This is a genomic window from Loktanella sp. PT4BL, assembly GCF_003201935.1.
In the GTDB taxonomy this organism is placed as follows: domain Bacteria; phylum Pseudomonadota; class Alphaproteobacteria; order Rhodobacterales; family Rhodobacteraceae; genus Yoonia.
Genome location: NZ_QJJL01000001.1, coordinates 1 through 57,671, shown reverse-complemented (window position 1 = coordinate 57,671; position 57,671 = coordinate 1). Strand labels below are relative to the sequence as shown.

53 protein-coding genes, 1 tRNA gene and 1 pseudogene (1 of these 55 running past the window's edge) are annotated in these 57,671 nt (G+C 55.7%); 30 read left to right on the top strand and 25 right to left on the bottom strand.

Annotated features, from left to right (window positions below):
* Both C7964_RS00275 and C7964_RS00270 read left to right on the top strand, forming a co-directional pair.
* A protein-coding gene (locus C7964_RS00275; RefSeq protein WP_110277729.1) for a carbon-nitrogen hydrolase family protein crosses the window boundary here: on the top strand, nt 1-663 show its 3' portion. Its footprint begins 168 nt before the window's first position; 663 of the gene's 831 nt are visible here — the last part of the coding sequence; the start codon falls outside the window, past its left edge; it ends in the stop codon at nt 661-663.
* The gene (locus tag C7964_RS00270; RefSeq protein WP_110277728.1) at nt 663-1,106 is read left to right on the top strand and encodes a MarR family winged helix-turn-helix transcriptional regulator; all 444 of its coding nucleotides are present in this window, start codon (nt 663-665) and stop codon (nt 1,104-1,106) included. The genes C7964_RS00275 and C7964_RS00270 overlap by 1 nt, the downstream gene beginning before the upstream one ends.
* Nucleotides 1,107-1,275: 169 nt before the next feature.
* Here C7964_RS00270 and C7964_RS00265 read toward each other — a convergent pair whose 3' ends face one another.
* Nucleotides 1,276-2,226 carry a glycosyl transferase family 90 gene (locus tag C7964_RS00265; protein ID WP_110277727.1) on the bottom strand — a complete coding sequence of 317 codons (951 nt, stop codon included), beginning with the start codon at nt 2,224-2,226 and terminating at the stop codon, nt 1,276-1,278.
* A 164-nt stretch (nt 2,227-2,390) separates the two neighbouring features.
* A complete protein-coding gene (gene ubiG, locus C7964_RS00260) occupies nt 2,391-3,143 on the bottom strand; it encodes a bifunctional 2-polyprenyl-6-hydroxyphenol methylase/3-demethylubiquinol 3-O-methyltransferase UbiG (protein WP_110277726.1) in 753 nt (250 codons plus the stop codon).
* A gap of 47 nt (nt 3,144-3,190) precedes the next feature.
* Here ubiG and pip point away from each other — a divergent pair, with 47 nt between their 5' ends.
* From pip to infB, 9 genes are all read left to right on the top strand, one after another.
* Nucleotides 3,191-4,186 (top strand): prolyl aminopeptidase, encoded by a 996-nt coding sequence (pip, locus tag C7964_RS00255; protein WP_110277725.1) that lies wholly within the window; start codon nt 3,191-3,193, stop codon nt 4,184-4,186.
* A 60-nt stretch (nt 4,187-4,246) separates the two neighbouring features.
* Nucleotides 4,247-5,239: an ABC transporter permease gene (locus C7964_RS00250; RefSeq protein ID WP_110277724.1), complete on the top strand. Its 993-nt coding sequence runs from the start codon at nt 4,247-4,249 to the stop codon at nt 5,237-5,239.
* Nucleotides 5,236-6,435, top strand: coding sequence for an ABC transporter permease (locus C7964_RS00245; RefSeq protein ID WP_181417070.1), 1,200 nt, complete (start codon nt 5,236-5,238; stop codon nt 6,433-6,435). Before C7964_RS00250 ends, C7964_RS00245 begins: the two co-directional genes overlap by 4 nt.
* On the top strand, nt 6,432-8,081 hold the full coding sequence (locus C7964_RS00240) for an ABC transporter ATP-binding protein (protein ID WP_110277723.1): 1,650 nt from the start codon (nt 6,432-6,434) through the stop codon (nt 8,079-8,081). Before C7964_RS00245 ends, C7964_RS00240 begins: the two co-directional genes overlap by 4 nt.
* Nucleotides 8,082-8,155: 74 nt before the next feature.
* On the top strand, nt 8,156-9,697 hold the full coding sequence (locus C7964_RS00235) for an ABC transporter substrate-binding protein (RefSeq protein ID WP_110277722.1): 1,542 nt from the start codon (nt 8,156-8,158) through the stop codon (nt 9,695-9,697).
* 216 nt (nt 9,698-9,913) lie between these two features.
* A complete protein-coding gene (gene rimP, locus C7964_RS00230) occupies nt 9,914-10,489 on the top strand; it encodes a ribosome maturation factor RimP (protein ID WP_055685254.1) in 576 nt (191 codons plus the stop codon).
* 1 nt (nt 10,490) lies between these two features.
* On the top strand, nt 10,491-12,098 hold the full coding sequence (gene nusA, locus C7964_RS00225; protein WP_110277721.1) for a transcription termination factor NusA: 1,608 nt from the start codon (nt 10,491-10,493) through the stop codon (nt 12,096-12,098).
* A 25-nt stretch (nt 12,099-12,123) separates the two neighbouring features.
* Nucleotides 12,124-12,756, top strand: a complete 633-nt coding sequence (locus C7964_RS00220; protein WP_076660408.1) for an RNA-binding protein — start codon at nt 12,124-12,126, stop codon at nt 12,754-12,756.
* A complete protein-coding gene (infB, locus tag C7964_RS00215) occupies nt 12,753-15,236 on the top strand; it encodes a translation initiation factor IF-2 (RefSeq protein WP_110277720.1) in 2,484 nt (827 codons plus the stop codon). The genes C7964_RS00220 and infB overlap by 4 nt, the downstream gene beginning before the upstream one ends.
* 62 nt (nt 15,237-15,298) lie before the next feature.
* Here the strand turns inward: infB and mutT are convergent, their stop codons facing one another.
* The 3 genes from mutT to C7964_RS00200 are packed head-to-tail and all read right to left on the bottom strand — an operon-like array spanning nt 15,299 to nt 17,757.
* The gene (gene mutT, locus C7964_RS00210) at nt 15,299-15,697 is read right to left on the bottom strand and encodes an 8-oxo-dGTP diphosphatase MutT (protein WP_110277719.1); all 399 of its coding nucleotides are present in this window, start codon (nt 15,695-15,697) and stop codon (nt 15,299-15,301) included.
* Nucleotides 15,694-16,908, bottom strand: coding sequence for a bifunctional glutamate N-acetyltransferase/amino-acid acetyltransferase ArgJ (argJ, locus tag C7964_RS00205; RefSeq protein ID WP_110277718.1), 1,215 nt, complete (start codon nt 16,906-16,908; stop codon nt 15,694-15,696). Before argJ ends, mutT begins: the two co-directional genes overlap by 4 nt.
* A gap of 6 nt (nt 16,909-16,914) precedes the next feature.
* Entirely contained in the window at nt 16,915-17,757 is an 843-nt protein-coding gene (locus C7964_RS00200) for a peptidylprolyl isomerase (protein ID WP_110277717.1), read from the bottom strand.
* A 196-nt stretch (nt 17,758-17,953) separates the two neighbouring features.
* On the opposite strand from C7964_RS00200, the gene secA reads away from it, so the two are divergent.
* Both secA and C7964_RS00190 read left to right on the top strand, forming a co-directional pair.
* Nucleotides 17,954-20,662 carry a preprotein translocase subunit SecA gene (secA, locus tag C7964_RS00195; protein ID WP_110277716.1) on the top strand — a complete coding sequence of 903 codons (2,709 nt, stop codon included), beginning with the start codon at nt 17,954-17,956 and terminating at the stop codon, nt 20,660-20,662.
* 104 nt (nt 20,663-20,766) lie between these two features.
* Nucleotides 20,767-21,759, top strand: coding sequence for a hypothetical protein (locus C7964_RS00190; protein ID WP_110277715.1), 993 nt, complete (start codon nt 20,767-20,769; stop codon nt 21,757-21,759).
* Here the strand turns inward: C7964_RS00190 and radC are convergent.
* The 4 genes from radC to C7964_RS00170 form a co-directional block, all read right to left on the bottom strand.
* Nucleotides 21,756-22,523 carry a RadC family protein gene (radC, locus tag C7964_RS00185; RefSeq protein WP_110277714.1) on the bottom strand — a complete coding sequence of 256 codons (768 nt, stop codon included), beginning with the start codon at nt 22,521-22,523 and terminating at the stop codon, nt 21,756-21,758. The genes C7964_RS00190 and radC overlap by 4 nt on opposite strands.
* Nucleotides 22,524-22,564: 41 nt before the next feature.
* Entirely contained in the window at nt 22,565-23,707 is a 1,143-nt protein-coding gene (dnaJ, locus tag C7964_RS00180) for a molecular chaperone DnaJ (RefSeq protein ID WP_110277713.1), read from the bottom strand.
* 73 nt (nt 23,708-23,780) lie between these two features.
* On the bottom strand, nt 23,781-25,685 hold the full coding sequence (gene dnaK / locus C7964_RS00175; protein WP_110277712.1) for a molecular chaperone DnaK: 1,905 nt from the start codon (nt 25,683-25,685) through the stop codon (nt 23,781-23,783).
* Nucleotides 25,686-25,890: 205 nt separating this feature from the next.
* Complete coding sequence (locus C7964_RS00170; RefSeq protein ID WP_181417069.1) at nt 25,891-26,712, bottom strand: ABC transporter permease; 822 nt, start codon at nt 26,710-26,712, stop codon at nt 25,891-25,893.
* 121 nt (nt 26,713-26,833) lie between these two features.
* On the opposite strand from C7964_RS00170, the gene cysQ reads away from it, so the two are divergent.
* The 7 genes from cysQ to C7964_RS00135 all read left to right on the top strand — a co-directional run bounded on the left by cysQ (nt 26,834) and on the right by C7964_RS00135 (nt 34,634).
* Nucleotides 26,834-27,631 (top strand): 3'(2'),5'-bisphosphate nucleotidase CysQ, encoded by a 798-nt coding sequence (gene cysQ / locus C7964_RS00165; RefSeq protein ID WP_110277711.1) that lies wholly within the window; start codon nt 26,834-26,836, stop codon nt 27,629-27,631.
* Nucleotides 27,631-28,431 (top strand): 3-deoxy-manno-octulosonate cytidylyltransferase, encoded by an 801-nt coding sequence (locus tag C7964_RS00160; protein WP_110277710.1) that lies wholly within the window; start codon nt 27,631-27,633, stop codon nt 28,429-28,431. Before cysQ ends, C7964_RS00160 begins: the two co-directional genes overlap by 1 nt.
* A gap of 110 nt (nt 28,432-28,541) precedes the next feature.
* Nucleotides 28,542-29,435, top strand: a complete 894-nt coding sequence (locus C7964_RS00155; protein WP_110277709.1) for a UTP--glucose-1-phosphate uridylyltransferase — start codon at nt 28,542-28,544, stop codon at nt 29,433-29,435.
* An 8-nt stretch (nt 29,436-29,443) separates the two neighbouring features.
* The gene (locus tag C7964_RS00150) at nt 29,444-30,454 is read left to right on the top strand and encodes a glycosyltransferase family 2 protein (RefSeq protein ID WP_110277708.1); all 1,011 of its coding nucleotides are present in this window, start codon (nt 29,444-29,446) and stop codon (nt 30,452-30,454) included.
* 90 nt (nt 30,455-30,544) lie between these two features.
* Nucleotides 30,545-31,504: a glycosyltransferase family 2 protein gene (locus tag C7964_RS00145; protein ID WP_181417068.1), complete on the top strand. Its 960-nt coding sequence runs from the start codon at nt 30,545-30,547 to the stop codon at nt 31,502-31,504.
* Nucleotides 31,501-33,204 (top strand): DUF5927 domain-containing protein, encoded by a 1,704-nt coding sequence (locus tag C7964_RS00140; RefSeq protein ID WP_110277707.1) that lies wholly within the window; start codon nt 31,501-31,503, stop codon nt 33,202-33,204. The genes C7964_RS00145 and C7964_RS00140 overlap by 4 nt, the downstream gene beginning before the upstream one ends.
* Nucleotides 33,201-34,634 carry a sulfotransferase family 2 domain-containing protein gene (locus C7964_RS00135; protein ID WP_110277706.1) on the top strand — a complete coding sequence of 478 codons (1,434 nt, stop codon included), beginning with the start codon at nt 33,201-33,203 and terminating at the stop codon, nt 34,632-34,634. Before C7964_RS00140 ends, C7964_RS00135 begins: the two co-directional genes overlap by 4 nt.
* Here the strand turns inward: C7964_RS00135 and C7964_RS00130 are convergent.
* The 9 genes from C7964_RS00130 to C7964_RS00090 form a co-directional block, all read right to left on the bottom strand.
* Nucleotides 34,631-35,095, bottom strand: a complete 465-nt coding sequence (locus tag C7964_RS00130) for a PTS sugar transporter subunit IIA (protein ID WP_110277705.1) — start codon at nt 35,093-35,095, stop codon at nt 34,631-34,633. The two genes, C7964_RS00135 and C7964_RS00130, sit on opposite strands and share 4 nt — an antisense overlap.
* 29 nt (nt 35,096-35,124) lie before the next feature.
* Nucleotides 35,125-35,700: a ribosome hibernation-promoting factor, HPF/YfiA family gene (gene hpf / locus C7964_RS00125; protein WP_110277704.1), complete on the bottom strand. Its 576-nt coding sequence runs from the start codon at nt 35,698-35,700 to the stop codon at nt 35,125-35,127.
* Nucleotides 35,701-35,935: 235 nt separating this feature from the next.
* A complete protein-coding gene (gene lptB, locus C7964_RS00120; RefSeq protein WP_110277703.1) occupies nt 35,936-36,697 on the bottom strand; it encodes an LPS export ABC transporter ATP-binding protein in 762 nt (253 codons plus the stop codon).
* Nucleotides 36,697-37,182, bottom strand: a complete 486-nt coding sequence (locus tag C7964_RS00115; RefSeq protein WP_110278486.1) for an LptA/OstA family protein — start codon at nt 37,180-37,182, stop codon at nt 36,697-36,699. The genes lptB and C7964_RS00115 overlap by 1 nt, the downstream gene beginning before the upstream one ends.
* Nucleotides 37,183-37,199: 17 nt before the next feature.
* Nucleotides 37,200-37,802, bottom strand: coding sequence for a hypothetical protein (locus C7964_RS00110; protein WP_110277702.1), 603 nt, complete (start codon nt 37,800-37,802; stop codon nt 37,200-37,202).
* 2 nt (nt 37,803-37,804) lie between these two features.
* The gene (locus tag C7964_RS00105; RefSeq protein ID WP_110277701.1) at nt 37,805-38,773 is read right to left on the bottom strand and encodes a KpsF/GutQ family sugar-phosphate isomerase; all 969 of its coding nucleotides are present in this window, start codon (nt 38,771-38,773) and stop codon (nt 37,805-37,807) included.
* Nucleotides 38,773-39,384, bottom strand: a complete 612-nt coding sequence (locus tag C7964_RS00100; protein WP_110277700.1) for a ribonuclease D — start codon at nt 39,382-39,384, stop codon at nt 38,773-38,775. The genes C7964_RS00105 and C7964_RS00100 overlap by 1 nt, the downstream gene beginning before the upstream one ends.
* Before the next feature lie 67 nt (nt 39,385-39,451).
* On the bottom strand, nt 39,452-41,494 hold the full coding sequence (locus C7964_RS00095; protein ID WP_110277699.1) for a putative bifunctional diguanylate cyclase/phosphodiesterase: 2,043 nt from the start codon (nt 41,492-41,494) through the stop codon (nt 39,452-39,454).
* Between the two features lie 65 nt (nt 41,495-41,559).
* Nucleotides 41,560-42,165 (bottom strand): HD domain-containing protein, encoded by a 606-nt coding sequence (locus C7964_RS00090; protein WP_502693545.1) that lies wholly within the window; start codon nt 42,163-42,165, stop codon nt 41,560-41,562.
* A 214-nt stretch (nt 42,166-42,379) separates the two neighbouring features.
* Between C7964_RS00090 and ahcY the strand changes: the two genes are divergently transcribed.
* On the top strand, nt 42,380-43,765 hold the full coding sequence (gene ahcY / locus C7964_RS00085) for an adenosylhomocysteinase (protein ID WP_110277698.1): 1,386 nt from the start codon (nt 42,380-42,382) through the stop codon (nt 43,763-43,765).
* Between the two features lie 96 nt (nt 43,766-43,861).
* Nucleotides 43,862-44,554, top strand: a complete 693-nt coding sequence (locus C7964_RS00080) for an extensin-like domain-containing protein (RefSeq protein WP_286163670.1) — start codon at nt 43,862-43,864, stop codon at nt 44,552-44,554.
* A gap of 59 nt (nt 44,555-44,613) precedes the next feature.
* Here the strand turns inward: C7964_RS00080 and C7964_RS00075 are convergent, their stop codons facing one another.
* The gene (locus C7964_RS00075; protein ID WP_110277696.1) at nt 44,614-45,141 is read right to left on the bottom strand and encodes an outer membrane protein; all 528 of its coding nucleotides are present in this window, start codon (nt 45,139-45,141) and stop codon (nt 44,614-44,616) included.
* 248 nt (nt 45,142-45,389) lie between these two features.
* Between C7964_RS00075 and C7964_RS00070 the strand changes: the two genes are divergently transcribed.
* Nucleotides 45,390-45,731 carry a DUF2853 family protein gene (locus tag C7964_RS00070; protein ID WP_110277695.1) on the top strand — a complete coding sequence of 114 codons (342 nt, stop codon included), beginning with the start codon at nt 45,390-45,392 and terminating at the stop codon, nt 45,729-45,731.
* A gap of 241 nt (nt 45,732-45,972) precedes the next feature.
* Here the strand turns inward: C7964_RS00070 and C7964_RS00065 are convergent, their stop codons facing one another.
* Genes C7964_RS00065 through tsaD form a run of 4 tightly spaced genes read right to left on the bottom strand, consistent with a single transcriptional unit; the run spans nt 45,973 to nt 48,706 of the window.
* Nucleotides 45,973-46,392: an EVE domain-containing protein gene (locus C7964_RS00065; protein WP_110277694.1), complete on the bottom strand. Its 420-nt coding sequence runs from the start codon at nt 46,390-46,392 to the stop codon at nt 45,973-45,975.
* Complete coding sequence (locus tag C7964_RS00060) at nt 46,392-46,664, bottom strand: YciI family protein (protein WP_110277693.1); 273 nt, start codon at nt 46,662-46,664, stop codon at nt 46,392-46,394. The genes C7964_RS00065 and C7964_RS00060 overlap by 1 nt, the downstream gene beginning before the upstream one ends.
* Nucleotides 46,665-47,627 carry an NAD(P)H-dependent glycerol-3-phosphate dehydrogenase gene (locus tag C7964_RS00055; protein WP_110277692.1) on the bottom strand — a complete coding sequence of 321 codons (963 nt, stop codon included), beginning with the start codon at nt 47,625-47,627 and terminating at the stop codon, nt 46,665-46,667.
* Nucleotides 47,624-48,706: a tRNA (adenosine(37)-N6)-threonylcarbamoyltransferase complex transferase subunit TsaD gene (gene tsaD / locus C7964_RS00050; RefSeq protein WP_110277691.1), complete on the bottom strand. Its 1,083-nt coding sequence runs from the start codon at nt 48,704-48,706 to the stop codon at nt 47,624-47,626. The genes C7964_RS00055 and tsaD overlap by 4 nt, the downstream gene beginning before the upstream one ends.
* A gap of 67 nt (nt 48,707-48,773) precedes the next feature.
* On the opposite strand from tsaD, the gene C7964_RS00045 reads away from it, so the two are divergent.
* The 7 genes and pseudogenes from C7964_RS00045 to C7964_RS19730 all read left to right on the top strand — a co-directional run bounded on the left by C7964_RS00045 (nt 48,774) and on the right by C7964_RS19730 (nt 54,837).
* A complete protein-coding gene (locus C7964_RS00045) occupies nt 48,774-49,484 on the top strand; it encodes a uroporphyrinogen-III synthase (RefSeq protein ID WP_110277690.1) in 711 nt (236 codons plus the stop codon).
* Nucleotides 49,485-49,676: 192 nt separating this feature from the next.
* Nucleotides 49,677-50,756 (top strand): COG4223 family protein, encoded by a 1,080-nt coding sequence (locus C7964_RS00040; protein WP_286163669.1) that lies wholly within the window; start codon nt 49,677-49,679, stop codon nt 50,754-50,756.
* Between the two features lie 11 nt (nt 50,757-50,767).
* Nucleotides 50,768-52,216, top strand: coding sequence for a heme biosynthesis protein HemY (locus C7964_RS00035; protein WP_110277688.1), 1,449 nt, complete (start codon nt 50,768-50,770; stop codon nt 52,214-52,216).
* 139 nt (nt 52,217-52,355) lie between these two features.
* Nucleotides 52,356-52,431, top strand: a tRNA-Thr gene (locus C7964_RS00030).
* Between the two features lie 619 nt (nt 52,432-53,050).
* Nucleotides 53,051-53,581, top strand: a pseudogene (locus C7964_RS00025) (IS3 family transposase); the annotation flags it as partial.
* A gap of 350 nt (nt 53,582-53,931) precedes the next feature.
* Complete coding sequence (locus tag C7964_RS00020; RefSeq protein WP_110277687.1) at nt 53,932-54,126, top strand: hypothetical protein; 195 nt, start codon at nt 53,932-53,934, stop codon at nt 54,124-54,126.
* Nucleotides 54,127-54,315: 189 nt separating this feature from the next.
* Nucleotides 54,316-54,837 carry a hypothetical protein gene (locus tag C7964_RS19730; RefSeq protein WP_146214811.1) on the top strand — a complete coding sequence of 174 codons (522 nt, stop codon included), beginning with the start codon at nt 54,316-54,318 and terminating at the stop codon, nt 54,835-54,837.
* Here C7964_RS19730 and C7964_RS00010 read toward each other — a convergent pair.
* Together C7964_RS00010 and C7964_RS00005 are read right to left on the bottom strand one after the other, a co-directional pair.
* Nucleotides 54,829-55,071 (bottom strand): hypothetical protein, encoded by a 243-nt coding sequence (locus C7964_RS00010; RefSeq protein ID WP_110277685.1) that lies wholly within the window; start codon nt 55,069-55,071, stop codon nt 54,829-54,831. The genes C7964_RS19730 and C7964_RS00010 overlap by 9 nt on opposite strands.
* A 197-nt stretch (nt 55,072-55,268) precedes the next feature.
* Nucleotides 55,269-57,458, bottom strand: coding sequence for a calcium-binding protein (locus C7964_RS00005; protein ID WP_110277684.1), 2,190 nt, complete (start codon nt 57,456-57,458; stop codon nt 55,269-55,271).
* Nucleotides 57,459-57,671: the final 213 nt, after the last annotated feature.

Sequence of the window (57,671 nt, the reverse complement as noted above, 5' to 3'; positions counted from 1 at the left end):
CAGCACGAGGCCGAGGATATCACCCTTGCCGGATTGCGCGAGGCGGCGATCCGCCATGGTGTCTGGCTCTCGGTTGGCTCTTTGGCACTGAAAACCGACGACCCTGACGGGCGTTTTGCAAACCGTTCTTTCCTGATTGATCCTGCGGGGCAAATCGTTGCGCGTTATGACAAGATCCATATGTTCGATGTGACTGTGTCAGAGACAGAAACCTACCGCGAATCCGCCGGGTATCGGCCGGGCACACAGGCAGTTGTTGCGGATACGCCTTTCGCAAAGATCGGGCTGAGTATCTGCTACGATATCCGTTTCGCCTATCTTTACCGTGCGCTTGCCCAGGCAGGTGCGCAGGTTCTGCTGGTGCCGTCCGCATTTTCCCCCGTAACTGGGGCCGCACATTGGGAACCCTTGCTGCGCGCCCGCGCCATTGAGACGGGGTGCTATGTCTTGGCCGCCGCCCAGACCGGCCAACATGCGGCCCAAGCAGGCAGGCCGCGCCAAACATATGGGCACACGATGGCAATTTCGCCTTGGGGCGAGGTGTTGACGGATCTAGGCACCGAACCGGGGTTTGCCTTGGTTGATCTTGACCCTGCGGAAGTGGCACAAAGCCGCAAACGGATTGCGGCCCTCAGCCATGATCGTCCTTTTGAAGGTCCCTGATGTCAGATACCGCACATAACCTTGCCGTGTCCCTGTTCAGCGAAATTCTCGCTGTGGATCAATTGGCGCGGGCGAATGTGGCGCGGGTCTTGCCAAAAGGGATGGAGCTTTCACATTTTTCGGTTCTGAACCATCTGGCGAATGCGGGTGTTGAACGGACGCCTGCGCAACTGGCCAAGACGTTCCATCTGACCCGCGGGGCGATGACAAACACCCTTCAAAAACTTGAATGGGCGGGGTGGGTGCATGTCCGCCCCGATTGGGATGATGCACGGCGCAAGATGGTGGCGATCAGCCCATCGGGGCAGGCCGCCCGAGACGCGGCACTGGCCGCTATCGCGCCAGTCATCGCCGATGTCGTGACCAAGGTGGGTGAGGACAAAGCCAAAGCCGTTTTGCCCGTCCTGCGGGAAATGCGATTGAAGCTGGGGCAGATCGACTAGCAAAGCGTTATGCGTCTAGAGGGTGTCCCCCGGAGCCGGTTCTTCAAGATCAAAAAGCGTCATAAGTCCTTCCCGCAAAGCGACTTTGGGCGTCCACCCGCGCAAGTCTTGGGATTTTTTGATGTCTGGCTGCCACCTGCAACAAGGACGGTCCTATTGCGCCGGAAACTCACGCGCGGCGCTCGCGTTCTGCAATGGCCCGTACGGCAAAATCTGTTTCACTTTCAAAGGTCAGGCCCTTGGCCAGGATTTGGCCCTGTCTGGCGATGTCGCGGGCCTCGGCTGGATGCGATTTGACCCAGTCGATCCTTTCTCTCAGGTCCGAAAGGTCGGCGCTGATCGGTACGAAGTGCTCCCACGGGATCAGCCGGTCATAGTACCATTGCTGATAGCCAAAGGGGCTTGCGACCTTGAGCACACAGCAACCCAGCTTCAACCGCTGCAAAAGGTTGCACCAAGCGTTCGTAAAGCCGTCAATATCAATCGCGTATTTCATGGCTCCCCAGTCATGGGTCGGAATGAAATCGCCAAGAAGTCCTGCATTGCGAAGGACAATGTTTTCATTGCGTTGCGGGTCCGAAACAAACTTGAAATCAACATCCAGCGCTTTGCATTTTTGTGCCATGCGCAATCGCTGTATCACGCCGGGATTGTCTTCTGCCCATGGTTCGAGTGAAAAATGCCCGGTCCCGTTCAGCGCACCGCGCCAGATAATATCATCATGCCGCAAGTCCCACGCTGGAGCACTCTGTGCCGCGAACAGATCTGTTGCGGCATAGCCGTGGTCGCGAAAAAAATGCGGGTCTGGCAAGAGTGTGTACTCTGATGAAGCGGCAGAGAACCTGTAGCGCGCGACACTCTGCTGGTTGCCATCAGAGATATTTACCATGATTTCATTTTCGCCTTCCGTCATGCTGACCCAGTAGACACAGGATGCAATGCGGTCCCGGAAATAGTTGAGCGAGAATCGCGGCAGGTTCTGGTTGATGAAAACGGTTATTTTGCCGTCAGTCTTGGAAATGATAATATCGGTCGGCGATATGGGGATGTTGGATTTGCGCACCCTGAAAGGCACTGGTGTGACGCCAGCGCGATTGAACACCTTTCTGGCATCGCGCATGATAAGCCAAGGCTGTTTAAGCTTTGCGCGCGTATTCCGAAGTTGCCGCTTAAAATGCGATAAAGATGATATCAAAAGTTCAATTCCAGGTCGCCGAGCGGGATAGTTTCATCAATCCCGCTCCTCAGCAACAACGCTTTTGACCTATCCTTGCAACGGCAAAGCTACGCAACAGGCTTTGTTGCGGCCGTCACATAGTTGACTGACAGGTCACGGTCCGAGATGGACCATGTGAACTTGGCAAAATTGAACACGAAACCTTTGCGGTCCACCGGTGTCATACCGGCCTTTTCCAGAAAGCCGAACAGTTCATCCGGCGTGATGAATTTGTTCCATTCATGCGTGCCCTTTGGCAGCCAGCGCATCACGTATTCGGCCCCGACAATCGCCATCATAAAGGATTTCGGGTTGCGGTTGATGGTTGAACAAATGTGTATCCCGCCCGGTTTCATCAATTTTTGACACGCATCCAGATAGCCTTGTGGATCGGCCACGTGTTCGACCACTTCCATGTTCAGAACCGCATCGAATTGTTCGCCTGCTGCGGCCATCGCCTCGGCGGTGGTGTGGCGATAGTCGATCTCAAGGCCGGATTGTTCGGCATGGATTTGCGCCACGGGAATATTGCGCTCCGCAGCATCGGCCCCCACAACAGTCGCGCCCAAGCGCGCCATGGGCTCGCATAAAAGCCCGCCACCGCAGCCGATGTCGAGTATCCGCAGGCCTTTGAAAGGTTCGGGTTGGCTCAGGTCGCGCCCGAATTCGGCGGCAATTTGACGCGTGATATAGTCAAGCCGCACAGGGTTCATCATGTGCAGTGGCTTGAATTTGCCATTCAGATCCCACCATTCCGCGGCCATCGCCTCAAACTTGGCAATTTCACCGGGGTCTACTGTGTTCGTTGCCGACATTTTCATCGCTCCGCATTGTGGTCACTCACTTCAAGTCGCGATATAGGGTGATTATGGACAAAGTCGTAGGACAAAAGCGCCCAGGGGCACATCTTTACCAGCCGATTGATCCTTTCGATCAGCGGATGCTGGATGTTGGCGATGGCCACCGCATTTATATGGAACAATGCGGCAATCCTGACGGTGTTCCTGTCGTCGTTCTGCATGGTGGGCCCGGCGGGGGATGCAGCCCTGCGATGCGCCGCTATTTTGATCCCAGTGTTTTCCGCATTATCCTGTTCGACCAGCGCGGCTGCGGCCGGTCGCGCCCCCATGCGAGCGTTGAAGCTAATACAACATGGCATCTGGTCGCTGATATCGAGTTGATCCGTGAAACATTGGGCATTGACCGTTGGATTGTCTTTGGCGGATCCTGGGGTGCGACGCTGGCATTGATCTATGCGCAAGCCCACCCTGACCGCGCCGCCGCCCTGACCTTGCGCGGTGTGTTCCTGATGACAAAACCCGAGCTGGATTGGTTCTATGGTGGCGGTGCCGGAAAATTTTGGCCTGATTTGTGGGAACGTTTTGCATCTCTGATCCCCGCAGACGAGCATGATGATTTTGTCGCAGCTTATCACCGCCGGCTGTTTTCAGGCGATCATCACCTTGAGGTCCGTTTCGCCCGTGCCTGGGCGTCATGGGAAAACGCCCTCGCCTCGATCGAAAGTGATGGTGTGACAGGGGAAAGCCCTGCGGATTATGCCCGCGCCTTTTCACGCCTTGAGAACCACTATTTTTATCATGGTGGCTTTCTCAACGAGGATCAGCAGATTTTGCATCCTGTTCAGATGGCCAAGATTGCCAACGTACCGGGCGTCATCGTTCAGGGGCGCTATGACATGATTTGTCCGCCGGTTTCTGCGCATAAACTATCGCAGATGTGGCCCAAGTCGCGCCTGACTTTTATCGGGCGTGCCGGACATGCCTTATCGGAACCCGGGATCAGCGCAGAGCTGGTGCGCACGATGGATATGATGGGTGCTCAGCGTCATGCGCTGGGGCTTTAGTCTTTACAGACGGGAATATGCCGTTAAGCTTTAGGTCCAGCTACCGGGGAAATAGTAAACTTGGGCAACGTCCTAACGATTATTCTGCAACGTCTTGCGCTCGGCCTTCTCACATTGCTCATTGTGTCGATCGTTATCTTCGTGGCGGTCAATTTGCTTCCCGGGGACTTTGCTGAATCCATTCTGGGCCAAGGTGCGACGCCTGAGGCAGTCGCCGCGATCCGGACCGATCTCGGGCTCGATGAGCCCCTTGTCTCACGCTACTTTCAATGGCTGGGCGGCGTTATTCAGGGTGATCTGGGCACCAGCTTTGCGCAGGCGAATTTTTCGAGCTTTACGGGGACGGACTCAGGCGCAACAACAGTAGCAGCCCAGATTGCACCGCGTTTCGGTAACACGATGTTCCTTGCAATGATCACTGCGGCAATTGCGGTACCGTTCTCGATCATCCTGGGTATTCTGGCGGCGCTTTACCGCAACACCGTTTTTGACCGCGCCACCAACATCTTTACGCTGACGTCGATCTCAAGCCCTGAATTCTTTCTGGCCTATGTGCTGATCCTGTTTCTGGCCGTTCTGAACCCGATCTTTCCATCGCTTTCGAATATCTTCGAGGGCATGCCTTTCGGAGAGCGAGTCGAAAAATCCATGTTGCCTGCTTTGACGCTGACGCTTGTTGTGACCGCCCATATGATGCGGATGACGCGGGCCGCGATCATCAATCTGTTGGCTTCGCCCTATATCGAAATGGCGCGCCTGAAGGGCCTTTCGCCGATGCGGGTCATCGTCAGGCATGCCCTGCCAAACGCGCTGGCCCCCATTATCAACGTGATTGCGCTGAACCTTGCGTATCTCATTACCGGCGTTGTCGTGGTCGAGGTGGTCTTTGTGTATCCCGGCATTGGTCAGCTTTTTGTGGATGCGGTAAAAAACCGTGACATTCCCGTTGTGCAGGCGTGCTGCCTGATCTTTGCAACGGCCTTTATTCTACTGAACCTGACAGCCGACATTCTGTCGATCCTGTCCAACCCACGTCTGAGGCATCCGAAATGATCGTATGGACCGTCATAGCGCTGGTCGGTATGGGTGCCTTGGCTTGGGGTTTCCGTTTCGCAGGACAGTTTGCAACAGGAAACGCGCCAAGGTTTCGGGATATGCCCTATGGCGTCGCTTACGGCTATGTTCTGGGCGTGGCTGTTCTGGTCTGGCTGGCATGGGCCTATATGCAAGGGCGCAGTGCGGACCCTGCCATCGCGAATAAGTTCTTCTTCCTGCGCATCGCGATCGAGGGCTTTGTCATCTTTGCGATCGCGGCGTGGCTGTTCCGCATTCTGGGGCGGACGGTTGGGACGCCGGGAACCAAAAAGCTGTTCCGTTCGATGCCTCTGACCGCAGCATTCGGTATTCTGATTATCCTGATCTATGCAATCCTTGCGATCTTTGCAGGGGCAATCGCACCTTACGGTCAGGAACAGATCATCGCGGGCGTCGCGGCAAATGTTATTCCCGGTGGCGATCCTGCGCTGGGCGGCAACCCTGATTTCCCGCTGGGGACCGACCAGATTGGCCGCGATATCCTCAGCCGGTTGATCTATGGCGCGCAGAACACCGTCGGCATTGCTTTTGCGACGACCGTTCTGGCGTTTCTCTTGGGGGGCACCTTCGGTTTTCTCGCCGCCACACTTGGCGGATGGCTGGATCAGCTTCTGTCGCGGGCGGTTGATGTCCTGATGGCGATCCCGTCGCTGATTTTCGCACTTCTGTTGATGACAATCGCGCAAGTGTGGGCACCACAGCTGGGGATCCCGCTGACCTTCTTTATGGTCATCATCATTGCGGTGATCGACAGCACGCGGGTCTACCGTCTGGCGCGCGCGGTCGGGCAGAACATTGTTGTAATGGACTATATCGAAGCTGCCAAACTCCGCGGTGAGGGTCTAGGATATCTTGTCTTCAAGGAAATCCTGCCAAATGCGACGGCCCCGCTTCTTGCCGAATTCGGCCTGCGCTTTTGCTTTGTCTTCCTGACAATCGCATCGTTGTCCTTCCTTGGGGTGGGCATCCAGCCACCTCTGGCTGACTGGGGAACAATGGTGCGCGACCTTGCCGGTTTCGTGAACTTTGCGCAATTCGCGCCGATGGCGGCAACGGCCCCCTTGTTGGCGGCCGGCGCGATTGCACTGCTGACGGTTGCCGTGAATTTCGTCGTGGACTGGATGCTGCAGAAATCATCGGGGCTGAAAGAATGAGCGAAGAACCACTCGTCAAAATGCGCGATGTCTGGCTTGAGGGCCGGAGCGACGAGATCTGGAACCCCATCATCAACGGTGTTGATTTAACGCTGGCGCGCGGCGAGGTGCTCGGGCTGATCGGTGAATCCGGGGCGGGTAAATCGACCTTGGGACTGGCCGCGATGGGCTATACCCGCGATGGTGTGCGCATCAGCAAAGGGTCGGTTGAGTTCGACGGGATCGACCTTTTGAAAGCCTCGGCTTCGGTCAAGCGTGAATTGCTGGGCAAACGCATTGCCTATGTCGCCCAGTCAGCCGCGGCGAGTTTTAATCCGGCCCATAAACTGATGGACCAGCATGTCGAGGGACCTGTGCAGCACGGCGTGATGAGCCGCGCTGAAAGTGAAGCGGACGGCATTGATCTTTATCGCAAACTGCGCCTGCCGAACCCTGAACAGATTGGCTTCCGTTATCCGCATCAGGTATCCGGCGGTCAGTTGCAGCGCTGCATGACGGCGATGGCAATGTCCTGCCGCCCTGATCTGATCATTTTTGACGAACCGACAACGGCGCTGGATGTGACCACGCAAATCGAAGTGCTGGCCTCGATCCGTGATATTGTGGAACAGTTCAATACGGCCGCGATCTATATCACCCATGACCTTGCTGTTGTGGCGCAGATGGCTGACCGGATCAAAGTGCTTCTGAAAGGCAATGAGGTCGAAACCGCCGACACACGTACCATGCTTTCTGCGCCGACGCAGGACTACACAAAATCGCTCTGGGCGGTGCGCAGCTTTGAGCGGCCGCAGAAACCTGCAATTCAAACAGGCTCTGTCCCTGTGGTGAGCGTCCAGAATGTTGATGCGTCCTATGGCACCGTTCCGGTGCTGCATGACGTCAGCTTTGATCTTCACGAAGGCCGCACCGTAGCGGTTGTTGGTGAAAGCGGGTCAGGAAAATCGACGACCGCGCGCTGCATCACAGGCCTTTTGCCGCCCAAAGCAGGGCAGGTCTTGCTGCACGGCGAAGTCCTGCCTGCGGACTATCGCAAGCGGAGCAAGGATCAGTTGCAGCAGGTCCAGATGATTTACCAGATGGCGGATACGGCACTGAACCCGCGCATGTCGGTTGGTCAAATCATTGCGCGCCCGGTCGAGTTCTATCTCGGCTTGAAGGGCAAAGAGAAACGCAAAAAGGTAGATGGGCTTCTTGAGCAGATCGAGCTTGAGCCCTCACAGTATTACCATCGCCTTCCGTCCGAACTCTCTGGCGGGCAAAAGCAGCGGATCGGGATCGCCCGTGCGCTTGCGGCAGAACCCAAATTCATCATCTGCGATGAGGTGACATCTGCGCTTGATCAGCTGGTTGCGGAAGGCATTCTGCGACTATTGGCACGGTTGCAGGATGAACTTTCGCTGACTTACATGTTTATTACACATGATCTCGCGACAGTGCGGGCGATTTCCGATGAAGTGGTCGTCATGAAGGACGGCCGTGTGGTAGAACAGGGGCCAAAGAAGGAAATGTTCAAGCCGCCACACCACGCCTATACCGATCTATTGCTGTCCTCGGTTCCTGAAATGGACCCGGATTGGCTCACTAATCTGCTTGCTGAACGCGGAGTTGATAACATTGGCGATGCAGCTGTTGATAAGATGTAATTCGAATCATTCACGAGGGTGATGGAATAAACCGGCAAGAATTGCCGAATAAGACAACTAGGGAGAATGCAAATATGCAAGGAATTAGTAGACGTGGCCTGTTAAAGACGGGTGTAGCAGCGGGTGTGTTGGGCCTGTCGGGTATGCCACTGCGTGCGCAAACTCGTGGTGGTAAACTGACCGCTGGTCTTTCAGGTGCAAACACATCTGACAGTTGGGACGGACGTACCCACTCTGACCTCTTCATGATCGCTTCGGCGCAGGGCGCTGTTTTTGACAGCCTCACAGAAGTCGGCGCTGATGGTCTGTTGAAGGGCGAGTTGGCTGAAAGCTGGGAAGCCTCGGCAGATGCCAAGGTCTGGACATTCAACCTGCGTCGGGGCGTGACTTTCCACAACGGCAAGTCTTTTGGCGCGGACGACGTGATCGAATCGCTGCAAATGCACGTTGCAGAAGGCGCGAAATCTGCGGCTGAGCCGATTGTTTCGGCCATCGTCGACATGACCAAGGTTACTGATTACCAGGTTCAGCTGACGCTGGCCGCCGGCAACGCCGACCTGCCTTATCTTTTGTCCGACTATCACCTGCTGATGTATCCTGCAGGCCAGATTGAAGAGGCAATTGCGCAGGGTATCGGTACGGGCCTTTATCAGGTGCAGTCCTTTGATCCCGGTGTGCGCATGGTCGCCACGCGTTATGCGGATCACTACAAAGGCGACAGCGCCGGTTTCTTTGACGAGATCGAATATATCGCAATCAACGACAACACAGCGCGGACAAACGCCCTGCTGACAGGTCAGGTGGATGCGATCAACCGGATCGACTTCAAAACCGAAGCTCTGCTGCGCGCCAACCCTGCACTGCGTATTCAGGAACTGACCGGTAACCAGCACTACATCTTCCCGATGCTGACAAAGGTCGCGCCGTTTGATGACGTGAACGTGCGCCGCGCGCTGAAGTACGGCATCAACCGTCAGGAAATGGTCGATAAGATCCTGCTGGGTCACGGTCAGGTCGGCAACGACTCACCGATCGGTCCTGCCAACCAGTACTACAACGCGGATATGGAGCAGTTGGCCTACGATCCTGACAAGGCCAAGTTCTACCTGAAAGAAGCTGGCCTCGACAGCATCGACCTTGATCTCTCGGCATCGAGTGCGGCGTTCGAAGGTGCGGTTGATGCGGCCCTTCTTTACAAGAACTCTGCTGCTGCAGGCGGAATCAACATCAATGTGATCCAGGAGCCGGCTGATGGTTACTGGTCCAATGTCTGGCTGAAGAAGCCATGGTGTGCCAGCTACTGGTCGGGCCGCGCGACAGAGGACTGGATGTTCTCGACCGCCTATGAGGCCGGTGCGCCTTGGAACGACAGCCAGTGGGATGAACCCCGCTTCCAGGAACTGCTGTTGTCCGCCCGTGCCGAGCTCGACAGCGACAAGCGCCGTGAGCAGTACTACGAGATGCAGCAGATCCTGCGTGACGATGGCGGCGTCATCCTGCCAATGTTTGCCAACTATGTGCAGGCGCTGAACAACCGCATCGCGACACCTGAAACAGTGGGTAACCTCTGGCAGATGGACAACGCCCGCATGGCCGAGCGTTGGTCGCTGGCGTAAGCTTTGCTTTCTTGAGAATGGAAACGCCCTGCCGAAAGGCGGGGCGTTTTGCGCCTGAATTTCTGGCACGCGATGACAGGCCTTGCAGTTTAGCCGTTCCTTCCGTATATGATCACTAACAGCGGCGACTTGGCCTCCACCCCCAAGCCTCCACCGGAAATTTTCCACGGGCCGCGCGCCCGTTTTTTTGTGCCGAATGATAAGTCGGAAGAAATGATGAACGATCTGATCGCCAAAGCGGCCATTGACCGCCGCATCGCTGAAATCATCACCCCTGTCGTTGAAGACATGGGGTTCGAGGTCGTGCGCGTGCGTCTGATGACCGGCAAGGAAAGCATCTTGCAGATCATGGTCCAGCGTCCCGATGGCCAGATCGAAGTTGATGAATGTGCCCAGATTTCCACCGCTGTCAGCGCTGTGTTGGATGTCGAAGACCCGATTCTGGATGTTTATACGCTTGAAGTGTCCAGCCCCGGTATCGACCGTCCGCTGACACGGATGAAGGATTTCGACCAATGGGAAGGCTTTGAAGCCAAGGTTGAAACCGATGAGCTGATTGATGGCCGCCGCCGTTTCAAAGGGCAGTTGGCGGGCACCGAAGGTGATGAAATTCTGATCACGATTGCCGAGGGCACGATTGGTCTGAAATTCGAATGGCTGTCAGACGCCAAACTGGTCCTGACAGATGAGTTGATCCGCGATGTTTTGCGCGGTCGCAAAGACGCGGGTCAGATCGACGAGACCCAATTTGATGAAATCGAAACCATCATTGATGGCGAGGAGAACACTTAAGATGGCTTACACATCCGCCAACCAGTTGGAGCTTTTGCAAACAGCAGAGGCCGTGGCCCGCGAAAAAAACATCGAGCCCGGGCTTGTTGTTGAAGCGATGGAAGAATCGCTCGCCCGTGCCGCCAAGTCGCGTTACGGCGCAGAGATGGACATTCGCGTGTCCATCGACCGCAAAACCGGCAAGGCGACCTTCACCCGCGTGCGGACTGTGGTCGAGGATGATGAGCTAGAGAACTATCAGGCCGAGTTCACCGTTGAACAGGCCAAGGAATATATGGACAACCCTGAAGTGGGCCAGCAGTTCATTGAAGAAGTGCCACCGGTGGAGTTGGGCCGCATTGCTGCACAGTCCGCCAAGCAGGTGATCTTGCAGAAAGTCCGCGAAGCCGAGCGTGACAAGCAATACGAAGAGTTCAAGGATCGCGCCGGTACGATCATCAACGCGCTGGTCAAGCGTGAAGAGTACGGCAACGTGATCGTTGATGTAGGTTCTGGCGAAGCCGTGCTGCGCCGCAACGAAAAGATCGGCCGCGAGGCATACCGCCCCAATGACCGTATCCGCTGCTATATCAAGGAAGTGCGCCGCGAACAGCGTGGCCCGCAGATCTTCCTCAGCCGCACAGCGCCTGAATTCATGGCGGAACTGTTCAAGATGGAAGTGCCAGAAATCTATGAGGGCATCATCGAGATCAAAGCTGTTGCCCGCGACCCCGGTTCGCGCGCGAAGATCGCCGTTATCTCTTATGACGGTTCCATTGACCCTGTCGGTGCCTGCGTTGGTATGCGCGGGTCCCGCGTGCAGGCCGTTGTGAACGAATTGCAGGGCGAAAAGATCGACATCATTCCATGGAATGAGGATATGCCGACCTTCCTCGTGAATGCGTTGCAGCCTGCCGAGGTGTCCAAGGTTGTTCTGGACGAAGAGGCCGGCAAAATCGAAGTTGTTGTTCCTGAAGAGCAGTTGTCGCTGGCCATTGGCCGCCGCGGCCAGAACGTGCGCCTTGCGTCGCAACTGACCGGTCTGGATATCGACATCATGACCGAGGAAGAAGAGAGCAAGCGTCGTCAGGCCGAATTCGAGCTGCGCACGAAATTGTTCATGGATACCCTTGATCTGGACGAGTTCTTTGCCCAACTCTTGGTATCTGAAGGGTTCACGAACCTTGAAGAGGTCGCCTATGTCGAGCTTGACGAACTGCTGGTGATCGAAGGCGTCGATGACGATACTGCTGCCGAATTGCAGGCGCGTGCCCGCGACTATCTGGAAGCGGAAGCCAAAAAAGCCATGGAAGCGGCCCGTGCATTGGGTGTCGAAGACAGCCTTGTCAATTTCGAAGGGCTGACACCTGCCATGCTTGAGGCGCTGGGCAAAGACGGTGTGAAAACACTCGAAGACTTTGCAACCTGTGCTGACTGGGAACTGGCCGGTGGCTGGACGACGGTCAACGGCGAACGCGTAAAAGACGAAGGCGTCTTGGAGCCGTTCGACGTATCGCTGGAAGAAGCACAAGACATGGTGATGACCGCCCGCGTCATGCTGGGTTGGGTTGACCCTGATGATCTTGCGTCGGACAGCGAAGAAGATCTGATCGCGGAGGAGGAGGCCTGATCGCAGGCCTCTGAGGGGATCGCAGATGGCGCGTGGTGGCCATAACAAAGAACGCGATGATGTTGAACGTAAGTGCATCGTCACGGGCGAGGTGCAGCCAAAGGCTGGCTTGATCCGCTTTGTTGTGGGCCCTGATAATCAGGTTGTGCCTGATGTTCTGGGCAAACTGCCGGGCCGTGGCATGTATGTGACGGCTGACCGGACAACGCTTGAAGAGGCGAAGAAAGGTCAGTTTTCACGCTCTGCCAAGCAGGCGGTCACTGTGCCCGACGGACTGGTGGACGAAGTTGAACGCCAACTTGCCCGCCGCACCGTTGATCTGATCGCACTGACCCGCAAAGCGGGCCGTGCGGTTTGCGGATTTGAAAAGGTAAAGGGTTGGCTCGCCGGTGGTGAGCGGGTCCGTGTTCTGGTTCAGGCCTCTGACGGGTCCGAACGGGGCAAAACGAAACTATGGACGCCCGAGGGCGCCCGATACTTTGGCTGCCTGACCTCTCAGGAATTGGGTTTGGCATTTGGGCGGCAAAGTGTGATACATGGCGCGCTTGCGACTGGCAGACTCAGCGATCGTGTTGTAGAGGAAGCCACAAAGCTACGCGGATTACGCGAAGGGAACGGGGGCGATACGGCCTCCGGGAAGGATAAAGAAGCTAAATGAGCGATAACGACGGTAAAAAGACACTCGGCCTTGGTGGTTCACGTCCCAGCAACGTGAAGCAAAGTTTTAGCCATGGGCGGACCAAAAACGTCGTGGTGGAAACCAAACGCAAACGCGTTGTGGTGCCGAAGCCCGGTGCAGCCAAGCCTACCACAACCGGTGGCCCTGTTGGGGGTGATCCTAAAAAGCGCCCCGCAGGCATTTCCGATGTTGAACTTGAGCGCCGGATGAATGCGCTGAAGATGGCGAAAGCCCGCGAGGCCGAAGAGGCTGCAGCACGCGAAGCGGAAGAAAAAGAACGCGCCGCCGAGCGTGAAGCGCGCCGCGCCGAGATGGAAGCCAAAGAGGCCGAGGATCGCGAACGCGAAGAGCGCGCGAGAGCAAAAGCAGAGGAAGAAGAGCGCAAGGCCGCTGCTGCTGCGAAAGCCAAGGCGATCGCAGATGCGCCGCCTGCTGCCGCCGCTGTTCCCGGCGAAACCGAGATTTCCCGCCCCTCTGCCGCGCCACGCAAAGCGGATCGTGGAAACGATGCGCGCGAAAAAGAGACCAAGCCGAAACCAAACCGTGGCGGTGAGGACAACCGCCGCTCTGGCAAGCTGACGCTGAACGACGCGATGGCAGGCCGTGAAGGTGGGCGTCAACGCTCGATGGCTGCGATGAAGCGCAAGCAGGATCGTGCCCGCGCAAAAGCGATGGGTGGATCAGTTGAGCGTGAAAAGGTCTTCCGCGAAGTGGCGCTGCCCGAGGCGATCACTGTGTCAGAACTGGCCAACCGGATGACCGAGCGTGTTGCTGACGTTGTGAAAGCGCTGATGACCAACGGTATCATGGCGACGCAGAACCAGACAATTGATGCCGATACTGCCGAATTGATCATCGAAGAATTCGGCCACACAGTTGTGCGCGTGTCCGACGCGGACGTTGAAGATGTCATTCAGACTGTCGAGGACAAGCCTGAGGACCTCAAACCGCGTCCGCCGATCATTACGATCATGGGCCACGTTGACCACGGCAAAACCTCGCTTTTGGATGCGATCCGCAATGCGAAAGTTGTTGCAGGCGAAGCAGGCGGTATCACGCAGCACATCGGTGCCTATCAGGTCAAAACAGACAGTGGTGCGCTTTTGACATTCCTGGACACGCCGGGTCACGCTGCCTTTACCTCGATGCGTTCGCGCGGTGCACAGGTGACGGATATCGTTGTGCTTGTTGTTGCGGCGGATGATGCGGTGATGCCACAAACGGTAGAGGCGATTAATCACGCCAAGGCGGCGAAAGTGCCGATGATCGTGGCGATCAACAAAATCGACAAACCCGAGGCGAACCCTGACAAAGTGCGCACCGATCTGTTGCAGCACGAAGTGATTGTCGAGAAAATGTCCGGCGATGTGCAGGACGTTGAAGTGTCGGCCATCACGGGCACAGGTCTTGATGACCTGCTTGAAGCGATTGCGCTGCAGGCTGAAATCCTTGAACTGAAAGCCAACCCTGATCGCGCTGCCGAAGGTGCCGTGATCGAGGCGCAGCTTGATGTGGGCCGCGGACCCGTTGCCACCGTTCTGGTGCAGAACGGGACATTGCGCCAAGGCGATATCTTTGTTGTGGGCGAGCAGTACGGCAAGGTCCGTGCGCTGATCAACGACAAAGGCGAGCGCGTGAAAGAAGCAGGTCCTGCCGTACCGGTTGAGGTGCTCGGCCTGAATGGTACGCCAGAAGCAGGCGACGTGTTGAACGTGGTTGAAACCGATGCGCAGGCACGTGAAATCGCCGAGTACCGTGAAAAGGCTGCGAAAGAGAAACGCGCCGCTGCCGGTGCTGCGACAACGCTTGAACAGCTGATGGCGAATGCCAAAGCCGATGAAAACGTCAGCGAATTGCCGATTGTGGTAAAAGCAGACGTGCAGGGTTCGGCCGAAGCGATCGTGCAAGCGATGGAGAAAATCGGCAACGATGAGGTACGCGTGCGCGTCCTGCACTCTGGTGTTGGTGCGATCACAGAAACCGATATCGGCTTGGCCGAAGCATCCGGCGCGCCTGTCTTTGGCTTTAACGTCCGTGCGAATGCCTCTGCACGGAACACCGCCAACCAGAAGGGTGTCGAAATCCGCTACTACTCGGTCATTTATGACCTTGTGGATGATGTGAAAGCTGCGGCCTCTGGTCTGTTGTCTGCGGAAATTCGCGAAAAGTTCATCGGCTATGCCAACATCAAAGAGGTCTTCAAGGTCTCGAATGTTGGTAAGGTTGCGGGCTGTCTCGTCACCGAAGGTGTCGCGCGTCGTTCTGCGGGCGTCCGTCTGCTGCGCGACAACGTGGTTATCCACGAAGGCACGCTGAAAACGCTCAAGCGCTTCAAGGACGAGGTTGCCGAGGTGCAATCCGGTCAGGAATGCGGTATGGCGTTCGAGAACTATGATGATATCCGCCCGAACGACGTGATCGAGATTTTCGAGCGTGAAGAGGTCGAACGGAACCTGTAACCTCGGGTTTCAGGAATAGAAAAGGGCGGTCCCAAGGGCCGCCCTTTTTCGTTTCGATGTTGCTAAAGCCAATCCCGCAAGATCGGGATCAGGGGTATATCAGCCGCAGGCATCGGGTAATCCCGCAGCTCGTTTGCCCGCACCCATTTGAGCGCCTGACCCTCGCGCGATTGCGGGGTTCCATCCCATTTCCGGCAGGCGAACAGCGGCATCAGCAGGTGGAATTTTTCATAACTATGGCTGGCAAAGGTCAGCGGCGCGAGGCAGGACGCCCAAGTGTCGATGCCCAGTTCCTCTTGCAGCTCTCTGATCAACGCGGCCTCTGGGGTTTCACCCTCTTCCACCTTGCCGCCAGGAAACTCCCACAGGCCCGCCATGGATTTTCCCTCGGGGCGTTGTGCCAAAAGGATGCGGCCGTCGCCATCAATCAGGGCGACTGCGGACACCAGAACAGTCTTCATGAGCGATAATCGGCGTTGATTGTGATGTAGCCGTGGGTCAGATCGCAGGTCCAGACGGTGCTTTCGCCACCCCCGATCCCCAGATCAACGCCGATCTCAAGCTCGGGATTCTTCATATAGGCACTTGTCGCCTCTTCCGAATAATCAGGTGCGCGCCAGCCGTTTTCGGCGACGGTGATATCCCCAAACCGAATGCTGAGCGTGTCGCGGTCTGCTGCGGCGCCTGACTTGCCGACAGCCATCACGACCCTTCCCCAGTTGGCGTCTTCGCCCGCAATTGCGGTTTTTACCAAAGGTGAATTTGCGATAGAGAGCGCCACTTTATGGGCGTCGCTGTCATTCTCTGCGCCGGTCACTTTGACCGTCACAAATTTGGTGGCCCCTTCTCCGTCACGCACCACCTGATGCGCGAGGTCCTGCATGACATCGTGCAAGGCCGCTGCGAAATCGGGGTTTCCCGTTACATCAACGCCCGAGGCACCGGTCGCTGCCATCAAAAGCGAATCCGAGGTCGACGTGTCGCTATCTACTGTGATGCAGTTGAAGGTTCTCGCGTTGGTTTCAGAAACAAGCGTCTGCAAGTCCGCCTGCCCGATCTGTGCATCGGTAAAGATATAAACCAGCATCGTCGCCATATCCGGTGCAATCATGCCAGAGCCTTTGGCGATGCCTGCGATCTTCACGTCTTTGCCGTCTACCGTGATCGTGGCCGCTGCGCCCTTGGCAAATGTGTCGGTGGTCATGATCGCGCGGGCGGCGTTCTCGATCTCATCCGCACTTTGGTTTGCGTGCAATTCCGCGATTTTGGCGATAATCCGGTCATGTGGCAGGGGCTCACCGATCACACCGGTAGATGCCGTGAAAATGCGGTCTATCGGCGCGCCGGTCTGGGCTGCCACGGCTTCACACACCGCCTGAACCGATGCGCTGCCGCGGCTGCCGGTGAAGGCGTTCGAATTGCCCGAGTTCACCAGGAATGCAGCGATCTGGCTAGGGTCACTGCCGAGTTTCGCCTGACAATCCAGTACAGGTGCCGAGCGGGTGGCCGAGCGTGTAAAAACCCCTGCCACCGCAGTGCCCGGCGCAACAATCGCCAGCATCACATCGGTACGGTTCTTGTATTTGACGCCTGCGGCGGCCGCCGCAAAGGTGACCCCGCCGATTTTGGGCAAGTCCGGGAAATTTGCGGGCGCAAGGGGCGAAACAGGCATATCAGATCAATCCAGCAGGTTGGTTGCATCAATTAGGCTGGGGTCAAACTGCCCCGGCTCTGGCTTTGTGATTGTTTCCTCTGCCGCCAATGCATCCAGACGGACAGTGATTGCCGCCTCTTGGAGTTCGGCAGTCAGCTCGCGGCGGACATCATCGAGCGTCGGGCCGGCTTGAATCCGTTTGTCGAGCAGCGTCGCAACATGCCAGCCGAATTGGGTTTCAAACGGTTCGGTCACGCCACCGACCTCAAGCGCTGTCACGGCGTTTTCGAATTCAGGCACCATGGCGCCTGCGCCGAACCACCCCAGATTGCCGCCATTCGGCCCAGTCGGTCCGGTCGAGACATCGCGGGCGACGTCAGCAAAGGCCGCACCTTCGTCAATGCGCGTCTTTGCAGCGGCGGCTTCTTCTTGTGTTTCGACAAGAAGGTGTGCGGCGTTGAATTCCTCAATCTCTTCGGCATTCGCAAAGCGTTCGTCATAGGCGGCCTGTAGATCGGTCTCGGTCACTGCGTTTGCGGCAATTTCTGTGATCACCTCGGCCGCGAGCAAAGAGCGGCGTTCATTCAGCAGCGTAAAGCTTGTGCGCGCCGAAGGTTCGCCTGCTGCATCGGCCAGAAGCTGTTGCTGGATCAGTTGATCGACAAGCCCGTCAAAAAGAACCTCTACAGGGAATTGCGCATACTGCGGCGGCAGTTGGGTGCGGGCAATGATAATCTCGCCCATCGTGATTTCTGTCTCGCCCACAGTGGCAACCACTGTATCGGCCGTTACGTCTTGGGCAAAGGCCCCGGTGGACAAAGTGGCGGCCACAGCAGTTGCACCCAAAAATGTAACATGTTTCAGCATTATACGATCCCTTGATAAGCCACGGTGGCCCGCGGCGTTGACACTGTACTGACGGCCCCTTACATCCCAAAGATGCCTCGAGGAGGCCGTTATAGTTCGAAAATCTTGGCCCTTTCTAAGTGGCCTGAAGCGGGCCTACAAGCGACCTCCTCTCAAATAGATGTCAGACAGGCGCCAAGGCGCCATCGGAGAGAACATGCTGGGTTTCGGAACAATTGCCAAAAAGGTGTTTGGCACCGCAAACGACCGCAAAGTAAAAGCTGCCCGCCCCTTGGTCGACAAGATCAATGCGCTCGAGCCTGAGTTTGAGGCGCTTTCTGACGAAGGCATCAAGCAAAAGACTGAAGAGCTTGCCAAGCGCGCGAAGGATGGCGAGAGCCTTGACGATCTGTTGCCAGAGGCATTCGCCAACTGCCGCGAAGCCGCCAAGCGCGCGCTGGGCCTGCGTGCCTTTGATACGCAGCTGAAGGGCGGGATTTTCCTGCATCAGGGCAACATCGCCGAAATGAAAACCGGTGAAGGCAAAACGCTCGTTGCGACGTTCCCCGCCTATCTGAACGCGCTGACAGGTAAAGGCGTGCATATCGTCACAGTGAACGACTATCTGGCGCGCCGTGACGCGGAATGGATGAGCAAGGTGTATGGCGCCTTGGGTCTGACCACCGGCGTGGTCTATCCCCAGCAGCCAGAGGGCGAAAAGAAAGCCGCCTATGCCTGTGACGTGACCTATGCCACGAACAACGAACTCGGTTTTGATTACCTGCGCGACAACATGAAATCCGAGCTTAGCCAGATGTTCCAGCGTGAGCACAACTTTGCGATTGTGGACGAAGTCGACAGTATCCTGATTGATGAGGCGCGCACACCGCTGATCATCTCTGGCCCCGCGCAAGACCGGTCCGACATGTACGCGACCATCGACAAAGTGATCCCCGATGTGGCGGATGAACACTTCACGCTAGATGAGAAAACCCGCCAAGTGTCATTCTCTGAAGAAGGCAACGACTTTCTCGAAGAAAAACTCACTGCTGCGGGTCTCTTGCCGGAAGGGCAGACCCTTTACGATCCAGAAAGCGCAACCTTGGTCCACCATGTGAACCAGGCGCTGCGCGCGCACAAACTGTTTACCAAGGATAAGGATTACATTGTCCGCGATGACGAGGTTGTGCTGATCGACGAATTCACTGGCCGTATGATGGCCGGTCGCCGTCTGTCGGACGGTCTGCATCAGGCGATCGAAGCGAAAGAAGGTTGCACGATCAAGCCAGAGAACGTGACTTTGGCCTCTGTGACCTTCCAGAACTATTTCCGCCTTTACGACAAACTGGCTGGCATGACAGGCACCGCCGCGACCGAGGCCGAGGAATTCCGCAAAATCTATAATCTTGGTGTTGTCGAGGTGCCGACGAACCGCCCTATTGCACGTATCGACGAAGACGATCAGGTTTATCGTACCGCGCGCGAGAAATTCGAAGGCATCGTCGCAGAGATCAAAGCGGCCCACGCCAAAGGCCAGCCGATTCTTGTCGGTACGACATCTATCGAAAAGTCAGAGGCTTTGGCCGAGATGCTGAAAGCCGAGGGAATCACCTACAATATCCTCAACGCGCGGCAGCACGAAAAAGAAGCCCAGATTGTGGCGGATGCCGGCAAGTTGAATGCCGTGACGATTGCGACCAACATGGCGGGTCGTGGTACGGACATTCAGTTGGGCGGTAACGTCGAAATGCGCGTGATGCAGGCGATGGAAGAAAATCCTGACGCTGACATCGAAGCGGTCCGTGCCAAGATCGAGTCCGAAGTTGCCGATGAAAAGGAAAAGGTAAAGGCGGCCGGTGGTCTCTATGTGCTGGCGACCGAACGGCACGAAAGCCGCCGGATCGATAACCAGCTGCGTGGCCGTTCCGGCCGTCAGGGTGACCCCGGGCGTTCTGCTTTCTTTTTGTCACTCGAAGACGATCTGATGCGGATTTTCGGCTCTGACCGTCTGGACAAAGTGCTGTCCGGCCTGGGCATGAAAGAGGGCGAGGCAATCGTGCACCCATGGGTGAACAAATCGCTTGAGCGCGCGCAGGCCAAGGTCGAAGGCCGTAACTTTGACATTCGCAAACAGCTGTTGAAGTTTGACGATGTGATGAATGAGCAGCGCAAGGTTATCTTCTCGCAGCGGCGCGATATCATGATGGCAAAGGACCTTTCAGAGGTCACAAAGGACATGCGCGATCAGGTGATCGACGACCTTGTACATGACTACATGCCGCCAAAAACATATGCAGATCAATGGGATACAGAGGGTCTCGCAGAAAGTGTCAAGGAACACATCGGCCTTGATCTGCCTGTTGTAGCTTGGGCTGCCGAAGAGGGTGTGGATGATGACGACATCCGCGAACGTCTTGAAGAGGCCGCAGACAAATACATGGCCGAGAAGGCAGAAGCCTTTGGCGACGAGACGATGCGCAATGTTGAAAAGCAGCTTTTGTTGCAGACCATTGACGCCAAGTGGCGCGAACATTTGCTGACGCTTGAGCACTTGCGCTCGGTGGTGGGTTTCCGTGGATATGCCCAACGGGACCCGCTGAACGAATACAAAACCGAAGGGTTCCAGTTGTTCGAAACCATGCTGGAAAGCCTGCGCTCTGATGTGACGAAGAAGCTGGCGCAGATCCGGCCGATGTCGAAGGAAGAGCAGGAACAGATGATCGCCCAGATCCGCCAGCAGCAAGCAGCCGCAGCGGCGGCGACGGCAGGTGCTGCGGCCCCTGCAGCAGCGGCCGAAGCCACGGGAACGGCGCGTGAAGGTTTTGACGAGAATGATCCGAATACATGGGGAAACCCCGGCCGCAATGACAGCTGTCCCTGCGGATCAGGCAAGAAGTTCAAACATTGTCACGGGCGGCTCGCCTAATTTCTGACATAATCGGGACACGCTAAGACCTTTAGGCAGTCCTGTTAACGTCACGCTAACGGTGCATCTTCATCATAGCTTTTCTGCAGCTGTGAGGGATGGGGATGTCTCGCTTAAAGACAATCAAGACGATTGCGTCCACGCTCACCGTGGCGCTGTCGATTGGATTCGTCGCGCAGTATGGTGAAACGACACCGGACATGGACGGTGCCAGCATACAGGAAAACTACAATAAAGCGCCGCGTTCCTTGATGTTGTCGACCAACGCAGATGGGCAGGCTGTCTTTGGCGTACCAAACATCGTGACAACACCTCTGGACCATGCAGCCAATGCAAAAAGGGTGGTTGCGGTTGATTCGGTGTACACGGAATTCGATACCCCACGATTCCAATCCATCATGGCCACACCCATGCCAGGCTGTGACACTGTCATCAATACCCGCCGCGAGCTTGCGGCCTTGGTCACGCTAAGCGTCTCTTCTCCATGCCTCGCAAACGAATCCTTTGTCGTGTCGCACAGTGGCCTGCGCGTCTCAGCAACCACGGACCGAAGCGGCAATGCGCAGGTTTTGATGCCGGCACTTGTTCCCAATGCCGAATTTGAAGTGACGTTTGATAATATTCTCAAAGCATCATCCGAAATCTTTGTTCCGGAATTGCGCCGCTATGACCGCGCGGTCCTGCAATGGTCGACGACAGATAACATGCGCCTTCATGCGCTGGAAAACGGTGCGCAGATCGGCGATCCCGGACATGTCTGGTCGGCATCGTTTCACAACGCCGAAGATACCCGCGCGGGCAAAAACGGTTTTGTCATCTTTTTGGGCGAAGCCGAAGCTGAAATTCCCTTTCAGGCCGAGGTTTACACCTTTCCCGAAGGTCAGATGAACCGCAACAGCGGTGTTGATCTGCGCGTCGGTGTCACTGTGACCGCCGCCAATTGTGGTCGGGAAGTCGATGCAGGGACGATCCAGACCAATTCGGGCCAGACGCTAGTGGTGAAAGAGATTACGCTCCAGATGCCCGCCTGTGATCAGGTTGGTGAAGTGACCTTGATCCGCAACAAGTTCACAAACCTTGCAGTGGTCTCGAACTAGGTGGTTCTGTCAAACAGACCCAGTGACCGAAAGCTGGTTTCGCTTGATTTTCCAATAATCAGATGATCATGCACGGTGATATTCAGCGCCATTGCGGCGTTCGTGATTTGCCGTGTCATCTGCACATCGGCTTCTGATGGCGTAGGATCACCGGATGGGTGGTTGTGCACAAGGATAAGGGCGCTGGCATTCAGTTCGAGCGCGCGTTTCACAACCTCGCGTGGATAGACCGGCACATGATCGACCGTGCCCTTTGCCTGCTCTTCATCGGCTATGACAGCGTTTTTGGTATCGAGAAACAGGATGCGAAACTGTTCGGTTTCGCGATGCGCCATCGTCGTGTGGCAATAGTTCAGTAAAGCATCCCAGTTCGAAAGCACGTGGCGCTGCATGACCTTTGAGCGCGACAGGCGGTGTGCCGCCGCTTCGACCAGTTTGAGTTCTAGCAGAACGGCATCGCCAACGCCCTTGACGCCGGAAAGCTGGGCCAGAGGTGCGGAAAGAACGCGGTTGAAATCGCCAAAGGTATCAATCAGCGCTCGGGCGAGCGGTTTGACATCCTGGCGCGGGATCGCGCGGAACAGCACGAGTTCAAGCAGTTCATAATCCGGCATGGCATCGGCCCCGCCCGCCAGAAAGCGTTCGCGCAACCGTTTGCGGTGGTCACGCACATAAGACGGGAGTTTGCCGGGTGTCAGCGGCAGAACCTCGGTCACGTCGTCGTGTTCAGGAAAAAGAGAGGGCGCTTCGGCAAAGTGATTCATATCCTCACTTTGCCGAAGTAGTGGTTACTGCGCGGTTAATGCTAGCTCTTCATCGAGTCCCAAAAGCTTTTGACTGTGTCGAAAAAGCTTGATCCTTGCGGATTGTTCTCTTCGCTCAGCTGGTCGAACTCTTTGAGGATTTCACGCTGGCGCGCGGTGAGCTTCACAGGCGTTTCGACCGCCAATTCGATGAACATATCACCGATGCCACCACCACGCAGTGCTGGCATGCCCTTGCCGCGCAGACGCATCTGGCGACCGGATTGCGATCCTTCGGGCACCTTTACGCGGCTGCGGCCACCGTCAATCGTGGGCACCTCGATTTCGCCACCCAAAGCGGCGGTCGCAATAGAGACGGGCACACGGCAGTAGAGGTTCGTGTTCTCCCGTTCAAAAAGCGCATGGTTCTGCACTTCGATAAAGATATAAAGGTCACCTGTTGGTCCACCGCGCATCCCTGCTTCGCCCTCACCGGCGAGACGGATGCGTGTACCGGTTTCAACACCGGCCGGGATGTTTACAGACAGCGACTTTTCCTTCTCGACACGGCCTTGGCCGTGGCAGGTCCGGCAAGGATCCTTGATGGTCTGGCCCATGCCGGAACATGTCGGACAGGTCCGTTCGACCGTAAAGAAACCCTGCTGCGCGCGCACTTTACCCATGCCGGAACATGTGGGGCAGGTCTGCGGTTCCGAGCCGCCTTCGGCGCCTGTTCCCTTGCACGACCCACAGCTTACAGCCGTTGGGACAGTGATTGTCTTCTGCATCCCTGAAAACGCATCTTCAAGGTTGATCCGGAGGTTGTACCGCAGGTCATTGCCGCGCTGGGCCGCACTGCGTCTACCGCCACCGCGACCACCCATGAAATCACCAAAGAGATCGTCGAACACGTCAGAGAATGCGCTGCCAAAGTCACCTTGGCCGCCGCGTGGCCCGCCACCGCCACCGCCCATACCGTTTTCGAACGCGGCATGACCGTAGCGGTCGTAGGCGGCTTTCTTGTTCGGGTCCTTCAGAACTTCATAGGCCTCATTGGCCTCTTTGAACTGGGCTTCGGCATTCGGATTGTCGGCATTGCGATCAGGGTGGAGCTCTTTCGCCTTTTGGCGATAGCCCTTCTTGATCTCGGCAGCATCGGCGCCTTTGGCAACACCAAGCACTTCGTAATAGTCACGTTTTGCCATGATAAGTTCCCCCTTGGGAATGACAAAGACCGGCCCAGTTCAAGGGCCGGTCACATGTCAGAGGCGCGCGGCCTTAGTTGTCACGCTTGTCGTCGCCCAGATCTTCGAAATCCGCATCAAGGATTTCTTCGTCCGCACCCGGTGCATCCGGCTCTACTTCGCCGTCTGCCTCTTGCTGGGACTTGTAGATCGCCTCGCCCAGCTTCATGGCTGCTTCGGTCACGTTCTGGATGCCGGACTTGATCTTGTCGGCTTTGTCGCCTTCCAGATCATCCTTGAGCGCGGCAATCGCCAACTCGATCGCTTCGATCGTGGTTGGATCAACCTTGTCTGCATGCTCTTCCATCGACTTTTCGGTCGAGTGGATCAGGCTCTCAGCCTGGTTTTTCGCATCCACAAGCTCACGGCGTTCTTTGTCGGCCTCGGCGTTTGCCTCGGCGTCCTTGACCATTGCTTCGATATCCTCATCGGACAAACCGCCAGAGGCCTGGATCGTGATCTTCTGCTCTTTGCCGGTGCCTTTGTCTTTGGCGCCGACTTCAACGATGCCGTTGGCGTCGATGTCGAAGGTCACTTCGATCTGTGGCATGCCGCGTGGTGCTGGCGGGATATCTTCGAGGTTGAACTGGCCCAACATCTTGTTGTCTGCGGCCATTTCACGCTCACCCTGGAACACACGCAGTGTCACGGCGTTCTGGTTGTCTTCGGCAGTCGAGAAGACCTGAGACTTCTTGGTCGGGATCGTTGTGTTGCGGTCGATCAGGCGTGTGAACACACCACCGAGCGTTTCGATACCCAGCGAAAGCGGTGTCACGTCGAGAAGAACGACGTCCTTGACGTCACCCTGCAGAACACCGGCCTGAATTGCGGCACCCATGGCAACCACTTCGTCAGGGTTCACGCCCTGGTGGGCTTCCTTGCCAAAGAACTTGGCAACTTCTTCCTTCACCTTCGGCATGCGTGTCATACCACCGACCAACACGACTTCGTCGATGTCGGATGTGGACAGGCCCGCGTCTTTGATCGCGTCTTTACATGGCTTCAGTGACGCCTTGATCAGATCACCAACAAGGCTTTCCAGTTTTGCACGTGTCAGCTTCATGACCATGTGCAAAGGCTGACCATTCGAGCCCATCGAAATAAACGGCTGGTTGATTTCGGTGCTCGAGGACGAAGACAGCTCGATCTTGGCTTTCTCGGCAGCCTCTTTCAAACGCTGCAGCGCCATCTTGTCCTTGGTCAGATCGACCGAGTTCTCTTTCTTGAACTCGTCTGCAAGGTAGTTGACGATGCGCATGTCAAAGTCTTCACCGCCAAGGAAGGTGTCACCGTTGGTGGATTTCACTTCGAACAGGCCGTCGTCGATCTCGAGGATGGTCACGTCGAATGTACCACCGCCAAGGTCATAGACGGCGATTGTCTTGCTGTCTTTTTTGTCCAGACCATAGGCAAGGGCAGCCGCTGTCGGCTCGTTGATGATCCGCAGCACTTCGAGGCCGGCGATTTTACCGGCGTCTTTGGTGGCCTGACGCTGGGCGTCGTTAAAGTACGCAGGTACGGTAATAACGGCTTGCGTTACTTCTTCGCCAAGATAGCTCTCGGCGGTTTCTTTCATTTTGCCAAGGATAAAGGCAGAGATCTGGCTTGGGGAGTATTTCTCACCCTTGGCCTCGACCCATGCGTCACCGTTGCCGCCGTTGATCACATTGAACGGCATGTTCTTTTTGTCTTTGGCAAGGTCCTTGTCGTCGAACCGGCGACCGATCAGACGCTTGACGGCAAAGATTGTATTCTCGGGGTTGGTGACAGCTTGGCGTTTCGCGGGCTGACCAACAAGGCGCTCATCATCGGTGAATGCGACGATAGATGGCGTTGTACGCGCACCTTCAGAGTTTTCGATAACACGCGGCTTTGCACCATCCATGATGGCGATACAGGAGTTCGTGGTTCCCAGGTCGATACCAATAACTTTGGCCATTTTTCAAATCCCTCTACTTTAGGCGGTTTGAGCAGCGCGAACCCGTTTCGGCACCCGCGCCAGTTTCCAGTCTGAAGTCTGCGATTGCTCCGCTCGACTTCGATCTCAGCGTATATAGGGGTGCGATATTGGGGCTGCAAGCATCTGGGGTGCACCGAGAAGGCTAAATCGCCGGTTTTTTCGGCATAGATAACGCTTGTTTTGCCTATCTGCCGGCAGACCAGCTTATAGAGACATGCTGGCGCCCGAAAAATTCGCCCATCAGACCGATCATGATCAGGACGAGCGACAAATAAATGGGATACTCGACGCTCGTGAACTGCGGGTTGTAATGCAGGAACACAGCACCGCGCATCTGGTCGATATTGTGGAACAAGGGGTTCCAGTCAAACATTGCCATCATTGATGCGGGAAGCGAATTCACAACAAACATCTTGCCCGAAGCGATCATGTTTACGCGGGTATAGATGGTTTTGGCGATCGCCGTGAACCGCGGAAACCACGGCTTGAGTGCAAGAAAGATCATGCCGACCGCACAGCCCGAAAACCAGGCCATCAGGAAAAAGCCCATTGCGGCGACAGGATCATGGATTGTGATCGGCGTGAATGCGATGTGGTAGACTGACAGGATCACAACCAGCGTGAAGATTTGCGTGTAAAGCGACGCAAATGCCGCTGCCAGGATCGCGATAATCGTATTCATCGGTCGGTGCAGCATCATCGGAGATGTCGGTCCACCCGCGCCCATAACGGCGCCCACGGCTTTGATATGTGTCAGATAAACAAAAATCCCGCTCATAATGTAGAGCATCATGTCGCCGCGGATCGGAGAGCTGCGGAGCCCGAGGATCTGGAAGAACAGAAAGAACGCCACGATCATTGTCAGGCCCTGAATCAGGTTCAGCACCATTCCGATGACGGCATTGCGATGCCCGCTGCGCGCGTTGCGGACAATCGTATGATATGTCACCTCAAGCATGCCAAACAAACCGCTTGTCTTGCTTCTATAGATCGGTGTCTGGAACATCGGCGGTCCGTTTCGCTGGGTGAAGGCGCTGTTTTACTTGTTGCGACGATAACCTTGCTGATCGCGTGGCGAAACATCATAAACAGCCCGAACAGGGCTTTTTGATGACAGGTAACATTTAATGGATTTTGAAGAACTCACCAAAGTCACGCGCGGGCTTGCATTGTCGGCTGGTGACAAGATCATGGAAATCTATGACGGGGAGGATTTTGAAGTCCGCTCCAAAAGCGATGAAAGCCCCGTGACTGTTGCGGATGAAGCCGCAGATGCAATTATTAGTTCAGGTCTGCGTGCAGCTTTCCCCGACATCCCTTTGGTCACCGAGGAACAGGCCGCTTCGCATAAGGTTTCGGCCCGCACATTTCTGATTGTTGATCCGCTGGACGGCACGAAGGAATTCATCAAACGTCGCGGCGATTTCACTGTGAACATTGCCTACGTCAAAGATGGGGTGCCGGTGCGCGGCATTGTCTATGCCCCTGCGAGAGGGCGCCTCTTTTACATGGATGCCCAAGGTACCTCTGTCGAAGAGCAAGGCCCGTTCAACTTGGAAAAACAGGGTAAGACCACGCCAATCAAAGTGTCCAAACCTGACAATGACGCACTGCTCGTCGTCGCATCAAAGTCCCACCGCGATCAGGCGACTGACGACTACATCAGCAAATATGCGACTGCCGATATGAAGAGCGCCGGTTCGTCCCTGAAATTCTGTTTGGTAGCGACCGGTGAAGCCGATCTTTATCCGCGCCTTGGCCGCACGATGGAATGGGACACGGCAGCGGGTCATGCGGTCTTGAATGGTGCAGGTGGCCAAGTTGTCCGCTTTGATGACCATACACCCTTGCAGTATGGAAAACCTGCATTTGAAAACCCCTTCTTCATCGCCTACGCCCCGGGTGTCGTACTGGAGAAACCGTAATGTCCGTCATCATCGTCATTCCCGCACGGTACGCGTCTACGCGCTATCCTGGCAAACCGCTTGTCACGCTGAAAGGCGCGAGTGGTGAGGCCAAGAGCCTGATCCGCCGGTCATGGGATGCGGCTTGCGGGGTGGCAGGTATCGACAAGGTGGTCGTGGCGACCGATGACGCGCGCATTGCCGAGGCCTGTGCAGCCTTCGGTGCCGAGGTCGTGATGACATCGACCACTTGCCAGAACGGGACCGAGCGTTGCGCAGAGACGCTTGTGAACTTGGGTGAAGACTATGACATCGTGGTGAACCTGCAGGGCGATGCCCCGTTGACCCCGGCTTGGTTCATCGAGGATCTGGTGCAAGGCCTGCGTGACAATCCATCAGCAGATGTTGCGACCCCTGTTTTGCGGACCGAAGGGCGTGCGTTGAACGGGCTGTTGCTGGACCGCCGCGAAGGACGCGTTGGCGGGACCACGGCCGTCTTTGGTGCGGACAACAACGCACTCTATTTCTCGAAAGAGGTGATTCCCTACACCGGAAAAACCTACGGTGATGCGGATGAAACACCGGTTTTCCACCATGTTGGCGTCTATGCCTACCGTCCGGATGCGCTCAAGTCCTATCCACAGTGGCCCGCCGGACCACTAGAGCAACTGGAAGGGTTAGAGCAGTTGCGTTTTCTTGAACGGGGTGTTCCCATGCTTTGTGTGGAAGTCGCCGCCAAGGGCAGGCAGTTTTGGGAATTGAACAACCCCGAAGATGTTCCGCGTATTGAAGAAATGCTCAAAGAAATGGGGCATGACTAAGTTTTTTATGAAGACTGGCTAGGCCGGGTCGCAGAAATTTCACGTTTCCCGTCTTAATGTGGCCAATATCGGCAGTTACATCAGCATTTTTAGGTATCGAGGGTAGAGTCATGGATAGAAAAGTATCAAAAGCCATTTTTCCCGTCGCGGGGCTTGGCACGCGGTTTCTACCGGCGACAAAATCCGTACCCAAGGAAATCATGACCTTGGTCGACCGCCCGTTGATTCAATATGCGATTGATGAGGCGCGCGCGGCTGGTATCGAAGACTTTATCTTTGTCACATCGCGCGGAAAGTCGGCACTTGAGGACTACTTTGACCTTGCCCCTGATCTGGAAGCCGCATTGGAAGCTTCGGGAAAAACCAAGCTTTTGGAAATCCTGCGCAGTACCAACATGGAAAGCGGCACTATCGCCTATCTGCGCCAGCACAAGGCGCTGGGCCTTGGTCATGCCGTGTCATGCGCACGCAAGCTGATCGGGGATGAGCCCTTTGCGGTTATTCTGCCCGACGATGTGATTGCAGCCGAGAAACCCTGTCTGCAGCAGATGGTCGAAGCTTATCAGGAAACCGGTGGCGCGATGGTGGCTGCGATGGAAGTTTCACCAGCGCAGACCGCGTCTTACGGTGTGCTTGATATCGCAGCGCAAGACGGTCCGATTGTCAGGGCCAAGGGGATGGTGGAAAAACCCGCCGCGGGCACTGCACCATCCAATCTGGCGGTGATCGGCCGCTATATTCTGACGCCGCAGGTTCTTGCTAATTTTGATAAGATCGGGCGCGGTGCTGGTGGCGAAATCCAGTTGACAGATGCGATTGCCGAAGAAATCAGCGCAGGCCGCAATGTGTTCGGCTATCGCTTTGACGGGCAGCGCTATGATTGCGGGTCCAAGGCCGGTTTCCTGCAGGCGACCGTTGCCTTTGCACTTGCGCGCGAGGAGTTGCGTGATGAGTTCGCGGAATTTCTGGCGCAGATGCATGCAACAAAGCAGGCCGCACAGTAGGGCCGCAAATGGACCTTTGGCATGCGTATCGCCTGCGATGGAAGCGGCGGCGTTTTCTGTTTCGTATCTGGCGCAAGCGCCATGAAATTTCTGTTGCTGTAGATCGCACTGGCCAGATCCGGCCTGATGGGATCCTTTGCTTTGCGACCGTCCGGAATGAAATTGTCCGCCTGCCATATTTTCTGAAGCATTACCGCAGACTTGGGGCCGATCACTTTCTGATTGTCGATAATGGCAGCGATGATGGTACGGCCGAGTATCTGGCCCGGCAGCCCGATGTATCGGTCTGGACAACCACGCAAAGCTATCGCCTTGCCCGTTTCGGCATGGATTGGCTGGGGTGGCTGCAATGGCAGTACGGCAATGGCCATTGGTGTCTGACCGTCGATGCGGATGAACTCTTGATCTATCCAGATCATGAAACCCGCGATCTGAAAGCACTGACAACATGGCTGGATGGACAGGGTCACGCCTCTTTTGGTGCATTGATGCTGGACCTCTACCCCAAAGGACCGCTTGAGGACACGCCCTATGTGCCCGGCGACGATCCGACCAAGACTCTGGCATGGTTTGACGCCGACAATTACCGCCATCAGCTGCACCATTATTACGGCAACCTGTGGATACAGGGCGGTGTCCGTGACCGTGTATTCTTTGCACACGAACCTGCGCGCGCACCAACGTTGAATAAAACGCCACTCGTGCGCTGGTCGTGGCGCTATGCCTATGTCAGCTCAACCCATCAGATTTTGCCGACCCGCCTGCACGATGTTTTTGATTTTGAAGGTAACAGCAAAGCGAGCGGTGTCTTGCTCCACACCAAGTTCCTGCCGATGATCGGGGCAAAGTCTGCGGAAGAGCTTGAACGGGGGCAGCATTTTCAAAACACGGCACTTTATCAGGATTATCATCAGCACCTGACCGAAAATCCGGATTTCTGGTATGAAGGGTCCTGTCGGTATAATGGTGATGCGCAACTGACCGCACTGGGGCTGATGTCAAAGGGGCGCTGGGTCTGATATGCAGGCGGGAAAAAGACGAAACAGGGCACAGCTATTGTGAGCATTTTGACGTCATATCGTTTACGGTGGCAGCGGAAACGCCTGCGCATGCGCGCGCTGCGTAAGGGGCGGGAACTTGTCGCGGTGTCGGACAGGACGAAAGATATCGCACCGAATGACGTCTTGCTTTTCTGCACCTTCCGCAACGAAGACATCCGCCTGCCATTTTTCTTTGATTACTACCGCAAGCTCGGGATCAATCATTTCCTGATGATCGACAACGGGAGCGAGGACGCAGGAAGCGATTTCGCCCGTGAACAGCCTGACGTATCTTTGTGGCGTACCGATGCGCCTTACGGCGAGGCGCGCTATGGCGTTGATTGGCTGACATATTTGCAAGGCAAATACGGGCACGGGCATTGGGCGCTGACTGTCGATGTGGACGAGTTCTTTGTCTATCCGTTCTGCGACACACGGCCTATCCGCGCCTTGGCAGACTGGCTGGACGCGTCTGATGTCCGGTCCTTCGGTGCGATGTTGCTGGATATGTACCCCAAAGGACCGGTAGGGCAGACGACTTATCGGCGCGGCGATGATCCGTTTCAAACCGCCAACTGGTTCGATCCGGGCAATTATTTCATGACCCAGAACAAGCTGCTGAAAAACCTCTGGATACAGGGTGGACCGCGCGCGCGCAGTTTCTTTGCCAGCAAACCAAAGCAGGCGCCGGCACTGAACAAAGTCCCTTTCGTCAAATGGCGCCGCCCCTATGCCTATGTCAGCTCGACCCACATGATGCTGCCGCGCGGATTGAACCTCGTTTACGATCAGCAGGGTGGGGAAAAGACATCCGGTATCTTGCTGCACGCGAAATTCCTGAACACCTTTGGCGATCGCGCCGTCGAAGAGGCGACGCGCGCCGAGCACTACAAAGACGGGCGCGAATACAAAACCTATGCGGAACGGCACGGTGCCGACCCGGATTTATGGTGCCAGTGGAGCGAGCAATACATCAACTGGCGACAGCTTGAGGTCTTAGGCCTGATGTCCAAGGGGAACTGGGCATGAGCTTGGGTGTCATTATGCTGGTCCACACAGCCTTTGACCGCGCCGAACAGATGGTGCGCCATTGGGCCGGAGCCGGTTGTCCCGTTGTTGTCCACGTCGACAGCAATGTGCCATCGCAGACCTATGACCACTTTGTCGAGTCTTTGGCGGACCTGCCCGATGTCCGGTTTTGCGCACGGCACCGCTGCGAATGGGGCACTTGGGGGTTGGTGGCCGCATCCCAAGAAGCCGCGACGCTTTTGCTCGAAGAATTCCCGGAGGTTCAGCACGTGTTTCTGGCCTCTGGCGCCTGTCTCCCGTTGCGCCCGATTGCAGAGTTGCGGTGCTATCTGGATGCACACCCAGACACGGACTTCATTGAAAGCGCGACAACAGCGGATGTTCCTTGGACAGTCGGTGGTCTGGATCGTGAACGTTTCACGCTGCGGTTTCCCTTTGCTTGGAAAAAGCACCGCAGACTGTTTGATGCCTTTGTGAAGTTGCAGCAGGCAGTTGGGTATAAACGCCGCATTCCAGAAGGTGTTGTGCCCCACATGGGTTCGCAGTGGTGGTGCCTGACACGTCAAACGCTTGACGCGATCTTGCGCGACCCGAACCGTGGGACTTATGACGCGTATTTCCGCAAGGTCTGGATCCCTGATGAAAGCTACTATCAGACCCTGGCGCGGCTTCATTCGCGCAAGATCGAAAGCCGCTCACTCACCCTTGCGAAGTTTGATTTTCAGGGCAAACCGCACATCTTTTTTGATGATCACGTTGAACTTTTGCAGCGCTCGAAGTGCTTTGTGGCGCGGAAAATCTGGCGCGACGCCGATCTTTTGTTCAATACCTTTCCGGCATCGGAAGATCCCCTGCGCCAAGCAGTAGAACCCAACTCGGGCACGGTAGACCGCGTTTTTGCACAAGCGGTTGACCGGCGTACATTGGGGCGGCAGGGCCTTTTTATGCAAAGCCGTTTTCCGAGCATCGACCGCCAAACCAGCATTGCCGCCGCCCCTTATGCAGTGTTGCAGGGCTTTGATGATATCTTCCCCGATTTCCAGTCATGGCTGACGCAGCAAACGGGTGCTGTGGTGCACGGGCATCTTTATGCAAAGGATCGTGCGCATTTTGCGGATGAGGCCGAGGTTTACCGCGGCTGCATGTCTGACAATGCGCGGCTTCGCGACTACAACGGCAAAATGTTCCTGAGCAATCTGATCTGGAACGGCCGCGACAGTCACCATTGCTTTCAGTTCGGCCCCGCCGATACCCAAGAGATCGGCTGGATCCTGGCTAAGGACACACAGGCCAGCATCTGGGTGGTGTCAGGGGCCTGGTCGATCCCGCTTTTCTGCTCTGGCCGCTCGGCGAGCGAGGTGCGGGCAGAGGCGGCGCGCCTGCAACGCATCGAGGATAAATTTCTCAAGGTGCTGCGATCCCCTGACGCGCGGGCGCGGATCAAGATCATGACATTGGCCCAGTTTATCGAAGCGCCAATGGTGGTGCTGCAAACGATCATTGACGAGATCGCGGGGCACCGTGGACTTGCCATCAAGGAGGCCCCCAAAATGCGCGATTTGACGGGTCTGCCGGATTATCTCCAAGAGCTGAAGAATCAGGGTATGCACCCCTTCCTGACCGGGGATATCACTGTTGGCAACGCACCAGCGACCAAACCGGTGGCGCGGCGCAAACCCTATGTGATTAGCGGGAAATGAGCAGGTTCGATTATTTCATTTTGCTGGCGGAAATGCGGACCGGGTCCAACCTTCTGGAGGCCAACATCAATATGCTTGATGGCGTCACCTGCCACGGTGAGGCATTTAACCCGTCTTTTGTGGGCTACCCCAAGACTGACGCTCTGCTTGGCATTGACAGGGATGCCCGCGAAAAAGATCCCTTTGCCTTACTCGGGAAGATCAAGGAAAGCGACACTTTGGCGGGATTTCGTTTCTTTCACGACCATGATCCGCGCATTCTGAATACCTGTATTGACGATCCGCGCTGCGCGAAGATTATCCTGACACGCAATCCGCTGGATAGCTTCGTCAGCTGGAAAATCGCGCAGGCCACGGGGCAGTGGAAACTGACAAATGCCACGCATTCGAAATCGACATCCATCACATTTGATCCGGCCGCGTTTGAGGCACATCTTGAAGCAATTCAGAGCTTTCAGGTGCGGATCCAAAGGGCGCTCCAGACCAGCGGGCAAACTGCGTTCTATATCAGCTATGACGACCTCCGTGATCTGGACGTACTGAACGGGTTGGCGCAATTTCTTGGCTGCGATGCGCGGCTATCCAATGTGAACAAAAAGCTCAAAAAGCAGAACCCCGCGCCTCTTGAGGAACGGGTAAGTAACTATGATGAGATGACATCTGCCTTGGCGCACCTTGATCGCTTTGATCTGGGGCGGACCCCGCATTTTGAACCGAACCGTGGTCCTGCGATCCCGACTTATGTGGCTGCACCGCAGTCGGGTGTTTTATATATGCCGTTGCGATCTGGTCCGGACAAAGCCGTGCGGCAATGGCTGGCCGATCTGGATCATGCGCAGCCCGAGGCGCTGATCCGGAAGTTCACGCAAAAGTCGCTGCGGATGTGGCAGGAGACCCATGAAACACACCGCAGCTTTGCGGTGTTGCGGCATCCGCTTGCCCGTGCACATGCTGCGTTTTGTGACCGGATTTTGCTTAATGGTCCGCAAAGCCTGCCGGAAATTCGTGCGAACCTGATCAGGGTGCATAAGCTTGCGCTGCCTCAGGCGGCGCCGGACCTTGCTGACCCCGGCACCTATTCGGACGTAGATCACCGGCGTGCCTTTGCGGGTTTTCTGGATTTCCTCAAAACAAACCTCGCAGGACAGACCAGCATTCGCGTTGATCCGTCATGGGCCAGCCAACTGACGCTCTTGCATGGTATGGCGCAGTTCGCCTTGCCGGATCATATCTTGCGCGAGGAAACACTGGCCGAAGACCTTGGCTTTGTGGCGCGGCAGGTCGGTCTGGCGGAATCACCGAAGCTGGGGGACACGGCGCATCGGTGGGAAGGGCGGCTCGCGGCGATCTATGATCCTGCGCTCGAAGCGGCAGCGCGCGACGCATATGCGCGCGACTATGCGGCTTTCGGGTTTGGAGACTGGCGCTAGGCTGCCTGCGTCGATTCGACCGCAGTCAGGATTGTATGTAGCGTATTGGGGTCTTGATTGGCGCGGAGTTTGGCGCAAACCGACGTATTGCGCAGCGTGCGTGAGACCAATGCCAGCGCCTTGAGGTGTTCAACACCTGCATCCTCGGGGGCGATCAATGCGAAAACAAGGTCCACAGGCTGACGGTCAACCGCATCGAAATCCAACGGCTTTTCAAGACGCAGGAACAGGCCAAAAACACTTTTGGCCTCTGCCATGCGCGCATGAGGCAGCGCGATACCTTGGCCCACACCTGTTGGCCCAAGGTTTTCGCGATCCATCAATGCTTCGATCACGCTGGACGCGCTGATGCCATAGCTGGCTTCAGCAAGTTCGCCCAGATCATGAAAGAGACGCTTCTTGCTGGTGCAAGATGAAATAGTCTTTACAGCACTCGCCTTCAGAATATCGCCAAGTTGCATTGATTGCGTCTCTCAATTGATATGTTGGTCTAACCCGAGTTACGTGGGTCGATCCATCCGATGTTTCCGTCGTCCCGCCGATAAACGACGTTCACCCCGTTATGTTTCTCGTTCCGGAAAACCAATACCGGCGCACTGGCGATTTCCATCTGCATGACCGCCTCACCGACAGACAGTGATGGAATTTTCGTCTCCATCTCGGCAACGATCATTGCATTGACCGAGTCTTGCCCATCCTCATCAGACTCTTCTCTTGATTCGAGGATATATGATCCGGCGTCCGAAAGTTCAACTGGCTGTGATCGTTCCTTGTGGTGATCCTTCAGACGGCGTTTATAGCGCCGCAGCTGTTTGTCCATTTTCTCGGCACTTGCATCAAAAGCGGCGTAAATCTCGTTCGCTTTGCCCGTTGCCTGCGCGTTGAGACCGGTTGAAAGATGCACCACGGATTCACAGACATATTCGTGGCCTGATTTTGAAAACACGACATAAGCCTCTGTCGGGCGCCCGGCATATTTGCTCAGAATTTCTGCCAACTCGGTCTGCACATGAGTTTGTAGCGCTGCGCCAATGTCGATTTGTTTTCCACTGATTTGGTAACGCATCGTATCTCCTTTATTGGATCATAACAGAACAAGGATCTTTGCCGATTTTGCGGCAAACCAAAGCAAAGTTATATGAGTGGATCACGATAACACCCCGTTTTCGTTAACCTTATCCACATCGGTCGGCGGTTGGCCGGCATACATGCGGGGAAAGAAAACGGGTTTGTCATCACCTCTATTTGGCGATGAATCGTGGTCAGTTGTCAATGATGCAAAGATTAACGGCGCAAAAGAATCAGTTTACGCGGAAGTTGTTCCCAAGATAGACGCGGCGGACGTTTTCGTCCTGGATCACCTCTTGGGTGGTGCCGCTCATCAGGACTTTGCCATTGTGCAGGATATAGGCGCGGTCAACGATCTGAAGCGTCTCCTGCACGTTATGGTCTGTGATCAAAACGCCGATGCCGCGGTTCTTGAGGTCTGCCACCAGATGCCGGATTTCGCCAACTGCGATCGGGTCAACGCCGGCAAAAGGTTCGTCCAGCAGGACATATTTGGGCCCAGCGGCAAGGCAGCGCGCGATCTCGACCCGTCGGCGTTCACCACCCGAAAGTGCCATTGCCGAAGCGCGACGCAGATGTTCGATCGAGAATTCGGACAAAAGTTCTTCCAGCCGCTCTCTGCGACGGTGCTTGTCCGGCACGGCGATTTCAAGGATCGACATGATGTTATCCTCGACCGACATGCCGCGAAAGATCGACATTTCCTGCGGCAGATACCCGATCCCAAGCTGCGCGCGGCGATACATCGGTAGTGTTGTCACATCACGGCCATCAATGATGACGTGGCCGCCTTCGGGGGTAACCAGCCCGGCAATTGAATAAAAGCAGGTCGTTTTTCCCGAACCATTCGGACCAAGTAAGGCCACGACTTCACCCCGCCCAAGGTCAATGCTTACATCGCGGATCACCGGCCGCTTGCGATAGCTCTTGCGTAGATTGACGATGTGCAGCCCGACGTCACCTTCCTTGATGCTGAGTTGAGGCGCGTCAGGCATCAGTTGCCACCTTGTTGAAGAACGGTGCGTACCCGCCCTTCCATTGTGGCGGTACCATCCGTGACATTGATCGTCATCTGCCCTGCTGAAATTGCGCTGGGCCCCTGCGTCAACAGCACATCGCCTGTCATCACCAAAAGGCCGCTGGCAATGTCGTAATCGGCCTGCTGCGCTTCCGCGGCTTCATCGGCGGTGACGAAAGTCACACCTTCAGATGCAAGAAGGCGCGAGATTTCCGAAGTATCCGCACCATAGATCACCTCGACGCGGCCTGCCGTCAGGCGCAGGTCGCCCTGCACGATCATCACGTTTCCATCAAAGACGGCGGTGCCGCTGGCCTGATCAATCGAAAGACTATCCGCGGTCAACTCGACAGCCGCGCTTGTATCAACCTCCATGCCGCCCAGATTGATGTTGGTCTGGGCATAGGTAGTTACCGGCAAGGTCAGAGAAAGAGCTGCGCAAAATGCGATCTGTTTCAGCATAAATGCAGGATCCTTCATCACGGTGTTTGGGGGTTATATAGCAGGCGGACGCCGTCAGTGAACAGTATCTCCTGTGCTTTGCCGCCTACAGCCGACTGAAATGTGACTTTTCCGGCGGTCAGGTCCCCGAACGGGGCGCGGATTTCCAACAGGCCGTCAGATGTAATGCGTCCCGTCGCAAGTTCTGCGATCAATCCGTTGGTTTCCATTTGATACCCGTCCGACGTGATCAGCCGGGCAAGGCCGAGAAAGCGGGCGATCTGGCCGCGCCCGTCAACCTCGCCCTCGGTTGCAGTCACTTCAACACTGCTGCCATCGGCGTTGTCCATGCGCAGACGCATATCATTGATGCTCATCGTGTCGGGACGGTCTGTGTCGGGTCGCGCCGTTGCGGCCGATATGACGATCACGGCGCCATCGTCGGTCACACCGGAAAACTCTGGCGCAGAGACGCGCTGTTCGCGGGCAATTGCTTCGACATCTGCGATGGTAATGTTGTCCTGATCCGGTGTTGCGCGCGCAAAAAGGAACAAAGTCGATAGCAGCGCCAAAGCCCCAAGTGGGAGGATAATCTTCGCCCATCCAACAAGCTGGGAATAGAGATGTTCGGACGGGCCCAAGGCTAGACGATCCCGGCGCGCAGGCAGTCGTGAATATGCAGGAACCCTGACACTTTGCCGTCACCGTTTGGATCAACCGCGAACAGGCAGGTGATCTTCTTTGCGTTCATCATGGCGACAGCTTCTTCTGCCAGTGCGGCGGGTGCGACTGTTGCAGGGTGCGCGGTCATGACTTCACCCGCTGTGTGATCCAGCAAGCCTGCCATATGTCGCCGCAGGTCCCCGTCTGTGACGATCCCGATCAGGCGCTTGTCGCGATCCACAACACCAACAACGCCGAACCCTTTTTGGCTGATCTCCAAAAGCGCCTCGCTCATCGGGGTTTCCGCCGCGACCAGAGGGACAGTGCTATCAACATGCATAAGGTCCGAGACCTTGGACAATTGCGCGCCCAGTTTGCCACCGGGGTGGAATTCACGGAAGTTTTCCGGCGTGAAATCGCGGTGTTCCATCAACGCAACCGCAAGGGCATCGCCCAGCGCAAGCGTCATGGTGGTTGATGTTGTGGGCACGACGCCGGTGCCGCAGGCCTCTTTCAGGGCGGGCAAAACGATGGCGACATCGGCCCGTTGCAAGAGTGTGCTTTCCGGCCTGCTGGCGACACCGATCATCGGGATGCCAAAGCGCCGCGTATAGGCCACAAGATCGGCGAGTTCGGGTGTTTCACCTGAATTGGACAGCACCAGCACAACATCACCGCGCGTCATCATGCCCAGATCACCGTGGCTTGCCTCGGCGGGGTGTACGAAATGTGCGGGCGTGCCGGTGCTGGCGAAGGTTGCAGCGATCTTGCGGGCGATATGCCCTGATTTGCCCATGCCAGAGACGATCACCCGCCCATTGGCATTCAACAAAAGCTCAACCGCCTGTCCAAAGCTTTCGCTCAACCCGTCGGCCAGAATGGTCAGCGCGTCTGCCTCTTGCGTGATCACGCGATGCGCGGTGGCAAGGAATTTCTGATGATCGGCCATCAGTGCGAAAAGATGTCAAGTTCGGGCCAACCCGCGAGGTCAAGTCTGGCACGTGTTGGCAGAAAATCAAAACAGGCCTGCGCAATTTCAGTGCGGCCTTCACGGGCCAGCAGGATATCGAATTTTTCCTTCAGTTGGTGCAGATAAAGGACATCTGAGGCGGCGTAATCAAGTTGCGCCTCGGTCAATGTGGGCGCGCCCCAATCGCTTTGCTGTTGGTGCTTTGAAATGTCGACGCCAACCATATCCTGCAACAGAACCTTAAGCCCGTGGCGATCTGTATAGGTGCGCACCAGCTTTGATGCGATTTTAGTACAGTAAACGGGGGCCGCTAAAGCGCCAAAGGCGTTCAAGAGGGCGGCGATGTCAAAGCGGCCAAAGTGGAAGAGTTTGAGCACATCGGGGTTTTCCAGCATTGCACAGAGATTGGGTGCAGCGGTCTGGCCAGGGGTGACCTGAACAAGATGGCAGTCCCCGTCGCCGCCGGACATCTGGATCAGGCACAGCCTGTCACGATGCGGGTTCAATCCCATCGTTTCGCAGTCAATTGCGACAATCGGGCCCAGATCAAGCCCGTTCGGCAGATCATTCTTGTAAAGGTGGTTGGCCATGTATTGCCCTTTTCTGGTCAGCCTGCTGTGGGTCAAATACGGATTGTGCGGCTAATCCTCAAGGGCTTCATGCGATCCTTGCGATTTCGGGCCCTGCTTTCAGTTTGCTTTTGGCATTGGCAGAAAGCCAGGTTGTAAACGCTGCGGGTGGCATCGGCCTCCCAAAGCCATAGCCTTGTCCGATACCGCACCCTCGCTCGCTGAGATGTATTGCTTGGGCGTTTTCCTCAACACCTTCGGCAACGACATGCAGCCCGAGTTCGGCGGCAAGTGCCAGAATTGCGCGCACGACACTGTCCGCGGCCTGATCCGGCAGCGGGGTAATCAGCGACCGGTCAAGCTTGAGTCCCGCCAATGGCAGCTGTGTCAGTTTTGAAAGCGACGCATAGCCGGTTCCGAAATCATCGAGTTCGAGTGAGATTCCACACTCTGCAAGGCTGTCTATGTTGATCGATGCGAGATCATCCTTGCCATTGATCAAGGTCGTTTCAAGCACCTCGATCACGACCTGATCCGCATCAAGGCCGGAACGATGGAGCGTGCGCAGAAACCGTTCGATCAGATAGGGATCGGAAATGGTGTCTGGTGCTGCGTTCAATGAGATAAGAGGCCGCCAAACTTCTTCATCTTGCCAACCGCGCGCCAGATCCATGGCCGATTTCCAGACAGCGTGGTCAAGATCAATCATCATGCCGGCACGTTCAGCGGCAGGCAGAAAGATGTCGGGGGTGAGTAGTCCGCGGGTGGGGTGCCGCCAGCGCACCAGGACTTCGGCACCATGTAGCCTCCCGTCTGAAAGGCGCACTTGTGGCTGAAACCACGGTTCGAGTTCGCCGTTCCGGATTGCATCCGGCAGGTCCAGTTGCAGTTGTTGCATCATGCCAAGATCATCCCGCAGATGTTGGGTAAAGGCCTGTGCCTTCTTCCCACCCGTGTTCTTGGCAAACTGAAGTGCGATCTCTGCATCGGCCAGTAAATCATGTGTTTGACTGCCACAGCCATCAATCGTGAGGTATCCGATGCTGGCTTTAACCGGAATGCGCCGCCCCGATATTTCAAAGGGTTCATTCAATGATGCGAAAATCCGTTTAATGAGGTATTCACTTGCTTCGTTGGAGATGAGAACAAATTCGTCGCCTCCGACATGTGCAACCAGATGCTCAGAATCGACACAGCTCTTCAATGCATTGCTTACAGCGATCAAAAGCGCGTCACCATAATCGTGGCCGATTGTGTCGTTGATCGACTTAAAGTCATCAAGACCGACGAGCAGTAGGCTCCATTCATCAGTCCGTTTGTCAAACTTGATACCGTCAAGATACTCGATCAGAGAGCGGCGGTTTGGCAAACCGGTCAAGGGGTCATGCCGCACTATATGTTCCAGCTGCGCGTTCATTTTCTTCAGCTTCTCTTGGGACGTGCGCAGCTCGTTGGTGGTCTTTCGCATCGACTTTAAGCTGGACACCACGGATATCTGCGCAGGCCGGAAGATGAAAAGCGCTTCTGCAAGCAAGACAAGGCCAGATGCCAGAAGCATGGCTTTCTGTTGGATCTGGAAGCGGGTTGCCTCGGCCTTGAACCTTGCGCTGATGACACTTGACACTTCAAGCAGATCGTCGTGCAGGCCACTTTGCTCATAGACATATTTGAGGCGAAGGTTCAGACCGAAGCGCCGATCAGGAGGCGCCGCTGCAAATTCTTTGGCGACAGCCAGGAACGATATCGTTTTCTGATGCAGGGGCTGGGTTGCGTTGACAAGGTTGTCGTCAAAAAGATGCCAGTTGGGTTGTGATGCCCGCAAGTCGGCATAGACGGCTTCAAAATTCAGCACGGCATTATCGAATTCGGCAAGATCCGCAGCATTGGCGCCAACCAATCCGTCGGATATCGCGATGATGTCTTGGGCGGCCAGCACCTGACCATTGCTGCGTTTGATGGCCTGCGCCGCTAAAAGGCCCCGTTCGACCATGGCACGGTTCTGTAAAAAGCTGAAGATGATGAGACACAGGACAATCATGAGCGCCAAGCAGTAGTGCGCCCATAGCCTCTCGGGCTTGCGTAATAAGAAGGGCCGCCTGATCACCCCAAGCGGATTGTACTTCCAGCGCATTCTTCATCCCTGCAGCGTTGTCTGCCGAGTATGCGCCGAGAGTCCTTAAGCAAGCGTTGCGCTTTTTAATCAAACGAGAGAGCGGCCGCCAGTTTGTGATAGTGCGCAGTATAATCGTCGCGCACAGCTACAGGTGGGCGCAACCTGATCTGGAGGCTTCCTGCCAGTTCAGGATTCTGTTTTCCGAAGTACTTATCGGCCTCTGCCTGTGTGAATCCGGCGATCTGGATCGCCTCGAGCCAAGCAGAGAGCTTATCGGCTTTCTTGATCTGCTTTTTCACCGCAACAGGTATTTGTGCGGGTAGGCCGAACCGGAGATGGATCGCTGCAGTCAAACGGTCATCCAGCAGACCGTAATCCGGACCAACAGCCGCCTTGACTGGGCTAATCATGTCGCCAATGACGTATTCTGGTGCATCGTGCAGCAGAGCCGCCAGCTGCCATTTGACCGGTGCTTTCGGTTGCTGACGTGTGAAGATTTCAGTGACCAAGAGCGAATGTTCGGCCACCGAATAGGCAAAGTCACCCTTTGTCTGTCCGTTCCAGCGCGCCACAAAGGCAAGGCCGTGTGCGATATCCTCAATCTCGATATCGACAGGTGTCGGATCCAGAAGATCGAGCCTGCGTCCGGATAACATACGCTGCCATGCGCGGGGTTGGGCTTTGGGCATAGTGGCTCCTTCGTTCAGCAACCTCTGACATACTGGGGTGTCTGCAAATCGTAAACCATCGTGTGGTTTGCATCATCCGTCTTGGCATGAACTTTCCTGCCTTTAAGTGTTCGTAAGTGATTGTCACTTAGGCGCGACACTGCTGCCATTGTCGCAGGGGGAAACCCCTGCTATCAGCGCTTCAAATTGATTAACGCCCGCCGAGGAGGCAGTAATGAAAGACTATATTGTCAAGGATATCGCCCTTGCAGAATTTGGCCGCAAAGAGCTTGATATTGCGGAAACAGAAATGCCGGGTCTGATGGCGCTGCGCGAAGAGTATGGCGACAAGAAGCCTCTCAAAGGTGCGCGCATTGTGGGGTCGCTCCACATGACGATCCAGACTGCGGTTCTGATCGAAACACTGGTTGAGCTGGGTGCCGACGTGCGCTGGGCATCTTGCAACATCTTCTCGACCCAGGATCACGCTGCCGCGGCAATTGCGGCGGGCGGCACGCCGGTTTTCGCGATCAAGGGACAGTCGCTGGAAGAGCATTGGGACTATCTGGACAAGTCCTTCATGTTCCCGGAAGGCGCTAACATGATCCTCGATGATGGCGGTGACGCCACGCTTTACGTTCTGCTGGGCGCACGTGCCGAAGCGGGCGAAGAGATCATCCCTGTGCCCCAGTCCGAAGAAGAAGCGGTGATCAAGGCACAGATTGCCAAACGTATGGCGGCCAGCCCGGGCTGGTTCACTAAAACGCGCGATGCGATCAAGGGCGTGTCCGAGGAAACAACGACCGGTGTTCACCGCCTTTACGACCTGCACAAGAACGGCCAGTTGCCTTTCCCGGCGATCAATGTGAACGACAGCGTCACCAAATCGAAGTTCGACAACAAATACGGCTGCAAGGAATCGCTGGTTGACGGCATCCGCCGCGCCACTGACACCATGATGGCCGGTAAGGTTGCTGTTGTCTGCGGTTATGGCGATGTGGGCAAAGGCTCTGCCGCGTCACTTGCCGGTGCCGGTGCCCGCGTGAAGGTGACGGAAGTGGACCCGATTTGCGCATTGCAGGCGGCAATGGACGGTTTCGAAGTGGTTCTGTTGGAGGACGTGCTGGACAGCGCGGACATCTTTATCACGACCACCGGCAACAAGGACGTGATCCGCATCGAGCATATGCGCGAGATGAAGGATATGGCGATTGTCGGCAACATCGGCCACTTCGACAATGAAATTCAGGTCGCGGCGCTCAAGAACCACAAGTGGACCAACATCAAAGAACAGGTCGACATGATCGAGATGCCCTCCGGCAACCGTCTGATCCTGCTCTCCGAGGGGCGTTTGCTGAACCTTGGTAACGCCACGGGCCACCCGTCTTTCGTGATGTCCGCGTCCTTTACCAACCAGGTGCTGGCGCAGATGGAACTTTGGAACAATGGCGACGCCTACGAAGTTGGCGTGCACATCCTGCCCAAGCGTCTTGATGAAAAGGTCGCACGTCTGCACCTTGCGCGGATCGGAGTGAAATTGACCGAGCTGAAGAAAGATCAGGCGGACTATATCGGCGTCACCGTCGAAGGCCCGTTCAAGCCTGAACACTACCGGTACTAACCCTTTATGCGGCATGCCAAACGTCAGCAGATGGCGCAGCAGGCCGCGCAAAGGCATGGAAAGAAGAAGCAACGCAGTTGGGCCCTGATAAGCGGTTTGGCTGCGTTTTTCTTTGCGGGGGCGCTGGCCTTTGGTGTGTATCAGGTGCTCGTCCATCCCGAGACACCCCTGCCGCGTGAGTGGAACCCGACGGTGCCGTTGCAGATCAGCGATCCGGTGACACCGCTCACGGGATGGAAGCTCAATCGTGCAGCAGCGGATCAGGTGCAATGCCTTGCGACACTGGACGGTTTCGCAAGCTTGCAACCGCTTGATCCGCTTGAGGAAAGTGACCAGTGCTTTATCCGCGACCGCGTTGATCTGCGGGGCGTGGGCGATGCGCGGGTGTTCCCGATTGAAACGCGTTGCGCGATCGCCCTGCGGTTGGCGATGTGGGAAACGCATAGCGTACAGCCCGCCGCAGCAGAATTTCTGCAGACATCTGTCACCGCCATTGACCATATCGGCAGCTACAATTGTCGTACAATTCGCACCGGAAACGGCCCCTCCACGCGGATGAGCACACATGCGACCGCGGATGCGATTGATATTGCGGGGTTTCAGCTGGCCGATGGGGGGCAGGTCAGGCTCTTGGCAGACTGGGAACCACCCGGTCGCAGGGCGGACTTCCTGCGCGCGGTGCGGGATGGCGCGTGCGACTGGTTCAGCCTGACACTTTCACCTGACTACAACCGTCTGCATGCTGATCACTTTCATCTGCAATCGCGCGGATGGGGCCTGTGCCGCTAAAAAAAAATTGGCGCGAGGTGCCCCTCGCGCCAGTCTTGGGAATGCTCTGTGAGGCCGGATTAGAAGTTAAAGCCGACGCGCAGACGCAGCGTGGTTACATCCACCTCGAGGTCATCATCTTCAAAGTTGTGGAACAGCAGTTCGCTACCGATCAACAGATTTTCGGACAGCTTCATGTCATAGCCGGCACCGACGAGAACGCCGCGACCGTCTTTGACTTCATTGGATGTCGCGCCAACAGCACCGACCACACCGTAAGCGAGACCGTTGCCAATGGGCGCACCGATGCGCGCCTTCAAGCGTGCTGTGCTTTCAACCTTCACTGCGCCATCTGCGATTTCGTAATTTGTGCCATCCAGATCAAATTCACCACCATAGACAATATTGCCCATTTGATAATTATAGCCCGCGAAGAAGCCAACGGATGAGCCGTCACCTTCGAGTTCGGCATCAGCAGCTTTTACCGTTGCGGTAATGTCTGAACCGCCGACGGTGAGACCACCATAGGCGCCGGTCCAATCCTGGGCCTGTGCCATAGCAGGTGCCAATGCGATTGCAGTGACGATGAGAAACTTATTTACTGACATAGTTGCGTCCTTGTTTGCTTGGGTTCCAAAGTTTTGGTGCAACAGTCACGTACCGGTCTGAGATCAAGTTTCAGCGCTCACACCGCTGTGATCACTCGTGATCCAGCGTTAAACAGCAATAGGGTGGTAAAACCCCGCCGATCGCGGGCTTTTTTCTTTACCAAAGTGGCGCAGTCCCGTTAACTTACGCGCATGGCTGCGACTTTGGCCGATTTTTAGAAACAAAAGACAACATCGGGGACAATCTCATGGGTAAAAGAGACGATTTGATTGCGAAGTATGCGGATGACTTGAAGAACAAATGTGGCATGTCGCCGGATATGGACCTTCTGACAAAGGTGACCATCGGCTGCGGCCCTGCAATCTACAACGCTGACGCCTCGACTGTTGCCGGTAGCCAGCCTGCCGAACTCGAAACGGTGAAGAACAACTTCCTTGTGAAGAAACTTGGCCTGAAAGACAGCCCCGAGCTTGACGCGGCCATCGCTTCTGTCCTCGATACCTATGGCCAGTCCGAGCGCAACAAATACCGTGCCGTTGTCTACTATATGCTGACCAAACACTTTGGCAAAGAAGCTGTCTACGGCTGAAAAACACGATTATTCGAAACGGAACGCCTGCCGCTGTGGCGGGCGTTCTGCGTTATGCTGTCGCATATCAGACCCATTTGAAATGTTTTTGAGACGCTAATTTGTTGCGTGGCCCTATGGTCAAACGCTAACACCAGTGCAGGCCAGAATGGTCGAACCGGAATCAATTGCGTGTGGTGGATGTGGAGCACGCGGGGTGAGAGAGGGTTCGGCCTATGCCGGGCCCTTTTTCATTGCATGCCTAAGCTTCGGTTTCACCCAAAGCGCAGATGATTTTCCATTCATCTTCGCTCACAGGTTGGACAGACAGACGCGAGTTATTCACAAGCACCATGTCTTTCAGGCGCGGATCCGCCTTGATCGTCTCCAGCGTGACGGGCTTGGTGAACGGGCGCAGGGCTTTCACATCAACGCAGTCCCAGCGCGGGTCATCCGTCGTCGTATCCGGATGCGCCTCTGCACAAACTTCGACAATCCCCACAATCTCAAGCCCTGTACGCGAGTGATAAAAGAACCCTTTCTCGCCCAGTTTCATCGCGCGCATGTTGTTGCGCGCCTGATAATTGCGTACGCCGTCCCATTGCTCGCCGGTATCGCCTTTGGCCACCTGCGCATCCCAGCCCCAGACATCGGGTTCGGACTTGAAGAGCCAATATGCCATCAGCCGATCACCTTTTTCCACGCGCGCAATGTGACCGCCTCAAACAGTCCTGCCTTGGCGTAGGGGTCATTGTCGGCCCAGGCCTGCGCCGCCGCCATATCCTCAACATCCAGCACGATCAGCGAACCGCACATCTGCCCGTCATCATCCAAAACAGGACCGGCCATTTCGACAACGCCGGTTTCGGCGATATAGGCCAAATGGGCCTCGCGGTTGTCCATGCGGGTTTGCAGGGCACCGGGTTTGTCTTTTGTCATCAGGGCAAAGCGCATTTATTCTTCCTTTAGAGGGCGTGAGAGAAGTGTGTTCAGAGCGGTCGCGACGTCTGTTTTGCCTTCGGTCAGGTCAGCCACAACAGCGCAGATAGGCATATCAATTCCAAGCTCTTGTGCCAATTGCCGCACAGCGCGGGCAGTGGCGACGCCTTCGACAGTCGTGGTCAGGTCAAAGTCAGCACCTGACCCGAGCGCCAGCCCATAGCGGTAGTTCCGCGACTGGTCCGAGGTGCAGGTCAGCACCAGATCACCGAAGCCGGATAGCCCCGCCAGCGTGTCTGGCTGCGCGCCCAAAGCCAGCGCAAGACGCTGCATTTCGGGAAATCCGCGGGTGATGAGCGCCGCGCGTGCGCTTTCGCCCAGTCTCGCGCCAATCGCCACGCCCGAGGCAATCGCCATGACGTTCTTCAAGGCACCGCCCAATTCCGCGCCAATAGTGTCTGTTGTGCGGTAAAGGCGGATACTGGTTGTGGAGAGGGCCGTTTGTAGCATGGCCCCCAATGCGTCATCGGCACAGGCCAAAGTCAGCGCCGTGGGCAGGCCGCGCGCGATATCGGCGGCAAAACTGGGACCAGTTAACATGGCCGCCTGCGCATGCGGTACCAGATCGCGGATCGTGCTGGCGGGGCCGGTCATGCGTTGCAGGTCGATGCCCTTGCAGCAGGCGACAAGGGTCTTGCCCGTTAGTGCCTCAACATTGGCCGTCAGAAAGGCGGGCAGCGTTTGCGCGGGGATCGCGATCAGGATCGTGTCACAGGCAAAAAGCGGCTCTAACGCTGCTGAAAAGGTCATATTTTGGGGGAGGGTGACACCGGGGAGCTTCGGGTTTTCACGGGTCTCCTGCATCTGCATGACGCGCTGCGCATCGCGCACCCAAAGATGGATTGTGTTTCCATCCAAGGCCAATGCGACACCCAAAGCGGTTCCGAACGCACCACCGCCTGCAATCCCGATTTTCATGCCTTCGCCCCCTTCTTGCCCGAGCCTAACATCGGGGCCGCACGTTTATCCAACGGCCAACGGGGCCTTGCTGAAAGCGTCAGGTCGTCTTGTTCGCCGGCCTGCATACGTTCCAGCCCCGCATAGGCGATCATTGCCGCGTTATCGGTGCACAGCCGGAGTGGTGGTGCGACAAAATCAGTCTCTAATCCGGCGCAAAGTGCCATTACTCCATCCCGCACAGCGGTGTTGGCCGCGACACCACCGGCAATCGCAAAAGCGGGTTTTTCCGGGTTCAGCGCCAGATAGGTGTCAAGCGCGCGACGGGACTTTTCAATCAGCACATCTGTGATCGCGGCCTGAAAGCTTGCACTCAGGTCGGCCTGATCCTGCGTGGCAAGCCCGCCTTTTTCCGCAACAACACTGTCGCGGGCGCGCAAGATCGCGGTTTTCAGACCAGAGAACGACATATCGCATCCGGGCTGGTTCAAGAGCGGGCGGGGCAGCGGAAAGCGCCGCGCATCACCGGTCTTTGCGGCCTTCTCTACTGATGGTCCACCGGGTTGTGGCAATCCCAGCAGCCGCGCGGTCTTGTCAAAAGCTTCGCCGGGGGCGTCGTCAATTGTGCCGCCGATCCGCTGAAAGCTGTCGTGGCCCGCCACGATCAGGAACTGGCAGTGTCCGCCCGAGACAAGCAGCATCAGATAAGGGTAGGTCAGCTGATCTGTCAGGCGCGGGGTCAGCGCGTGACCTGCCAGATGGTTGACGCCAATCAACGGCAGGCCGGTTGCGGCGGACAATCCCTTGGCGCACATCACACCGGAGAGCACCCCGCCAATCAGGCCGGGACCGGCGGTGACGGCAATGGCGTCGAGGTCGGCGAATGTGACGCCCGCCCCTGCCAGAGCTTCTTCAATACAGTGATCCAGCTTTTCCGCATGTGCCCTTGCGGCAATTTCCGGCACCACGCCGCCGAACTCCGCATGAAGCGCCGTTTGCCCGTAAACGACCGAGGCCAGTACATCGCAATCCCGCACCACAGCCGCCGCGGTATCATCGCAGCTGCTTTCAATGCCAAGGATCGTCAAAGAGCGTGTCATAGCGCTTCCGGTTGCGTGTTGTTCTGTCGCAGGTAACACTGCCGGAACGCGCAAACAATGGTGCAGCATGACCGCAACAATGATCCTGACCCGCCCACAGGCGCAAAGCGATAGCTTTGCCGCCGAGATTGCTGCGCGCTGGTCAGCGCCGCTAGAGGTGGTGATATCACCCTTGATGCTGATCGTCCCGCTGACCCCACGGATTGATTCCGTTGATGCGGTGATCTTCACGTCTGCCCATGGGGTTGAAGCTGCCCAACGGCTGAATATTCCAAAGGGAATTCCTGCGTGGTGTGTGGGCGAGAAGACCGGTGCCTTGGCACAAGAGGCCGGTTTTGTGCCGCATATCGGGTCGGGTGATGCGGATGGATTGATTGCCAGCATGATTGCGGCACGGCCACAAGGCCGCCTTGTGCATCTGCGTGGCAAACATACGCGCGGGGCGGTCAAGGATCGGTTGCGCGCGGCAGGGTTGGATTGCGCGGATGTCATTGCCTACGATCAGCAACCCCAGATGCTGAATAATGATGCAAAACGCGCCCTTGATGCGCAGGAACCGGTCATCTTCCCCCTGTTTTCCCCGCGCACAGCCACCATATTGCGCAAGCAGGGGCCTTTTTTCGCGCCTGTGCATGTGATTGCGCTAAGTCAAGCCGTGGCCGAGGCTTTCGGTTACGGATCAACGCGGCAGATAGCGGTGGCAAAGCACCCTGATATGCCCGCGATGTTGGATGCAACGCTGGATGCGCTGCATGCGCACTCTGGTCACAGGGCATAGGCAGGTGCTTTGCTTGAGGGTCCTGCGGATGCAAGATAGTCTAAACCTGACCTGTCTATATGGCAGGTAAGGCTCTGAGGGGGTGAAAACGTGGCAAAACAGCCAGCTAAGGGTCGAAAGACACCAGCGGAACCAAAGAATGCAGCAATTTCCGGCGAGGTCGCGTCCGAATCGGCTGTGGCTGGTAAGCCCATGGTTGATGCGATTCCGCCTGAAGTGCATGCCAAAACTGCGACATCCGTGCCGTCTGTTAAGCCTTCTGAAGCTGCGAAAGCGGCCGACACGCCCGCACCTGCGGAAACGCCCCAAGCGCCGGAAACGACAAAAACTGCCGCGCCCGCGCAACCAAAATCACAAGGTGGCGGGTTTTTCCCGCTTGTGCTGGGCGGGCTTCTTGCCGGTGTGATCGGGTTCGCCGTTGCATCGCTCACAACACCTGCCGCTGACACCACCCTTGTCGACCGGATCAGTGCGCAAGCGACACAGATCAGCCTGCTTGAACAGCGTATTGAGGCCGCCCCGCAGGTAGATTTGAGCGGCATTGAGGCCGCGCAAGCGGAGCTGGCGGTTCAGCTATCCGACATGCAGGCCCGCATTGATGAGCTCGCAGCGCGCCCTGCCACGACCGTGATTTCCGAAGCCACAGGCGAAGGTGTTTCTGCGGAACTGGACGCGCTGCGTGCGCAGATTGCAGAAATGACCAATGCGGCGCAAACCGAGTTGGAAGAGGCGCGCGCGGCTGCGGCCTCGATTGAGGAGAATGCCGCTGCTGCTGCGCGCAACGCCGCTGCGCGCGCTGCTTTGTCACGTGTCCAGACCGCACTGGAAAGCGGCGCGCCCATTGGTGCCGCCCTTGGTGATCTTGAGGCGGCTACCATGCAAAGTGCGCCTGCAGAATTGCTCGCGGTTCAGGACGGTGTGCCCACCCTTGCCAGCCTGCAAGACCAGTTCCCCGACGTTGCACGCGCTGCATTGGCCACGGCCCGCGCGGAAGGTGTCTCAGGTGAGGAGACAACAGGCTTTGGCGCGTTCCTGCGGAACCAGTTGGACGTGCGTTCCACTACGCCGCGCGAAGGCAGCAGTGCCGATGCGATCCTGTCCCGCGCCGAGGCCGCTGTGCGCTCTGGCCGCTTGTCCGATGCTTTGGCCGAGATCAGCGCCCTGCCCGAAGTAGCCCGTGCCGAAATGTCCGACTGGCTGGCGCAGGCCGAGCAACGTGCCGATGCGATTGCCGCAGTCGATATTCTTTCCACATCCCTTTCAGATAACTAAAGGCGAACCCTATGCTTTGGTCACTTACAAAAATTATAGCGTTTGTCCTCCTTGTCACGGCGCTGACCTACGGCGGCACGCAGTTGATGGAAGTGGACGGTGGCACGACGGTTGATGTTGCCGGTCAGGAATTCACGCTCAGCCCGCTCGAGATGGTCTTTGCCTTGGTTGCACTGGTCGTTGCGGTCTGGCTGGGGTTGAAGCTGATGGCGCTCTTGGTGGCCACGTTCAAATTCCTGAACGGCGATGAGACCGCAATATCGCGTTACTTTGACCGCAACCGCGAGCGGAAGGGATATGAAGCGCTGAGCGAGGGCATGATGGCGCTTGCCTCGGGTGAAGGGCATCTGGCGATGACCAAGGCGGCGCGGGCGGATAAATACCTCAAGCAACCGCAGCTGACCAACCTTCTGACAGCACAGGCCGCTGAAATGACGGGTGACCGGAAGACCGCAGAAGAGACATACAAGAAGCTGCTTGCAGATGACAAAACCCGCTTTGTGGGTGTGCGCGGCATCATGAAACAAAAGCTGGCCGAGGGCGACACCGACACCGCGATGGCGCTTGCGCAAAAGGCCTTTGCGCTGAAGCCCAAGCACGAAGAAACGCAGGATGTATTGCTGCGCTTGCAGGCCGAAAAATCGGACTGGGAAGGCGCACGCAAGACGCTGGGTGCCAAGTTGAAATCCGGTAGCCTGCCGCGCGATGTGCACAAGCGCCGCGATGCGGTGCTGGCGCTGTCACAGGCGCGCGATATTCTGGATGAAGGCAAAACCATTGAAGCCCGCGAAGCCGCAATCGAGGCAAACCGTCTTTCGCCCGATCTGATCCCTGCTGCGGTCATGGCAGCACGCGGATTTATCAGTGAAGGCAATGCGCGCTATGCGACACGTGTGTTGACCAAAGCATGGAACGCACAACCGCACCCGGATATCGCTGCCGCATTCGCAGAGATTGTTCCCGATGAGACACCTGACGCGCGGATCAAACGGTTCACCACTTTGACAAAGGCGACCGCCGACAACCCGGAAACCAAGATGTTGATGGCCGAACTGCAAATCTCGGCCGAGGATTTCCCCGCCGCCAAGCGTGCGCTTGGTGATCTGGTTGAAAAACAACCGACAGCGCGTGTTCTGACCCTTATGGCGGCCATTGAACGCGGCGAAGGTGCTGACGATTCCGTCGTACGCGGCTGGCTGACCAAAGCCTTGACGGCTCCGCGCGGCCCACAGTGGATTTGCGACAAATGCCAGCATATCCATGCGACATGGGGGCCAACTTGCGTCAACTGCGGTGCATTTGACACGCTCGCGTGGAAAACGCCGCCCATGAGCGAGGTGGCGATGCCTGCTGGCACCGAGATGTTACCGCTGATTGTGGGGCGCGCCGCTGACGCTGCGCTGCCTTCTACCGAGGTCGTCGAAGAAGCCGAGATCGTTGCGGGTGAGCCTCCGAAATAGCGATCGTTACGCCAGTTGTCCCGGTAGCCCTCAGGCGGGGCGGTCTCTTTAGAAGATGCGTAATTCGCGCCTTGTGACGGGAATGGCTTGCAAAATCGATTTGTCCACGGCAAATGGAAAAAGCTGGTAGCGCCTATTCGCCTCAATAGCTCAGCTGGTAGAGCAGGTCCTTCGTAAGGACAAGGTCGGGGGTTCGAGTCCCTCTTGAGGCACCATGTTTCATAATTTTATAAATTAAAAACAAACCCTTAACGTTTGTGGTTTTTTTAATCCCCCTATCTTCAACTATTGCACTCTCGCGGGTTTTTAAGGATGAGTGTACGTATGCTTAACAAAAAAGATTACTTCGAACGACAAGTTCATCGTTGGCTAACGAAAGAACCAAACCGCTTCCAAGTGTTATACATTCAAGCTATGTCCGTTGGAGACAGACTTAAACTGCCTAGATTCACTTGGCTTAATCGGCTTTATTGGTTCGTCAACACTTGTTTGGCAGTGTCCCCAGTCTTTGTGCTTTATGTTGCCTACGAGAAAGTCACCTTTTCTCAAGCTTAGACTGCTTTGAAGATTGTGGTGCCACTCGTGATTGCGAAGGACCTTGCGGCGTGGATGTTAGCGCGCAAAGCTAAAAATGGTACAATCGAGGAAGAAGAGTTGCGGGTCAGAACGAGCGACCTAATAAGCTCTGTCAACTCCAGTGGCACAGGGGTAATCCCCCCACTTATAGACTAGGCCTTCGAATAATAATTTCTTCATAAAACTGCCTCAAATCGAACAGAATTATGATCATCAATTCGTGGGTGAGTTGCATTCAGCAGCTCGCAGGTATCGAACCGCACGCGTCTCGATGAGGCCTTGCGCCCCGAGATCCGCCGTGTTTTGAAAGAGAACTGGCGCGTCTACGGCGTGCGCAAGATCTGGCACCAGTTGCGCCGCGAGGACTTCGATGCCGCCCGCTGCACAGTCGCCAGACTGATGAAGAGCATGGGTATCCAAGATGTTATCAGGGGCAAGCCGCATCGGACGACGATCGCTGACAAGAAGGCGCCGTGTCCACTGAACAAGGTGAACCGCCAGTTCTTTGTTCCAGCACCGAACATGCTGTCGGTGTCGGATTTCACCTATGTCGCCTTTGTCATTGATGCCTCTGCTCGCAAAATCGTTGGCTGGCGCGTCGGCAGCTTGGCGCATGCCGAGTTCGTTCTTGATGCTCTGGAACAGGCAGTACATGGCCTTCGCCGCGAAAAGGGCACGGGGCTGGTTCACCACAGCGACAGTAGCTCGCAATAACTGTCTATACGCTACACTGAGCGCTTGGCGGAGGCTCGTATTGAACCCTCGGTGGGCAGCGTCGGCGACAGTTACCACTGTGAGTATGGTATTGCGGCTTGATGGCCTGACCCATGTTACGATTGACTGCGTGTCATTGCGTTGAAGTGTCGACCGTCAAGTCGCCCCGGCAACCGGCGAGATGCGACCTTATAGAAGCCTGACGGTCGGCAGAAGCCGAAGCCAACTTCTATGCAAATCTGCAAACTCAAGGCATGGCCGCGTAACGAACGTCTATCGGCCTCCTGCTAATCCGGCGCGGTTTACCTGCGATTGATGCAACAGTCCCATTTGGAGGCTCCGGCTAACCTAGAGTGGTTCATTAACAAGTTATTAATAAGTACTAAGTATTGTTGAACAATCCTCACTAATGGGAGTTATTGTTCATGACGCGCGAAGAATTTCACCTGAATGCCAAGGTAGCAGCCGCAATTGCGCGCTCTGATGGGCTGTTTGACGCAGCTGAAGCGCTTGAGAAAATAGCGCTCTCATCATACGATCCCGCTCCAATTGCAGGGGCACGCTCCCCAGTGAATGATGATGTTATAATCAAACACCAAAAAACCAGCGAAATTACGTAAACTATTCATTTAAGCATTTAGTGTACTGTCTAAATACCATTTCATCATTAGAGGGTAGAAGCGATGGCAAGGTGTCTTTCGAGTGGAGGGGCCCGATATAATTGGCTGGTTTCGCCTCGGAAAGCCATCTTATGTAGCTGCCTAGTCATCTCAGCTTGCGGCGGCGCAGGGAGTTATTCAGCACCACAGTTGACCGAGCTTGAAGTGCTAAATGCATCCGCGAACTCGTTAATCTTAAGTTTTCAGCCGATTGACTTCACTGATCCCAGTCTAGTCCCTACCTTTGGGACCGCCGAATATGCGGGATACTTCTTGGGACAGCTGGCAAATACAAATGATGATTTGACGAATTCCTTATCTGGAAGGATGGCTATGCAGGTAGAGTTTGCAGCGTCAGAGATGATTTCCGGCACCGTATTTGGCATTCTCGACGACAATGGAGCTCCCGTATCTGGGCAAATCGACCTCTCGGGTGGTGTTCTACTTCGAGACGGCGATCCCAGTGTGGATGCAACACTAACATTCACTGGCGACGGCGTACTAACTGACATCAACTCAAACACAATTAACCTTGCGGTGGCATTTGAAGGTGATTTTTTGCGCGACGATTTCACCGGCATTGCAGGCGATGTACTAGGCCGCGCCGAGTTCGGCGGTACAAATCAAGCGCTCGGTGGCGTCTTCATAGTGAGCTTAGTCGATTTAGAATAGAATACCTTTGTAGGCTGAATTAAAAATTATGACTCTCCTTTTTTCATCATCACCATCATAGTCCATGGACGACAATTTTCTATCAATCAATCTCTCTGAGAGCAAATTGGTCATGATTTGATTGTAAGCATCGTCCAACGCATCTTCACATACGTGCAACCCCTTTTTTGATGTATAAGCTTTAAGATCTGAAAGTACATCAAGCATCCAGCTATGGGGGAGGTCATTTTGCATCACTATTCCTATCTAATACTAAACTAGGTCCATCCCTGGCTGACCTCTCACCTAGCTTTGTTATGATGACGATTATCTCTTAGAATCCCTTCCTATGGCTAAATTTACTGTGACCAAATCTGGTAAATGAAGTGTTACTCAAGAGGCAGCTATTGGGTATCTTTTGTAGGGGTTGACGATGTATGACCAGAACACCTTCAGAATGACAAATCTTCCATCTCGTTGAACTCAACTTCTGTCAGAATTGAGTCAAGATCAGTTAAACCATGAATTGTGAGTGAGTTCCCGTTGCCAAAATCGAACTCAATGGAGTTGCCTTGGTTCGTTGTGTCTATTTGCGCAAAGTCAGTTAGTTGACGCCCATCCAGCAGCGTCGTGTCGATCAAGAGTGTATCGACGCCAAGTGTAAAGTCATGGATCTGATCGTTGCCTTCTTTGAACACAAAGGTATCAAAGCCTCCCCCGCCCCAGAGCTCATCGTCGCCTGATCCTCCAAAGAGCAAATCATTTCCGGAGTGTCCGTAAATGGAATCGCCACCTTCGCCACCAAATAGGAGATCACCGTTCTGCCCTCCAACTTGATCAAAGTTGTCAACTCTGCCGCTACTGATGACACCTGTTCGCCCTGCACCTCCATCAATAATATCATCTCCGGCACCTCCGACAACAATGTCCGACATCTCACTGCCAATTATTGAGCCGCCGTCTGCAGTTGCCCAAAGAACCTCATAGTCATCCGCCCAGAAGACATCCTCTCCAAGAAATTCCGCGATGGACTCCGCTATACCAAAGCTGTTGCTGTCTTCCTTTTCGAGCGTGACCATGATGATCTCAAAATCCTGATCGAACGTAAGACTGATACTTCCGTTTTGAACGAGCGTATTCGAATAAGTAACGTTTGAAGCGCCACTTTGCGCACCTTCCAGCATATCAAGATTAACGACATCCACGCTCGAAAGGTCACCAAAAAGCCCAAGATCTACATTGAGACTGAACTCCGCACCGTCGAGACGCTCGACAGAGAAAAAAACAGTAAATGCGGTTTCGGTTTCAAAGGTGTAGCTTTTGTAGCCATCACTTGCGCCGCCTCCTTCACCCATGAAGTCAGCGCCCATCACGTTTTCGGTCATAAGCTTGATGAGAGCAGCCTTTGGCGAAAGATAGTCGGATAGCCGATCAGTGACGACTGATGACGGCATGTCATCATTGTAGCGGAATGCACCAACGACCCCCCATAGCGCAGCTCTATCTACACCAATTGTTAAGAAGTGAGATAGAACTTCAAGCGTATTAATTGCCGCAGCAGGGTCATAGGGAGATGAGGAACCATTACTGCTATCTGTACTCCAAGCAGAAACATAGTAGTCGATGTCATCAGGGTCCAACCCATACTCAGAAAATTGGGCGAGCCAATGATCGAGAATTAGATCGCGTTGCATTACGGGCAGCTCGGGATTGGCGAGCTCGTTTGAGTCTATCATCAGGTAGTGGTGCCGTAGCGCATCAATATGCTCAATCGAGTCGCCAAGGACACTGATCATCATCTCATCGATTGCGACCTGCCTTTCAGCATATGACATTCCTTGACTAGGGACGAAGCCCAGGCCCTCCAGCCCGTCAATCATGTCTACTGAATCGTCAAAGAAAGGATCAAAATAGCCAGAATCCAAAAGACTTATGAATTCAAAACTTCCCCGACCCATCTGAAATGCTATTTCATAGTTGATTCCTGAACCCTCAAGCTGTGCTGCGATTTCATCTATCATAACCTTGGCAATGAGCGCATACTCAATCGGATTTCCGTATGCTTCATTCCCGATTTCTAGAGTAATGGTCTCTGGATAGACACCATCGTTATAGTCTCCATTCTTTAACCTTTCGAGAAATACGCTTATATCAGAAATCGCTGCCAAAACAGCTTGATCGCGGACCTCTGGGTCTGAAAAGTCAGCGTTGTTGAAATATCGTTGAACCGGTATGATCAAAGCCAGCGATGATCCATTTTGAACAGCGAGATTGAGAGCTTGACTGAAGGTCCCTACGTCATCTCGTCTCAAATGGTGAAGTTCGTCATACTCAAGGGCGAGCGGACTTATGAGTTCTGGATGGGTTAAATCAAAAGCGAAGTTTGACCTATCCCCATTGAGCGCTTCCAAAGATACATCGTCGGTTCCAAGGCGAATTCTGCCATCCACGATGTACCCATGTTCGGAAACTGTACCTCCAGGAAAGCGAATGTTGGTCAACCCTAAATTTTCAACATGATCTTCAAAGTAATGAAAACCATAATTGTTTACTAGTATCGCTCCAAAGAAACCGCCACTCAATGTAGCTACTACTTCCATATTGGGGCTCGGGATGACGGGAGCTGTCGTTAAATTTGTCATGAAATCCACTCCTGCTTGGCATAGCAAGAAATGGGCTTCGAAAGTTACTGTAGTCTGAATTACGCTTGTCGAAATAATAAGACTGAGAGGCTCATTTATTATATTTTATGAACAAATTGTATGCGGTGGCCACGCCCCATTTATTTATCGGTTGCACGTTGTTGTGGCTGGTTGATGCGGAGGGCGGTCGGTAGCTCGTCAGGGACTACGAGA

Coding starts and splice junctions, on each gene's coding strand:
- C7964_RS00020 (WP_110277687.1), top strand. CDS start 53,932: ATGACGCGCGAAGAATTTCACCTGAATGCCAAGGTAGCAGCCGCAATT.
- C7964_RS00100 (WP_110277700.1), bottom strand. CDS start 39,384: ATGGCCAACCACCTTTACAAGAATGATCTGCCGAACGGGCTTGATCTG.
- C7964_RS00065 (WP_110277694.1), bottom strand. CDS start 46,392: ATGGCATATTGGCTCTTCAAGTCCGAACCCGATGTCTGGGGCTGGGAT.
- C7964_RS00075 (WP_110277696.1), bottom strand. CDS start 45,141: ATGTCAGTAAATAAGTTTCTCATCGTCACTGCAATCGCATTGGCACCT.
- C7964_RS00095 (WP_110277699.1), bottom strand. CDS start 41,494: ATGCGCTGGAAGTACAATCCGCTTGGGGTGATCAGGCGGCCCTTCTTA.
- radC (WP_110277714.1), bottom strand. CDS start 22,523: ATGAATCACTTTGCCGAAGCGCCCTCTCTTTTTCCTGAACACGACGAC.
- C7964_RS00160 (WP_110277710.1), top strand. CDS start 27,631: ATGTCCGTCATCATCGTCATTCCCGCACGGTACGCGTCTACGCGCTAT.
- hpf (WP_110277704.1), bottom strand. CDS start 35,700: ATGCGTTACCAAATCAGTGGAAAACAAATCGACATTGGCGCAGCGCTA.
- argJ (WP_110277718.1), bottom strand. CDS start 16,908: ATGCCTGTTTCGCCCCTTGCGCCCGCAAATTTCCCGGACTTGCCCAAA.
- C7964_RS00245 (WP_181417070.1), top strand. CDS start 5,236: ATGATCGTATGGACCGTCATAGCGCTGGTCGGTATGGGTGCCTTGGCT.
- pip (WP_110277725.1), top strand. CDS start 3,191: ATGGACAAAGTCGTAGGACAAAAGCGCCCAGGGGCACATCTTTACCAG.
- C7964_RS00010 (WP_110277685.1), bottom strand. CDS start 55,071: ATGCAAAATGACCTCCCCCATAGCTGGATGCTTGATGTACTTTCAGAT.
- C7964_RS00170 (WP_181417069.1), bottom strand. CDS start 26,712: ATGTTCCAGACACCGATCTATAGAAGCAAGACAAGCGGTTTGTTTGGC.
- C7964_RS00045 (WP_110277690.1), top strand. CDS start 48,774: ATGACCGCAACAATGATCCTGACCCGCCCACAGGCGCAAAGCGATAGC.
- C7964_RS00055 (WP_110277692.1), bottom strand. CDS start 47,627: ATGAAAATCGGGATTGCAGGCGGTGGTGCGTTCGGAACCGCTTTGGGT.
- C7964_RS00040 (WP_286163669.1), top strand. CDS start 49,677: ATGGTTGATGCGATTCCGCCTGAAGTGCATGCCAAAACTGCGACATCC.
- C7964_RS00150 (WP_110277708.1), top strand. CDS start 29,444: ATGGACCTTTGGCATGCGTATCGCCTGCGATGGAAGCGGCGGCGTTTT.
- C7964_RS00035 (WP_110277688.1), top strand. CDS start 50,768: ATGCTTTGGTCACTTACAAAAATTATAGCGTTTGTCCTCCTTGTCACG.
- rimP (WP_055685254.1), top strand. CDS start 9,914: ATGAACGATCTGATCGCCAAAGCGGCCATTGACCGCCGCATCGCTGAA.
- C7964_RS00220 (WP_076660408.1), top strand. CDS start 12,124: ATGGCGCGTGGTGGCCATAACAAAGAACGCGATGATGTTGAACGTAAG.
- dnaJ (WP_110277713.1), bottom strand. CDS start 23,707: ATGGCAAAACGTGACTATTACGAAGTGCTTGGTGTTGCCAAAGGCGCC.
- lptB (WP_110277703.1), bottom strand. CDS start 36,697: ATGCCTGACGCGCCTCAACTCAGCATCAAGGAAGGTGACGTCGGGCTG.
- C7964_RS00090 (WP_502693545.1), bottom strand. CDS start 42,165: ATGCCCAAAGCCCAACCCCGCGCATGGCAGCGTATGTTATCCGGACGC.
- C7964_RS00115 (WP_110278486.1), bottom strand. CDS start 37,182: ATGCTGAAACAGATCGCATTTTGCGCAGCTCTTTCTCTGACCTTGCCG.
- C7964_RS00135 (WP_110277706.1), top strand. CDS start 33,201: ATGAGCAGGTTCGATTATTTCATTTTGCTGGCGGAAATGCGGACCGGG.
- C7964_RS00200 (WP_110277717.1), bottom strand. CDS start 17,757: ATGCTGAAACATGTTACATTTTTGGGTGCAACTGCTGTGGCCGCCACT.
- C7964_RS00235 (WP_110277722.1), top strand. CDS start 8,156: ATGCAAGGAATTAGTAGACGTGGCCTGTTAAAGACGGGTGTAGCAGCG.
- C7964_RS00265 (WP_110277727.1), bottom strand. CDS start 2,226: ATGCGCGATGCCAGAAAGGTGTTCAATCGCGCTGGCGTCACACCAGTG.
- C7964_RS00070 (WP_110277695.1), top strand. CDS start 45,390: ATGGGTAAAAGAGACGATTTGATTGCGAAGTATGCGGATGACTTGAAG.
- C7964_RS00130 (WP_110277705.1), bottom strand. CDS start 35,095: ATGCAACTTGGCGATATTCTGAAGGCGAGTGCTGTAAAGACTATTTCA.
- ubiG (WP_110277726.1), bottom strand. CDS start 3,143: ATGAAAATGTCGGCAACGAACACAGTAGACCCCGGTGAAATTGCCAAG.
- dnaK (WP_110277712.1), bottom strand. CDS start 25,685: ATGGCCAAAGTTATTGGTATCGACCTGGGAACCACGAACTCCTGTATC.
- mutT (WP_110277719.1), bottom strand. CDS start 15,697: ATGAAGACTGTTCTGGTGTCCGCAGTCGCCCTGATTGATGGCGACGGC.
- nusA (WP_110277721.1), top strand. CDS start 10,491: ATGGCTTACACATCCGCCAACCAGTTGGAGCTTTTGCAAACAGCAGAG.
- C7964_RS00155 (WP_110277709.1), top strand. CDS start 28,542: ATGGATAGAAAAGTATCAAAAGCCATTTTTCCCGTCGCGGGGCTTGGC.
- C7964_RS00145 (WP_181417068.1), top strand. CDS start 30,545: ATGCGCGCGCTGCGTAAGGGGCGGGAACTTGTCGCGGTGTCGGACAGG.
- C7964_RS00190 (WP_110277715.1), top strand. CDS start 20,767: ATGTCTCGCTTAAAGACAATCAAGACGATTGCGTCCACGCTCACCGTG.
- C7964_RS00240 (WP_110277723.1), top strand. CDS start 6,432: ATGAGCGAAGAACCACTCGTCAAAATGCGCGATGTCTGGCTTGAGGGC.
- secA (WP_110277716.1), top strand. CDS start 17,954: ATGCTGGGTTTCGGAACAATTGCCAAAAAGGTGTTTGGCACCGCAAAC.
- tsaD (WP_110277691.1), bottom strand. CDS start 48,706: ATGACACGCTCTTTGACGATCCTTGGCATTGAAAGCAGCTGCGATGAT.
- infB (WP_110277720.1), top strand. CDS start 12,753: ATGAGCGATAACGACGGTAAAAAGACACTCGGCCTTGGTGGTTCACGT.
- ahcY (WP_110277698.1), top strand. CDS start 42,380: ATGAAAGACTATATTGTCAAGGATATCGCCCTTGCAGAATTTGGCCGC.
- C7964_RS00140 (WP_110277707.1), top strand. CDS start 31,501: ATGAGCTTGGGTGTCATTATGCTGGTCCACACAGCCTTTGACCGCGCC.
- cysQ (WP_110277711.1), top strand. CDS start 26,834: ATGGATTTTGAAGAACTCACCAAAGTCACGCGCGGGCTTGCATTGTCG.
- C7964_RS00060 (WP_110277693.1), bottom strand. CDS start 46,664: ATGCGCTTTGCCCTGATGACAAAAGACAAACCCGGTGCCCTGCAAACC.
- C7964_RS00105 (WP_110277701.1), bottom strand. CDS start 38,773: ATGGCCGATCATCAGAAATTCCTTGCCACCGCGCATCGCGTGATCACG.
- C7964_RS00270 (WP_110277728.1), top strand. CDS start 663: ATGTCAGATACCGCACATAACCTTGCCGTGTCCCTGTTCAGCGAAATT.
- C7964_RS00005 (WP_110277684.1), bottom strand. CDS start 57,458: ATGACAAATTTAACGACAGCTCCCGTCATCCCGAGCCCCAATATGGAA.